Origin of the sequence: Brevibacillus sp. LEMMJ03, assembly GCF_007197875.1 — a bacterium.
GTDB lineage: Bacteria > Bacillota > Bacilli > Brevibacillales > Brevibacillaceae > Brevibacillus > Brevibacillus thermoruber.
This window is the reverse complement of sequence record NZ_VKJN01000023.1, coordinates 1-51749: the sequence shown is the minus strand read 5'-3', so window position 1 is coordinate 51749 and position 51749 is coordinate 1. Positions and strand designations below refer to the sequence as shown.

Below are 51749 nucleotides of genomic sequence, written 5' to 3'. Positions count from 1 at the left end.
TCTCCTATTGTACTTCGAGGCACGATACCTTTTAAAATTTAACCGAACCAATGGGAACCTGATACAAGAGCAGTAATTTAACCGCTATATGGAGCGGGGTCTTACCCGGGGAAAGTTCATATTTACGAAGAGTTCTTGCGGGAATGCCAATTTCCGCAGATACTTCTTTCAAAGTAAGATTGCGAAATTTTCTCGCTTCTTTAAGAGTAATTTTTCCTTGGCCTTCCATTGGCCTCTCTCCCTCTCTTTCTTATGCTATAATCCTTACATAAACCTACGAGTTGAGGTGCAAATATGGCACTCCTGCGCGGGAGATGCCGTTTACCAGACTTGTTGGGCGACATGTCCCAAGCCGAGTTTGCCCGCCGCATGGGTGTGGCAGAGTCCACTGTTAGCAGATGGATAAAAGGCGAACGGGATATGACGTTCGAGAATGCTGTTTTGGCAGCTCGAATCCTTGGATGTCACGCAGAGGATCTTTACGAGTGGATTATTGCAGCAAAAGGTAAACGGCAGTGAGCTTTATAGCTCCTCCTCAAGCAGTTCCTTGCCATATAGGCAACCATTTAATTCTCATTTTAGTTATTTCGATTGATGGATGTTGTCGTATTTTGTCGATAAGCTGCGAATTTTTTAAACAGACTATATTTTTAACACCTAAATGAAAATTACTATGAAACACAAATCGCTTCCCACTCTCCCAAACGAGAATATGCCTATTCCCGTTTTTTATAGTATAAAACGGAAATAGGCATAATTCAACCCATCTTACCATTTTAGGTTTTCTTTATAGCCAATGATAAGCGAGATGCTGACAAATGTCAACACAAAACCATTTCAAATTTTATTTTGCGGGTAATTTGGGCTTGCTCGATGTTGTTTTTATTTTATTAGTTATGAAATCGACTGTTTGATATCTCTTACTTACATTGACCAAAAATCATCGTAGTCCACGTTCTTCCCAAGCCGCCTCAACGCCTGCATGATTTTACTTGCATTTTTCATTGACGGACGAAAAGCATCACCGCTACAAAGACGGCTGATCGTTGACTTGTTGACGCCACTCTTCTGCGACAACTCCTCCTGTGTTATGCCCTGACTGTCCAACCACTTTCCAAACTTGGACCGCTGCTTACCTAACCCAAACCACGACACGTAACTGACCTCCCTGTTTTTGTTACCAGCTTGGCCAAAAGTTGCTTTTTTCAAACGTTGCGAATTCGGGAATAATGGACAATCGCTGCTGCATCTGATAGTAACACAACAGCCCAGAGCGCACTTCAACGGTCCAATGCGCTACGTGGCAGATCACAGCAATGGGAGGTGTGGTGTGTGGCAACAGAACGCAAACAAGTCGCTTTCAACGTCGACGATCCACTGGAGAAAGCCTGCTGGGAGTACGCGAACGGCATCAACTTCAGCAAGTGGGTGAAAGATCGGCTGAAACAGGTGGTTCTGTCAATTCAAGCACAAAGGGCGCAAAAAGAAAACCGCCCCGGGGGAGGCGGTCACATCAGAGCGTAGGCAATCGCGGAAATTCCACCTATCACTAATCCGATTCCAAGACCCAGCAGCACCCGTATCATCCTCCTTCACAGTTTTTCTCATTGTCCCCTAAAAAGGCGAAAACCATACGGAGGTGCATCAGCATGATCGTGCGTATCAATGGAGTCCCGCTTACGTCAACAATCGGCACAAAACAGGCGGCGGTGGTTCTGCCCAACCCAAAGCTGCGCCAGCTCGCGACGACATTGTGGACCGTCGCGGGCGCGATGCTGACCACGCCTGCCCTGGCCGACACCGGCAGCATGGCCTCCGTCTTGAAACTATGGGGCAGCTTCAGCCCCATGTTCGGGACGATTCAGGGTCTGGCGCTCGTGATCGGTACGCTCGGCCTGCTGGTGGGTATTGTAATCGTAATATTCCAGCGCCGGGTTGGTCGGATGACCCTCATGACGGCCGGCGGGATCATACTGGGGACTGCCCTGGTGCCGTCAATGGTACTGCTCCTGTACTTCCTCGGGGCGATGCTGAACGATGCCGTACAGGCAGGGATTCGGTCGGCGTTCCTCGGGAAGTAGATTGGTTAGTCGTGAAAGTGGTCCCTCGCCCGTCGACGACAAATGAAGACGTGGAGCACTTCGCTACACCACTCGCAGACGGGTATGAGGCGATCGCGGACCTCTTGGCAACCGCCGTAGAACAATGGTGCTGGCCGGAACGTGAACGCATTTTCTGGGAAACAGTGATCTCCCGGGACCGATATGAGATCCGGATGGCGACGCGGGCGCGTACGGCCGAGATGGCCCGGCAGCAGGTGGAAGCCACCTGGCCGACTGCCGTACTGGAGCCGGCGGAAGACGACCACTTGCTGCCGTTCGGCCCAGATACGGACGCCTGGCATCTTCGCCTTCGTTTCCCGCACTTCCTGTCCCTATCCACGGACCGGCGGAAACTTGCGCCGCTTCCCTTACTTCTGGAGCTGTCTAGGCAGTTTCGCGGGGACGACTACGCTGTGATCCAATTCGGGTTCCAGGCAGCCGAACCGGACTGGTGGAAGGATGCCGCGACGGATCGGCGGGAATTCGACCGGGGACACAAACCGCGAGAATGGCGGAAAGTCGGTCACCTCTCGGAGGCGACCGAGCAGAAGTTGGCCGGGCAAGGCTTTGACTTCGTACTCCGGGTGCTCGTCCGTTCAGACGATCCGCGCCGGCGGCAGCGCCTTGGCCGCGGCCTCTGCACCGGTCTGGCAAGTCTGAATGCAGACAACCAGTTCGAAGCCCGCCGGGTACCCGGGTGGAGGTTTGGCCGTTTCCTTCGAGACGTGCGGGCCCGGAGGTTGCAGGTACCATTCTTCTCCGGCCGGCGCGACATTCTCACCCCCGCAGAGATCGGGCGCCTGCTCCAACTACCGCCGCGCTCGCTGCAGCAGGAGTACGGTATCGTCGCCGCCGTCGCACAGCGCGAAAGCAAGGTGCCGGCCGCGCTGCGCCGGGGCGGAGTGAAGATCGGGACCGTGCGGCAGAAAGATGGAGAGGTTGACGTCTTTCTACCGACAAGCAACATGGACGAATTCTGCCTCCCACACGTGGCCATCGCGGAAATGGGCGGCGGCAAGGACACGCTGGCAGCCAACCTGGTCGTCGAGGGGCGACTCCACGGAATTGGATCGTTCCTGGTCGATGTGGTCGACGAGAAGAACAGGGGCATGTCCGACCAAGTGCGAGACACCTTTGCGCCCGACGAGCTGGAGCAATACATCGAGGTCGATCTTGGAAACACGGACTGGCCGATCGCACAGGATTGGCACGAGGGCCTGGGCGCCGGCCGGGAGGCGAACCGGCGGATGGCGGCTGAGCTAAGTACCTTCCTCGGCACCGGGGACATGACCGACACGGACCATTGGCTCCGGGCGGCCGCCCGGGCGGTTGGCGGCAACCCGCTTCATATCGCTAACATGCTCTCCCCCGACCCGAACCCATACCGCGAGCAGGTATTGCGCCGGCTGCGTGTGGAGCGGCAGGTGTTCCTCGTGAGGGAGTGGGAAGCGTACACCGCGCTTGGCGAGCGCAAACAGGCACAGATTGCCGGGTATGTTCAGTCGCGCCTGGTCAAGATCATCAGCGACGACGCGATGCGCAATATCTTCTGTCAGGAGCCGAAGGTCGTCAGTGGTAAGCGCGTGGTCGACTACGCCCGATGGATGCGTGAGGGGAAAACGGTCGTGGTGAAGATCCCTAAAAAGGTCTTCATGAAGTCAGGCACCCCGCGGGTGTTCCACCACCAGCTCGTGAAGATTTGGCTCGCAAAAATGGCGATCGGCGCCGATGGACCAACGTTCCTGATCCTGAACGAAATTCACCAGATGCTAGGGGCGAACTTCGAAGCCTGCGTGGATCTCCTCGAAGACATCGTCGTCGAGGCTCGGAAGTACCGGTTAATCCCCGTATTCCTCTTCCACGATTGGGCTCAGGTACCGCGCGATCTCCGCGATATCCTTATATCTGCCGGACCGCATCTCCACCTGGGAGCGAGTAGCAAAAAGACGTACGAGGCGCTGAAAGAAGAATTGGTCGACTTCACGGGGGATGTAAGCACCGTTGTCGAGGAGTGCCTGCGGATCGAGAAAAAGGACTGGCTGCATGTCATCCGGGCTGAAGGAAAACGCCAGACGCCGTTCGTTGCTCGCGGACTTCGACCGCCGAAGGAACGCCTGTATGCCTATGAAAACTGGTACCGCGGTGAAGAGTGCGCGCGCCTGTTTGGTCGTCCAGTCGAGGAAGTTGAGGCACAACTCTACGCAACACTGTGTAGCGCAACACAGACCAACACAGCATAAAAGCCCCTTCTCAATCGAGAAAGGGCTCGTTTTTTATGCAGACAATACTTCTCCAACACCGCTGGGGCGCTGCTGCGCTGTCGCTACCAGCGTATGCGGCGGCGCGTGGGATTATGCGCGTTCATCACGCTGGTGCAGAGATTTCTTCTAAAACCGTCGTTTGTCCGCGTCAATCTCCTTTATGACACCCCATGCTGTCTCGTACACACCGGGACCGCCGCGAACTTCCCTGAACCACTTAACGGTTTTGGATCAGCCTTTCGAGGCGAACTTCGCATTCCGCTCTCAACGTCTCGACGGAGTATATCGCTTCTTGGACATGACCACGCAATCTCAACGTTACGCAGTATCCAATCGCTTGTTGCTCGGTCTTCACCACCTTGCAGCCAAGTCTGTGAAGCTCTCGGCGGTATTTGTGATGCTCCCGCTCGGCTTTGATCGAGAGTTTCTCCAGAAGTGGCTTGTATCGAAGTTTGGTTGAGGCCTGCTCCAAATGGCCAGAATCAACCATCAGAGCCTTGAAAAGCAGTCCATAGACGATATATTCGTGAAGAACATCACGCCAAGCGCCATTCTGCATGTTCCCACTTCCATCACGAACATTTGTTCCTATTATATGCGAACAAAATGCGAACGTCCAGTCCGAATCCATGTCAAAACTATGTCCGGAAAATGACCAATTTTCATGTCAAAACTATCCCCTAAAAACCGCATGATTGTTTTGACATGACTGTTTTGACATGAAAAAAGCGCAACAACACTTGATATTACGCCGTTATTCAACATTCTTACCCGGAATACCAATTGGGGGAAAATAAAGAACCGTTACCCCGTGGTTTTTCATGTAAGGCCATTCCCTTTTTAAAAAGTCGCTTTATGATAAAAACAAAGAAAGCCGTTCACGTCCGGCCAGACTGAGAAACGGCTTTCTGAGCACCAGGCAGCGCCTGATGGTTATATCTTAGCATTAGGTGCTGCCCTGGAACAATCCAGGGAGGGGATTCTATGCACGGGAATGTGGTAAGCATCGTCAAAACTCAGACCAACGATCTCTACGTGCGAGAGTTTCTACTGTACATGAAAAGCGACAAAGGGGCGCGGCCGAAGACGCTGACCGGGTATGAAATGGATCTGCGCCGCTTCATCGGCCATTTTCCCACGCAAGACGTGCTGGAGCTTCGGCAGCAGGATATTCGTGAGTACAAGTTCAGCCTCGTCGACGCCGGCCTGGCACCGCGTACCGTCAATCGGCATATGTCCGTGATCCGGTCGTTCTATGAGTACTTCGTCGATCACGACGACTACGACATCACGAAAAACCCGGCCAAAAACATCCAAGGAATGAAAGTACCGAAGACGGTGCCGATTACGCTCGGGGAGCAGCAGGCAAAAACTCTGCTGGACGGGATCATGCTGACTGGAAGGTATGCGATCCGCGATTACGCTATCTTTGCCACGTTCCTTTTTACAGGCGTTCGGGTAAGTGAGCTGATCGCCTTGAAAACATACGACGTCAACTTCGAAGAGGGGTACATCCATGTGCGGGACGGGAAAGGCGGTAAAGACCGGGTGATCCCGATGATTCCGCAGTTGGCCAACGCGCTGCAGCTTTATCTGCAAAACGGGATCGTGTATGAGGAGATTCAGAAAAAGAAGGGGAAGAGTCGGCACGAAATCAACCGGTACCGATGCGGGCGGAAGTACTTTGTCACGGATGAGGACGACCAGACGCTGTTCCTTACCAAGTACGGCAAGCCATACAGCGAGAAGGGGATCGACTGGTTGTTCAAGTCATATGCCAAGAAGCTCGGCATCTACAAGGACGGGCTCAGCCTCCATGCGCTGCGGCGTAGCTGCTTGACGTTCCTGTACAAACAGGGAGTGGACCTATTCGTCTTGAAAGAGATCAGCGGCCACGCTCGTGTCCAGACGCTGGAGCACTACCTGGCGATCGACACGAGCAAGGTCATGGACGCCATGAAAAAGCACCCGCTCCACAGCCATCAGCTTGATCATGGGCTGGTGGACATGGTGCGGCGTAAGGCGTAAATAAAAACGAGACAGCCCTCCAGTGGATTTTCTCCGCCGGAGGGCTGTCTGTTTAGCTTCTCTTTGCTCGATCTCGCACGAATTTGTACATCCACCTGACAAGCGCGGCCCATGCTGTTTTGCCGCCGACCAAAGCGAAGCCGGCGCGGATTCTTGCCGGCAGCCGGTCGTAACGATTGACAAGGGCTTGTTCTTTGTCCTCCAGGTGGGCGTACAAGCCCGGGAACACCGCCTCGATCTCGGCGATAAAGGCAGCGACGCGCGGGAACAGGTCGGCGGCCATGACGAGCAGCACCAACAGAAAAAGGGCGATCAGCGCGCCCCATTCTTGGCCAAAGACAACCACGTCTGCGAGAGTCATACTACACACACCCTTTCTTCAGCTTTACGGTTTTCGTGCCCTGATCCCACTCCACCGACAGCCCGAGGATGGCGGCCAGCTCCCGGGCCGGAGCATACGCCGTGCCACTTTCAATGCTCTCCGTCACGTCTTTTCCGTTCACGCGCACCTGCTTCGTGCAAGCGCACCACTCCACTTTGCCACCGACTGCCTCGGTTACGGACCGGACCGGCAGCCAGGATACGCCGTCACGGAGGTAGCCTTGAACCGGCAGGCGGCAGCCGTTAATCTCGATGGAAACCTTATCCACAGGTTTTTGTGCTGGTTGTGGATTTGCCGTGAGCAACTTGTGAACATCGTCCTTGAACTTCGCCCAGGCTTGCGCCGCTGTCAGGCCGGTGTACTTCCGGCCATAATCGTCCGAGACGAAATATGCCGGGCAGTTTTTGCCTGTGATGTCAAAGTGTCGCCACAGCCGGTCCACTCCCCAGCCATACCGCTTCAGGATGTCCGCAGCCAATTCCACCGTGCGCCGGTAGGTCTCCTGGAAGTTGCCGTCCGCGTTGACGCACATCTCAATCCCAATCGTGCAGTTGTTCGGATAGCTGCTCAACTTGGCTACCGCCTCCCGTTTGTACTGCTTGGCGCCGACGTGGTAGGCCATCTCGTTTTCGGGTAGGCAGCGCACAATCTGCTTGTCGTCAACGATGTAATGAGCGCTGGCCTCTGTGGTTGGCTTGTTGAAGTAGTTCCGGTTAGCAACGGCGTCTGCGCCTTTCCCTTCATTGGCCGTCCAGTGGATGACAAGGCCCCGGGGGGTGATCTTGGTCCCGGGGCGTGCGTTTTTGTTGGTGAGCAGCATGTCAACGATTTGCATGGCCATTTCCCTCCCTTTGTCTCATGGCCCGATCAGTCTTTGCTTTGATCTCAGACTCCACCAGCTTGGCGACTGCCTTTGGCACCGGCCATCCGGCTCGGGTTGCGTTGGCCGTCAGGCTGTTCCAGGTGTGATAGATGAGGCCGAACGTGACGCCGTAAAAAAGAAAGCCCGGTGTCCCCATAACACGGTCGAGCAAGTTTCCCAGGGCCGGCAGGGACAGCAGAAACAATGTCCGGGGAATACGGCTCAGGCCATATTCCGACGAATACGTTTTGTCTTTCTTCTTGGCTGCCTGGATGCCGGTTATCCAATCCAGTACGATGCAAAACAAAAGCACCACGATAATGTCAGTTCGACCGGTTCCATAGAAGTAATGGAACACAGGCGCCAGCACCGCCCCCGTTGCCGCTGCCATGGCATTTGCTTGTGTTGCGATGTTCTCAAGTTCAAGTCTTTGTACAAAGCGCAATGTGCTTCATCCTCCTCGCCACCCCCGAGGGCAAATTGAAAGCCCCGATCGGCTCGGGGCGGACTCACGGTCTTGATGAATAAGGGGGAGCCGCAGCTCCCCATGAAAAAACGCCTTTTCCGCTTTGGGAAAGGCGCTTAGAAATCCACACCGGTGATTTGCTTGAACTCCTCCAGCGTAATCTCCCCATATGGATTGGATTCAGTCCGAACAGCCAAACGCAGCTGATCGATCGTGACCCACTTGTATTTGTATGCCAGGTTCCAGAATGCCATCATGTACCACCTCCTTTCATTTGGATCAGTTCCAGCTTGATTAATGCCAACTGCTGCCCCAGGGTTTGAATGGTTGCGTCCTTTTCAATATTGTCCAACTTCAACCTGATGAGCTCCTGCCCCATTGTCAGGACAGGATCTTCCTGCTCCTCCTGACGAATCACAGTTATTGGCTTTACGTTTTGGAACTTCATCAATCAAACGCACCTCCAAAACCGTCCAGTCTTACACGCTCTGTTGCTGTGCCTTTGGCGATGCGCACCCAGATGTTGATGCGCCAACTCTCAGCGGTCTTTTGCTGGTTTTGGAAAAGGTGACCGCGACCGGCGAGAACCGCTGCAGTCATATCCTCCCAGGTCGGCGATTGGTCCATTGCATTGTTGCACACTCGGACAAACTCGATCGAGGAGCCCGGCGGCAGGTACCGTTCCAGCGTGACAAGCACGCGCTTTGGCATCCCGTCAAGAGTGAAGTGCGCCTCCACATCGGGGTTGTCAAAGTCCAGCATGAACTCGATGTGGGTTTCCTTTCGGGTAAATGTGAACGTTCTCGTTGATGTCAGCCCTTTGCTGTCGGTCGCCTCCACGGTCAAGCTGTGCGGCGTGTCCAAATCCAGCCGAATCCAAAGGTCATGCGGGATCGTTACGGTCTCCTTCCGACCAGGTACGCCCTCAAATGACCGGATTACCTTTCCGTCGATCTTCTCCGTTATGGTGAAAGGGTTGCCCTCCGGATCAGTGACGCTGTAGGTTTTGCTCGGCGGCTCCATGATCGTACCCAAATCCTCGTTAGCTCCGCTGATTGAAGGTGGCCGGTTCCAGATGACGCGGAACTTGCGTGTGACTTCCGCGCTCTTGCCGCCCTGGTCGTCCTCAGCCCATACGGTAAGGGTGTGGTCAACGCCCTCGGCCAGATCGGCGCCGACGATGTCCGTGGAACCATCCCGCAGCCGCTTGTTGCTAAATGTCAGCGACTTGGCAAAAGAAATAGGCGTGCTTCCGTTGGATACTCCGGAGGCAATCGCCCTTGTCGTGCCATTGTTGATCTTGTACTTGACCGTCACCACATTGCCGTTGTCGGTATCCGCTGCGCTACCTTCGATCTTGTATTGGTTACCTTCCGATAATGTTTGATTATCGGTAGGACTGGTCAGAGTTACAGAGGGGGCAGTGTTCAGAACTTCAAGGACGGGGCGCCAACCGACGCTGATGCTGCGACCCGTGACGTAGTGGTAGTACCAGTAGCGAGCCGAATTGGAGCCGCGAAGAGCGCGGTAGGAGGAGTTCCCCGTATACGTTTCCTGCACCCACGAATACATGCCGAACCAGTTCCATGCTTGGTTGTGCGTGCTGGACTGATCTGTCGTATTCAGAGTAGTATCCAAGTCCGTAGAAGTAGGAACCGGGAGCCCGGAGATCGCTTCCTCGCGGGTGATGAACCGATCCCATTCGTTGGCGGAGGGCGATCCGCCTGCATAGTAATCGCCGTTTCTGTTGTTGCTTCCCCCGGTGAGCAGCCTGCAAAGGTATTGCTGACCGTCGATGGTGATCGTTTTGCCTGTGACGAGGCTCTGACCATTCAGATCATCCCAGCTCACATTCGCCAAGATGACGCGGTCGCAAATGAGCAGCGTTTTCGACCCGTCTTTGATTTTGTGCCATTTCAATCTTTGCGCCGCGTTTCCGGGAGTGTTGCCGATTGTCCACTTCGTCATATCGGCCAAAGTGTTGAAGTCAGGAATGTCCCCAACCCCGACTCCAGAAACCGGCTCCGAATCAATCCTCCACGGTTTTGTCGGCCTGTTCTGGACGACCCCATTCTTGTACAGACCGCCCAATTCAACGATTCCCAAGTATTCTGCCGCCAAACTTCATCTCTCCTTCCACTTTGATATAGGGATACCTTTCAAATATCTTCTTCGCGAGGTTGTAGCTATTGCTATGCCTTGCATGTCCAAGCCAAGAATTAACGGCTTGTTGTACGTCTTGTTTTCTGATAAGCCTTGCTTTCAATTTGCGATCCATCGCTTTTATGCGGCGCTTCATCGCTCGTTTGGACTGATCGCGCACTTTTCGATGCGTTGTCCAAATCTTAAAGCCATAAGCGTTCACGCCGTTATCCGAAAGTTTCCTCATGCTGGAATCACACCTCCAGGCGGGCCTGTGCCTCATTGAAGTAACCACGAGTGAGCACAACTCCATCAAGTGTCGTGAACACTTTTGAGAACAGGTTGTGCGTGAAGCTGTCCGGGAATGTGGACTTGATAAGCTGCACCTCGTTCCTGAGACTCGAAATGGCCGCCTCAAATTCGCCGCGTGTAATGTGGATGTCTTTGTTGTTTACATGCTCATCGAAGTCAGAAACTGCAACAAAGGCTGTTGAGGGAATAGTTGCCGTCACCTCAGTTGCACTGCCGACAACCACGTTGATCTGAAACTCCCGAGAGAACGGGCCTGCCGCGATCGCCGGGATGTAGTCTCCATTGCTCCCGGCATTCGCGTAGGCGTACAAGATCTCCCCGTAATCCGGATCATTGGCGTACAACCCGAGCTCGCAGGAATAGGTTGTCTGTGTGATCTCCATGTTTGAGAAAACACCCTTGACGTGAGCCGTGTCTCCGGTCGCCGTGATTGAGTTTATTTCAAAGTAGCCGATCGGACGGACTAGCTCCGTTAGACACCTTGGGTCCCCAGAGTACGAACCGGAACCGATCCCCATCTTCGTGAAGACGAGCGGAGATCCGGTCTGCGCCTTCGCATACAGCCTCCTGCCCAAATCGGTGATAACCATCTGTCCGTATAACGCCATTTACTCCGCCCTCCTTTTGATCTACTCTGGAACCTCACAAGCAATCTGTACCACATCCCTTTCTGTCACGAGCATCCCCACGTAATCAACTCGGCTGAGTTCGGACTCCCAGGCGATGTCTAAGCGTACCCCTGTTGGCTTCGGGATGATGTATCCGACGGTCACCAGGTGGACGCTTTGCAATCCGAGCTCGCCCCGGATGGTTGCCTTCATGCTCATGTCTTGGTTATCCGTGATCCGCAATTTTGCACCGGGAAACAGATCATCCCATAACTCGTATATTTTCGGTATCGTTCCGTCCCACTGGTTCTGCGCGATCTTGGCTTTCAACGCGGTACGGTAGTCCTCGTCGTTCAGTACTGGAGACGTGCCGTCGGGAAGCTGGAAAGGCAGATACCTTGTTCTGCCGATCAGCTCTCCTTGAGTGTCCAGCTGCACCCCAACAGCATTCTCAATGTCAAACGCGCTTGGTATGCTGTTTGCTGCAGTGGCCGCGGCGTCTATTTTTTCAAGCAAGACGGTCGCCCAGCGGATAAACTTGTCTTTGTCGCGATGTTGAGAAGTGATCAAGTCCAGATACGGCGTGATAGACATGCCCCGCCTCCTATCCTGCAATGTTAACTGTAACGTTCTCAGGTGAGCACCTGGCCGCCTCGTTAAAGAGAAGCGCAATATCGGTAGTCCCTTGCGGCTCTCCCGCCCTTGCAGCCGTCAAACTGACGATGGAGAAGTACGGGTTTGTCGGAACCCGGTTGGCTTGCAAAGCTGCGCCCCACAGGCTGGATATGGCCAAACTGCTGCCGATCTGCAGGCTGTTGATGAACTCGGCCACGTATTCGGTGATATCGCCGGCCGTTTGAGTGGTATAACCGGTCAGCCTCCTCACGCTTACTACAACGTCTATATCCACGTAAGCCGGCCGGAAAAATCTAATCGGGGTGGACTCTCCGTACTTATCCGTTACCGTTACGATCGTCGTGCCATTGGTATTGCAGCCAGGCGTCTTCCGATTGAAGAGGGTTTGAGCTATATCCTCATCGGCGCCGCCTTCAACGACAGCAGTAATTGAGTGTGGAGGGTGCCTCATTTCGTTTTCCTCATCTGTGTCGTTTTCGTACACCTCATAGCGCGTGACGCCGCTTATCGCTGCGATGCCGCCTTTTATACCCTCCAGCACCGTTCGGCTTGGATTGGCCGTGCTGATCGCCTGGCGGGCACGTAGCTGTGGATCTGTTTCGGTGTGCCTTCCCGGGATCGCCGGCTCGGGGTTCGTCACACTGGTCCAACCCAGGGTCGGTGTGACAATTCCGGTAATAGTGTTGGGGGCCGCCTCGATTGGCCCGGGCACCTGACAAGTGGCTACCGTAGTAACGATCCCGTTTGAACCGATTGTCACTGGAGACAGCAATACCCACTGATTCCCGCCTGCATCAGAGACAACTCCATTCGTGATAAGCGTTCCGGGCGTACCAGTCAGTACCACCGTTGCTTTCGAGGCTGTGCTTTTCAGACGCCTTATGCCGTTTACTCCTACGATGACATCCAGTCCCGTACCTACGGCGGTTGATGGCCCCCTGCTGTTGTAAACGGCTTGGCAGGTTAGGTAGGCGTCATATAGCTTGTTTGCAAAAACGGAGATGAGTTGATAATCCTGGCTGTCGTTTCCGAGATAGATGTCCTGACCAAATATTTGCTTGGCTTGATCGATCAACTCGTCACGGATGTCTGTGTAACTTGGTATGTGGAAGCCGGTTTCGTCGATGTATGGTGTGAAGTAGGCCATTTTCCTTTTCACCTCCATCAGAACGTAGTCGTAATCGGGATCGTCTCGCCGAATGTCGTTTCTACACTACACTGGCAAGAGTACGCGCGGCCATCGTATGAGCTTTGAAAATCTACAATTCTGGAGACATGTGGCGTGCCCATGATCCGTTCTTGTACGAGCAAATCAACCGCTCGCAGACTATCCGGATGCCCTTTTACCCCGAGGATGTGTTGAAAGAGAGGTAGGCCATCGTCCATCTGCTCCCACCATTCGTTCATGAGAAGTTTCAAGCGCGTGTTGATAGCCTGTTTAACAGCATCCGCGCCGGACAAGAATGGAAGGCCCATGGTGTAGTCTCCGCCGACCATCGGACGATAGATCATGTATCAACCTTCCCTCCTCCGTTTATCCAGCTGTTGTAGTGCTCGCTATCCGTGATATTCACACCGTTCACGCGGACCCGCGGCGCGACAAGATCAATCGCGTCCTCTGTGATGCGGACAAACTGCGCTCTGCTCTCATCGCGCAGCTCCACGTGTTTGGTTGAATAGTCCTGCAGACGTCTCGGCTGGGACCACAACCCGGGGATGGCGATCGCATCCGAGAGGTCATGCCGGCGCTTCTCAATCTGGTTTTGCACCCCTCCCAGACTAAACCACGCGTCGATGCACATGTCCGAAAAGACCACCAGGCACTCATCGCCAGCTCGGACCGGAAACGTGAGGACATACCCGCCGCCCCGAGGGAAGACGATCGGAACGTCCTGCAGCGAAGGAATGGCTGTCCAGGCGTACTCCATGTTCTCCTGCCGCACGTGCTCACGAAGTGCAATCTGTACCGTGGCTGTTTGCGTAATCGGATCAAAGTCTTGTATGATGCCGGGGACACTGACACGAAGTGAGTTAAAAACCTTATCGAGCAACGTGTTATAAAACTCAATGCTGTTTTCTTTTATACGCTCGCTGACGGGGACTGACAAATGACTCACCTCCAAGGATTTGCACTGGGCGACGACATCAGGCCCGGTACGACGCCACCGGCTTGGGAAACGGCTGTACACTCCGTGTACCACGTATCACCTCGGGTATCACCGGTGTGGCGCAGCTCAATTATCCGGTAAATCCCCTCTGCATCCAGCGCACGCGGAATCTGACCGAACTGGTAAGTCTGCGCTTGAATCAGGCTGTTGTTGATCCGAACAAGCGAGTTGAGTTTCAATCGCGGATTGAGCAGGCACTTAAAGCTCACCCCGTAATCGCTCTGCTGCGGTGTGCCAATCAAGCCCGACTCCGGAGCCAGGTCAACGATTTCGTTTGGCGGATAATCGGTCGCCTGGATGATATTTACCTTGCCGTCCTCCATGTAGAACGTAGCAGCGTTTGAATGGGCCAACTGCCTCAAATAGTCCTTTGCCGTACCGAAGAACACTTTACCGCGCGTAAGCTTGGCCGTTGAGAGGCCATCCGAGATAAATCCCAATTCCATTGGCAGCCTGGCTTTGCTGGCGACATTTTGGACAATATCCCGAGAGGTTTGCCCCTTGGACACAGAAAAAGCGACAAAGCCAAAGTTGAGCGCTCTGTCGCTGTCTATGGAGTTCAACGTTAGCTTGTACGTCACACCGTCTTCTTTGCCGCGGATCGGCTGAACAACATCCCCCCGAAAAATCAGTCCGTATTGCTCGCCTTCATATCCTGCCTCAAGGATGATGGTATCCCCTTCATTTATGATCTGGTTCTCTGTCTCGGCGCTCAAGTTGTAGATGGTCACCGTTGAAAACTGCGGCTGCATCATGGTCTTTTGAACATCAAATGTGCACCTCAACTGTGATACGTCAAGCGCCGTACCTTTCGAGTTAGCTACCAGTACACGGTATCGTCGCCCATACAGGACGTTACCGTACCTTTGGCTGTTCGCAACCACACCGTAGTTTGTTGAGGGGATCACCACATCATTGAATTGGCTCGGGGCTTGATCGCTGCCAAAGCCCCCATATACAGACCCGATAGGAGCAGACGCGACGGCTGCGGCGCCAGCCCCGCCGGTGTACTTTAAATAGATGTTTAAACGACGCTGGTAATCGGAATCCGGGATCTTCGGGCCGACATATATTTTGGAAAACTCTCGAAAATCGCCTTTGGCCGCTTTCCAAGCCCTGCCGATCACACGTACAGCTACGGCCGTAGCAAAGTGGTCATTGCTCAGGACAAGTTTGGTCTGCTCCTGCAATGTTGATGGCCAAACCAGGTGAAATCGTTCAGCTGCCCACTTGAAAGAGTCCGTATGCCACTTCGGCCACACTTGTCCAGGGCCCAGAGCGTTTCCATGGTCGCCCGTTATATTCCTGAAATTCGTCTCTGCTTCCAGTGTAGCCAGTACGATATTGACATCTACACCCTGTACCTGTGCTTCATAAATAGCGAGGCTCTTGATGTCTGCCACGCCACCATCTCCCCCCAAATCTGACGAAAAGAAAAACGCCCCAAAAGGAGCGGTTTAATGAAAGTAATCATATTTTCACTTGCATCCGGCCGTTTTCCCAGTAACTGTTTAATTTAAGATCTATGTGCTCATTTCCATCGTATACCCTTAAAATGCAGGTAGAAGGGTCGACCTTTTCAGATACCCCAAAGCAGACATTCACGGTAATGGGCAATAGCTTTTGGAGGGGATAAACAAAAAATTGTTGTACCCATAAAGATTCCTCATCGAGCCCGATTTCAGCAGCCCCGATTTCTCGACCGTCTGGAAGTACCAATTTAAAAATTATAGTATCTCTTTGGTCTGCAGGCACAAGGCTAGTAACACCAAGCTGCAGGACCAAATCATACCTACTGTTAGTGAGCTTCGCTTCCTGATACAATCCTTTCCGGACTCTTACAAACGTCCGGCCAGTCGAAGCCATATCAACTGTGTCTGGAAATGTCTTCAAAAGGTTTGCATAGTTATCTTCTACAAATTTTCTTTTGTCTTTAGCCTCTGCAATATCTTTAGCTGTGGCCGGCAACCCCCTGATTGGTTGTTCTTTCTGCAGAGTTGTCACTGTGTTTGCTTTCATCGGGGTCTCAGCTGCATACGCTACATTCGCAGTGAGCGAAGCTACAATAAATACCGCGAGAAGCACTCTTAAAAAGCTCATCCAATTACCCCCTAATTTATTGATTAACGGTATACTACCATAAAAAGGAGGGTTTTTTGTAGAATTTTGCTAATGATCGTATTTTGGAAAGGACCCTTTACTCAATTTATGAGGTATTGTCTCCCCATAACACGAAATGGTCTCTTCCCAAAGATTCAAATGTAGGCATTGTGCCATCACCCGTAACCGAAACGAGCACTGCACTTCCAATCTCCAAATAGCTATATTGACTCAACAAGTTAGCAGCAGGATATTCTCCTGGCAGCAAAGGTAAAGAATCAACCAATAACTTTCCCGTTTCATGGTCGGTAATAGACATAAACCAGTACCCACCCGGTGTGTTGTACGTCAAAGAAAAATCCAGTGTGATGTTCTTGGAATCGACAGGAAGCGTGCAAGTAAAGTTTTGATTCATGGACGGGACAATCGGCAAGATAGTGATCGGCATAAAATCACCCTCCAAACAATTTGCTCATCGCCTTGTCAACCCCCCATTGCTTTAGAACACTCTGATTAGGGTCGCCGGGTTCCAACTTCCCACGATTTGCCCGATCCGTCACAGCCGGTTTGCTGCTGATCTTCACCGTCCGCACCTGCGCGACGATGATCTCTCGCAGAGTCACTGTGCACCGCAGCCCCCACAGCGTCGTGAAATCGTCAGGTGCAGAGATCTCTTCTATGAGCATGTTTTGGTACAAACCCAAACGGGTGTGCACCTGGAGCGGAACGCGCAAGGCCTGCAGTTCTTGCAACACCTTGAACGCTTGCACGGACCGGCTCCAGCCGCCCGTAAACTGACCTGGTATGAGACCGGTCGCCGTGTCCGACATCCCGATCTCCATGGTCAGCTCTTTGGGTTGTAGAAAAGCGTGATCCGTGAGTGCAGCTCCCGTCTGGACCGGGTGTTGGGTGATGTTCAGACGGCTGGTGTGCGTCGATCGCAAGAAAGCGTCAAAAAACCAGCCGCCGATGTTGGTCTTCAGGTAGACGAGCGACGCGATAGGCTGAGAGCTGAGGTCCAGAATTGGATTGATCGCCATACAATCACTCCTATCCGAAAGCGGGACGCATGCTGCGGATATTCATGCCCGTCCATATTTGCCCTACTTCTTGAGCAGCAGCTTTCGGGTCAGTGCTGGTAATGTAGAACGTAGGTTTGTTTTCGGTCCTGATGATTGTTTGATTGGAAGTCGTGCTTGCTGTGTACATGTAGCTGCTCGGCAGTCCGCCCATACTCATATCATGGTACTGTCGGAGAGCTTCCGGGTTAATCATCATGGCCAGCAGGTTAAAACCTTTGTTCAGGTCCTGATTGAAACTGCGGAACCCCTTTACAAGCTCCGATTCATTCAGCGCCTTTTTGAATGATGGCTCCATTCCCTTTGGTAGGTTAGTGACACTGGTATTGATCTTGTCTGCTTGTTTGCTTGACTCGGCTGTACCAGAGAGAAACGGATTCGGTGCGTTCTCATCCACAAACATGAAGTTGAAAAAGTCTTTGATCTTCCCGCCGTAGCGCTGGCCGAACTCAGCTTCCCGTTTCCTCAGAGCGTCCTGCTCTTTTAAAGCCTGCTGCAGCCCCTCGTCGTCCCCGGATAGCCATGCACGTGCAATCTTTATGCTGTTTGTGATGCCGTCGATCGTATTCTTGACCAGTTCAAGCGCGAACTTCAGCGTCCCGGACACGAAGTTCCCGATCCCCTCCAAAACGCTCTGCACTTCTTCCAGTTCCAAAAACTTGGAGACCAGATCGGCTACCCAGCCAATCGTTTCGTTGATCTCTTTACCGAGATCAATGACCGAGTCGATCAATCCGGATAAGATTCCTTCGTCATTCAACTCGTCAAAGAAAGCCGTAACCCAGCCCCACAGACCTTGCACAATCTTGAACAACAGCCCAAACGTTGACGACCACGCGCTCTCCAGGGTATCGAGATAGCCGCGCTCTTGCAACTTGTTGTAGAGCTGCTGCAACCAACCCCATGCTCGTTTAAGCCAGTCCTCGATCGTTCGAAATACGTTGTCAAACGCTTTTCCCAACCGATCGATGGCGCCAGTGTCTTTGAGGAGCTTGTAAAAGTCCTGCAGCTTCTTCCACAGCGGGCCGAGAGCACTTTCGCCGCCTTCCAGAAACGTGTAAAAGTCGTCAAGAAGCAAAAGCAACGACGTCAAAAGGGCGAATATGATTCCAAGCGGCCCTGTTTTCAGCAGTACGGCCAGCCCTAGCAAAGACGCTCCGATGATCTTGATAGTCCGCGGGATACGATCGCCGAGTTCTGAGACTAGCCGAAGCACATCAGCACCTGCATGAATGAAGGTCGCACCGAGACGACCAACCCAACTCAGTACCTGTGCGATATTCTTCGACCAATTCGGCATGTTCTGGATAACGTTTTTGTTCATGGCCTGCAAAGTGGTTTTAACCCTCACCAACGGCCCTTCCAGGTACTTGAACAGGTAATAGCCGATCCACTGCAGCCCATATGTCGCTTCCAGGCGCAGCCGTTGAAACTCGAACTGGATCGACCGTATGAACTTCATCTGGTTCTGAAACTCAGGTGGAGGCTTCATCTCGTTTATCGTGGAACGGAGCTGCTGAAAGTTCCGCATGAGCTCTGGACTGAGGTATAGGTCTTCGATCGTAGCGCCCATGGCCTTTAGAGTGTTGCTCAGCTCTGCTGCAGCATCCTTTGATAGCCACATCCGCCGGGCGAACTTCTCAGTCTCCAGATCGGCTTTTGCCAGACTGCCGAGAAAGGTCAGGATACCGATGCTCGCGGTGGCCATCGCGCTGACAACAGCCGTACTCGCCAGGGCGAAGTTTCGGATTGTCGACCCCGCAAAGCTTTTGACGCCTTGTTCGAGCGTATTGATCGTTTTATCTGCTGCGTCAAATGACTTCTTGTCTACCTGCATCCCGAGCGAGACCAAGTACTCTTTGATCACGTCAATCATCTTAGCGTCCCCCCTTCCTGCTGCAGTCTGGCCGCTTCTTGCGCTCTGCGTATATTTTCTTCCCGCACTGCCATGATTTCGTGAGCGTCCAACAGATCATCGATGTCGAACACATCCTCAACGACATCCCGGTGTTGCCAGAGACCGCCGAGGACAGGGGCGAACAGAAACTCGTCCACGTTAATCAGTCTTGCCGGGATGAAGTCAAGCCGGCCACTAGTCCACTCAGGCCGCTGTCTTGAAAAAAACCGGTCAGATTGAATCCGAGCGCGTGGATCGTCAGTTCCATGACGGCTGCCGTGTCGTCCTCCAGGTCCGCTACCCCAAACGAGCCGTTTTCGTTCAGCACCGGTGCGGGCCCGGCGGGCAACAGCTCGAAGCAGACCCGAAGAGCTTGCTCCTGGATGTAGTTGAAGTCTTTTTCCGACATTCTGGCGAGCGGCTCCAAAAAGCCCGAGATATCAAAGTCATCGGGGTTAAAATCCTCGATGCCTCCCGCCCTCAGTTTCATGCGAGAAAACATCGGCGCCAAAATCGAAGTCAACTTGATGATCATGAAAGAACCCACACGGGCCGAAAATTTCCGAATACGGAACTTCCGGCCCTTCACCTCAACGTCTTTGTAGTTCACGCGCGGTTGCATGCCGTTCCCTCCCTAAAAGTAAAAAGAGCTTTTAGGCTCTTCTTTAAAATGTATTGTTCTATGCGACTGTCTGATCGACGTCAGCTGCCATAAGCACCCAGCTCACCTGCTGCCCTTGTGCCTGGTACGGCTTATCCGGCAGCTTCTGGAAAGATACACCGGTCGAGCGGATCAAATCCTGCATGTACGGTGAACGAATCGTAAGGCTGATCCTAGCCCACTCGGATGCCGGCGCCTGCTCCAGGTAGTTGTACAACTTCGTCAGCCACTTGTTCAGATCGGATGTCTGTTGAACGGAAATTGTGTGGCTGCCATTGCGCCCAACAATCTTTGAGACCATGACCGACCCGTCGGCAGAGACATCATGCACCGTACGCTCAGTCGTCATGGTGGTAGTGATGCTGCCAAGACCTTTTCCAGTCGCCACGTACTGCCCTACCGACGGGTGCGAGATCACCAGCGATACGTCCTCAAAGCTGTATGTTGTATACGCCACTTACCTTCACATCCTTTCTAGCGGTTGACCGTCACATTAATAACCACATGTTCGATCGCCCCGGCCATCTTTACTGGTACATAAATCGGTGGAGCCTTCCGAGCTTCACGGTCTTCTTGCGTTTGGCTTGCGATGCTCTCGGCCAACACCAAGTATCCTTTCGACAGCGTATCGCCTCTTTGTAAGGTCAGCACAGGTGAGGCCTTCCACACACCCGGTGCAATGGCTCCCCGGACTACCGACTTTTCACACTGTTCCTCAATTGCGTTGATCAAAAGCGACATCCCGTCCTCGGTTTGCGGGATCTTTGCCGCTCGCACAAGAGCGTTGACCGCCCCGATCTGGATTTCTGCCGTGAGCATATCCAGATTCAGAACTTCGTCAAAGGGTACGCCGTTTGCCATAGTGCCCTGTACAAGCAGTTTGTAGTTGGTCCCGTAGTGCGTGTATGCGTTGCCGTTCAGGGCGAGGATTTTCTGCACCTCTGTCGTGGAGAGAGGCTCAGGGGTTACACCAACCAATGATTTGTAGGCCAACGTGTACGCAGAATTTGCTCCGCCGGTATTCGCGCCCATCGCATAACCCATTACGGCAGCCGCTGCATGCTCAGTGGTACTGAACATGCCGAATGTACGTTTGTAGCCGGCACCCTTCAATGCCTCCATGATGTTCCCCGGTGTCCCATTCTTCACGGCCTCGTCATTCGTCGTGTAGAAAAACGTCGACTCTGGTTTCATTGCTTCTACAGCTGCAGCTACCTCCTCGATCTCTTCGGGAGTCGCATTCACAACGTAGCAGCCATACCAGTCATTATTCGCGGCGCGGCAAGCATCTACGGCATCAACTGCCGTTTCCCCGGTCCCATCCCATCTGCCAACCACGAGTTTCGATGGAGTAGGAGATTGGCTGAAGTATAGTGCAGCCGCTTTGTACTCAGGTTCTTCGCCGGTCCAGCCATCAGACTTCATGCTTGCGAGGCTTGTATAAATCTTCACACGGTCCTGCGTGGAAATAACCGCTGACTTACCGACGATCAAGCCGATGTCGAAAGACCCGGCACTTTGCGCCTGCGGTGATACAGTGACGTTCACCTTTACGATGTCGTCAAGAGATTGCGCCAAGAAAAACACCTACCTTTCTTACCTGTTCGGGACAACTTTTACCTCTGCCGACTCGATGTAGTTGACCGAGGATGTGCGAACAACCTTCTCGTTAAACCGCGCAGTAAAAGTGGAGCGCTCCCACCATTGTCCGGCAAACAACTCCGGCAAACGGACGGGAGCGGTAACGCTGGTTACAAGACGCAGCGGAGCGAACAGTGCGGGATGGGTATATAAGCCAGATCGCACTCGGTCCGCATCGTCGAAACTATTCGGTCCATAAAAGGTCCATGTTACCTGATGCACCCTCGTGTAGCTGGCGACACGCTCGGCCGCGGTCTCACTCATCTTGTTGTACCCCACCTCGACCTGCTGTGTAATGGGCTCGTCAACACTTGCGATGAAAATAAAACCGACGTCTTCGTCATGCTTCCAGGCCGGGGCACCTTCTGCCGGGTACCCGATGCGAATCCGTTTTTGGCTTTTGTCTGCTACAGGATCAAGACCAAGACTCTTGATGGTGAACAGCCAAAAAATATTCTCGATCTCGGTTAACGAGAGTACCGTGTCCGCCATCTTTAATCACCTGCCATCCTTTCAGCCACAGCCTTGTAGTAGCCGTAGTCCCCATACGGGAAAACCTGCTTCACCCGGTACCGCTCGCCGCGCCATACGATCTGGTCGGACGTGCCGTCTTCTCGTGTCCTGAACAATTCCCGGTTGGCATAGAAGCACATCAAGCCTGAAACGCGATCACCCTCCGGCAGCTGCTCCATTGTTTCGGCGTCCGCTACAGTCACAACTCCTCTCATCGTCAGCTGTGTTTCGGTCAGCACCGTGCGGCCAGCGGACCAGGTAGCGGACTTGCGATGAACAACATAGGGCTGGGCTAAATTCGGGCTTGTGATGACACGACTTACGTTTATCACTTACATCAGTCCTTCACAACGTAGGTGATAGCTTTACGCAGCTCCCCGGTATCAATCAGGGGTTTATCGCTACCTTTTCTCTTTACAGTAGTCGGGGCGTTAGGAGGCCATCCATTTGCAGGGTTCGTAAACCAGTCCCGCGCGAAGTTTTGCCCCATCATGCCTGCTTTGTGCAGCTCAGGTGTCGGGTCGCCGCCCTCAAGGGCCACCTCCGACACCCTTCGCAACTGCTTGGCGATCGCCTCCTTGTTGTACTCGATGGCGGGTTCGAGAACCGGGCGCGGCGGTGAGTGCCAAAGTGGAGAACCATGTGTTTGCAGCCACAACTCATAGGCCTTGCTGTACGTCATCTCGCCGCTCTCCACTTTTGGATTCATCTCGTCACGCATGGCCTTTTGGCGTACGCCGTGTGTGTGCACATAAAGCAGCTGAGCGTTTGTGATGGCCTGGCCCGGTTCCTCAACCCTCTCGCCGCCTTCCGGGATTCCCACATACACTTGCTTCCTCGCCAGGCCGTCCAGGAGCTTCTTGATCTCGTTTGTCTTATCGATGCCCGTGGTGACATTGGACAGGGCGCTAAACATGGGTGCCACTCCTAGTAAACATAAATGCCACCTGCCCCGACTATCCTGCCGATCGTCGCGAGCTGCTGGCCATAGATAGTCAGCTTCCATGCAGCCCAACCGTCCAGATCCTGCGCAATCGCTGAATAATCGATGCTGGCCGATACGTCACCCGCTGACTCAGAAGTAACCAGCCCCCTAGTCTGTCCGGCGGCCAAGACCCCAGCAGCGCCGCTGTTCGGGTCTGCTGTGCCCTGGAGATAGAGGGTGCAGAAATGGGCGACAAACCAACCCATCGCAGTTCTCCAGTAAGCGTGCCAACGTGCCTGTCGAATGCTTGCGTTGGCCAGGTCGATGTACATTTGCGTGATCGCCTGCGGCACAACGTAGACCCCGTTAGCATCAGGACCGAACTGAGGGTACATAGCGAGGAAGTCATCATACGTAAATGGGGGGTTACTCCCTGGCCTGATATTTGAAGCGCGTCCGATAACCCCGGACGCGCTCAGACCCCCGTCATTTGCGATTGACATACGAGCTCACCTGCCTTTAGAGCTCATCATCAAGTACGTCGGTACCTTCCCCTTCTGTGGGGACGTCGAAACCTTCGCCTTCTGCAGGGAGGCCACCCTCTCCTGGTTCCTTAACCTTCTCGCTGGGATTTCCTTTTCTACCTCTCGTGGATGCTTTGCCTTTTCCACTCTCAGCTGCCTTTTCGTCTTGCTTGCTCTCGATCACAGTGACGTCACCGCTTATACTTGCCAACTTAAACATGGTCGACGCCGCGACCCAATCCGGTACATCAGCAAAGCTCTGAGACTGAACAACAACAGCGGGCTCATGGCCCGCCGGGTGATCAAATTGAAATGCTTTTTTCGCGAAGATACGCATGCGTTATACCCTCCTTAGATGCCGTCGCCGTAGCGAGCGCACTGGGTGTACAAGAACTTGACCTGGCCAATCTGGGCCGCATACGCGGTCAGGTACGCCATCTCGGTAACTTGCGGCTGCGTCATGACACGGCTCAGCGGCACAGTCAGGTCAAAGTTTACGCGGTCCTCGTCGTTGACGTAAGCAACCATCCGGTCCGTGCCGCCTGTGCCGGCCCCTGCGCACCAACGGGAAGGAGCAATCACAAGATCAACACCCTGGTTCTTGCCGATGTTGTTATCAAGCAGGAACTGCAGGATGGAGATATTCCCGGCTTCGCTCACTTTGGTTCCAACGAGATACGCATACTGCTGCGGCGGAATCAAAATGTGGTTCGCCATACCAGTCAGATCATACTCGGACGCCGCCCACGTTTCCGTGATAATCGTGTTGACGTCCGCCAGAATCTCATCCGGGGTTTTGCTGCTCCACTTGGTTTGGCCGGCAGCCCCCACGGAAACAGAGCGAGCCGTAATGTCCGGGTGGTTCACAATCCCGTAAACGCCCGCACGTGGTACCCCGGTGTAGACGATGTTGTCGATCGACTTGTTGTAGTTCAGTCGGATTCCTTTGTCCAAGATGTCGTCAAGGCTACGCCCGATTCCTTGCAGCTTTTGCTGGTCGACAAACGGAACCTTCAGGATGTTGGCGAAAGTGAAGACCTTGTAAACATCTTTGGTCGCGTCGGCCTGCATCACTGGGATGTCGTTGGTCTCTCCACCGATGATGCCATTCTCATTGCCGCCGGTCGTGGCGTAGTTGATAAACTGATTGGACGTGAACTCAACCCATCCGCCACCAGTTTTCGCCACGATGTCGCGCATCCAAGTTACACTGTTCAACGGTTCCAGGAGCCGCGGATCTCGCTTTTCCAGCTCCCCTACCAGGAAAGCCATCCCGGAACTGATCGCGGCGTCATTCATCATCATCGACGGCCCGAGGCCATCAATCGTGTGCACTTTGCGTGCCATAGGTGCTTTTGGTGCGTTCATATGTGCTCATCCCCCTTGATTACGGATTATTCCGCTGCAGAATCGTGACCTCGGCGACTTTATTAGCGTCGATCTTGTCCGTTTTCCACTTGACCCCGGGCAGCTTGACAGTGTTTGCTCCGTCTGCCGCTGCTTCGAACCCACCGACCACCCCGTCAGGAACTGCAGGGTTCTCGGCCACGCGCACATACACATCTCCGCCTGCAGTGGGTGTGCCCACATTGCAGAAAACCGTAACAGACCCGCGTACAATGACGTCGCACGGCTCTCCCGGTCGATAGAAACCTTGAGCAGCGAAATAGTCTGTAGACTGCTTTACTTCACGTACCGCAATGCCGGCGAAGGTTGCCGCTGTTCCGCCAGCCCCGAACTTGGAATAGGTATTGTCACTGTTCAGGACAACGGCGTCACCAAAGTTAATGTTTTCTGTGTCCGTCTCCCGGACCAAGCGGTTCGTGATGATCGCGTCAGCACTGCGTGAAACACTCCCGGGATAACCGAGATTCAAAGCCTTTCCAACTGCAAATCCTGGCATTTTTCATCCTTCCTTTCTTACGCTCTTAGGAGCGTTCCTTGTAGTGGGGATTGTGCTTCTTGGCGATGTTACGGCCAAGTTCCGCGATCAGCTGCTGACGATCAACAGTTTTTGTATCTAGGGCCGGCTGCGGTTTCTTTGGCGTGATGGCTGCGTACGTGTTCTTGACAGGCCGACTCTTGATGCTTGCGATTGCGGCGTCAGCAGCCCGTTTACGTACAACCGGATCCGGAATAGCCGCGATAATCGGCTTGATCGCTCTCAGCGCCTCGATCTTGTACGCGTTGTCCAGTACACTTTGCGGGCGGTAATCGGGATCAGATACCGGTCCTTCCTCGTCATCCATGTGCTCGACGGGGATTGTGTGGCTTTCTTCTTCGTCATCAGCGGCGGGTTCCAGTTTCGTTTCAAGTTCCGCAATCGCATCATCGATCTGCTGTTCCGGCGTTTTTTCGCTGTCCTTCGCCGCGTTTTCCGCGAGACTAGCTACAAGCTCTGTCAGCTTGGCAACTTGCTCGGCCAAAGCCTGGATTGCCGGGTCCTGAGAATCGGTCGCCCCTCCTTCTGGCTTCGGTTCCTCGTCAACCGTTCCTTTCTCTTCGACCAGTGCGTCCACAGCTTCTTTGATATCCTCCGGTTCGGCGTCCTGCGCAAACTGCTTCAGGCCGATAGCGGCCAGAAAATCAGTGACGCGCGAATGTTTCTTCGGCAGTGCAATCTTTTTTGCCATACTCATATCTCCTTTCAGGTTCGAGTTAAGATTCCCAAGCGCTTGGGAATTTGCATCTCTTATCGCAACTCGGTCACCAGCACGACCACTTTTTACAACAGCGACGTGGTTGCCTCGGATTTGCTTCTGTTGATACGTGCCGTCCTCCATAACCTCGTACACGCAATCGTAACCGCAGGACACCTCTCGTTTTCCGGCCTGAATCTCAGCGATGAGTGTCTGGTCGTACACAACAAGATCGGCAAGCAAAAGATCACTGTTTTCTCCCGTGCCTTGCCGGACATTTTGCACGGTACCTTTCGCATACCAAGTCGCATTTTCAGAGGTAACGGGTACAGGAGGATGCTCGTCGGTAACCACTTTGCCCTCGAAGCTGGCTATAGCAGCAGGGCTGAATACTTCTTCCGGGCTGCGATACACCTTCACAATTTCGCCCTTTTTGTCGTCCGCGCCAATCTCTTCGCCCAGGTATTCGTACCAGCCTGTCCGAGCGATTGGGACGTTATGACATATCAAAAAGCGTTCTGGGGTGACCGTCATGTTTGGGCTAAAGCGTGATCCGTAATATGCTCTCATACTTGTCTTTCACCTCCTTTCGGCCGCATTATGCGATCCGCTCGAACTGCCTCCTCGTCATGCGGTGAATCCGGCCACCGTAGTATACCTTGGCGGGCCAGCTGACTAGGTCCAGATCAATCACGGGCTCCGTAAAGCAGCGGCAGTTAAAGATATCGCCCGCATGGTAGTTCCCAAACGTACGTTTTTCCCCGTTCAGCCTTTCAGGACTTGGCGGATCCGTCCACTTCACAAGCACCCCGTCCATCAGCTTGTGCGAATCACGGACCCGGGAGTCTTCGCTGGTGCGCCAGATGTACCAGTTCACACCGATCTCCTCACTCCGCGCTCGCGTCAATGCGGTGGCCGTCTTACTCACTTCGGTCCTTGCGATCAGGTTCGCCTTGGCCTTTGACGTCTCGGGAAAGAACGCCTTAATCTGTTCCGCGATCTCGCTAGCCCTGGTCCCCTTCATGGCCTCCCGCAGGACATGCTCGTTTACCTGTTTTGCAATATCGAGAGGCAGTGACTTAATGATCGCCGCGTTACGCTCGACCTGGAACCTAACAGCGGCCCCAATCGGGCCTCGCAGCTCTTTTTGCAGCGCTGCAAAGATGAGACGCCCCTGGCTGTTATGTTTCGCTGCCTGCCTCCAGGTACGTCCAGCGTCGCTGAACAGGTGAGTCACCATCTTCAAAGCTGATGCCTCAGCGTATTCGGCAAATTGTGGGCTGTAAGCATAGTCCCGGACTCGGTCAAGCATTTCGGAAACGTCTTCTAATCCGGTCAAGGACTCGCCTAAACTTTTCAACGCTGCTTGTATCGCCCTGCGGTACGCCTGTTCGATTCGACGTCTCGGCGCCCAAAGTGAATTCGCCATAACTTAAATCACCACCAAACCCCTCCTCGCCTTGATGGGTGCTATCGTCTGCGTTCTCGATGTCCTCGTCCGTTATGTTGCTGAACATGCCGGTTGTGGTAGAGAGCTGCTTCAGCTCCTTCAGCGCCGTCTTTTGGCTGATGAGCCCAGCATTGTACACTTCGAGGATCGACTTGGTCTTCTTATCAGCCAAGTCGGCGATTTCTTCATCATCCGGTGTGCGGATCGGGTTGAACGTATACTCCAGGTCGTCCGGGATCGCGCCAAACTCGGACATGCACATGATGGGGAGAAGCTTATCCAGCACCGGGCCGAGGATGGACTCCTGCTGCTGCTGAATCACCTCGTAGTAGTTTTGCATGTCACTTTCCCCGGTTGCATTCATGCCAGCGGGGGAGCGTCCAAATAATTTCGTAACCGGGATCTGGCACGCACCGGCAATATCGAGCATGAAACTCTCGTAGATATCATTCAGGCCGGAGAACGTATACTGATGCGTCTCAAAGCTATCGTCTTTGTTCAACAAATAAAGGCCCATGTTTGACATGAGCCAATTTTGTGCCTGTAACGTGTTGTACAGTTCTCGCTGTGCCTGTTCATCCCCGACTCCCAGCATTTCGCCTAGGTCTGACATCTTCAACACGCGAAGGTTGGCCAAGAAGATCAGCTGCGCGATGTTCCAGGACGTGTTATCGCGTTTCTTCAGCTCGTCGAAGACGACTTCCACTTCAGACGCGCCCCAGTACGACTCCGCGAGCTTCTCCCAATATGGCAGCTCCCGCCCGATAAACCGAACGATTCGGCTGTGATGCACTCTCTGCGTGCGGCCGTCCTCCATGGTAACCTGATAGCTCTCAGGCAGGCCGAATTCAGGGTCGTCGATGTTGGCGACCAGCTCTGCGCTGGGAGACACTCCGGACCAGCGATCCAGGATCAGCAATCCCTTAAAGGAGCCTGGCATTATCGTGTCAAAGTCCAACGGCTCATGAAGGATATCCTCATGACCCTCGATCATGATGACACCAACCGCACCGCCATACAGCCGACCCCACTTTAAACCGGTCAGTATCTTTTGCCGTACCCGGCGCACACGCCAAAGCTTGTTCAGCTTGCGGATCTCGTCAGGCGGCAGCTGAGTCGTGATGGTGATCCAGTTGCGCGTCATATCCTCCGGGATCACGTCGATGATTTTCCGCACGATCCAGTTATTGCGATACAGACTGTTCATCAGCTGGTAGTTCTGCGTAAGCCGGGTTAACGGGTATTCCGTGCCCTCCATGAGATTCGGTGTACCGTACCCCAGCCGCGCCAGAACGTTGGAAAAAGCGTCGGTGGTCAGGCCCCTGGGCATCTTTGGCTCGGGCCTCTTAGGCGGCTGCCTAGCGTCCCTTGTAGCGCTTCGCTCGCGTCTGGTCATTGGCGTCCTCCTTTCTTACCCCAGAAGACGTCTGGGTTTGATTACAGTTTTCGTGAAGTATCTGATCGCGTCCATACTGTGGTCATTCTGCTTCAGGGGCTTTTCCTTACCGTGTTCAGCCGACTTTTCATCCCACACATAGCTGGCACGCTCCTTCAGGAAGTTCGGGCAGTTCCGCCGATGTACGCGCAGTTTTCGTTTTGCGATCATCGTGGACGTCATCCGGATTCCGTCTTCCACGTTGTTTTCCGCATCCTTTACCCGGTACCCGCGGTTGCGGAGCGCGGCTTTGAAGCTTGCCGCTGATGGGTCAAGAATCACGTAGAGAGGAGGAGTTTCCGTCCCGACGAACTTCACAAAATCGTCGGCATACTGGCTGTCTTCTTTCTGGACACCTTTTGCGCGGCCGTCGTAATAGTACTCGTTTACGATCCAGCACGTATCGCCATCGTCCCAGATGTCCAAAAACACCATGGGATTGCTGGTGCCGTAGTCGACGGCGATATACCTGCGAGCTCTGGCCTTGAAGCCAAGTGAAAGGTCGTCATCATCGAATGTGTTCAGGTCATCATCCCACATGTCGTAGATGATCCCCTCAGCCAACACCCATAAGCCGAGGATATACCGCTGATAGAAGATGCCGGTAAACATACGCTTGTAGAATTCTTTGCGCTCTTCCGAAAGCGACAGGTTGTCGTCCATCGTGAAGTGGAGGTGGAGCGCGTTTTTCTTCTCAAGCTGATCCAACCACGCAAGCTTGAACCAGTGGTACGGGCCGGCCGGGTTACAGTTAAACCACTGTTTTGCCCCCGTTACGGAGCAGCGGGCAACAGCCTGGTTTACGAAAGACTCCGGCATCAGGGCAACCTCATCGAAGAACATACCCGCCAGCGTGATCCCTTGGATCAGGTCTTGGCTGCGCTCGTCTTTTCCGCCAAACAGGAAAAAGTAGTTCGTCACTCTGCCGCGTCTGATCGTGAGCATGTTGTCAGTCAAGCTGTCGTGCACGTAGTACCCACGGCTCTTGAGCATCTGCTTCAGTGGACCGATTACATTCCTGCGAAGCGCTCCGATCGTCTTCCCGGCCATCCCGAATTGCTCATGCTGAAACATCTCCATCGCCCAACAGACGTAGCTGAAGGACATTGCGACGGTCTTTCCGGCGCGTACCGACCCGTCGCAAATGATCGCGTTTTTGTTGTGGTGCGGGCTCTCCGGCATCCACCACGTGAGCACCTGGAGTTGTTTGACGGAAAACGGCTTCCAGCGAAACGTCGAAGCCTTAACCTTCAGTCTCGCTTTCATGCTGCCATACCTCCAGCGCTTTCCCTTTCAGCGCGTCAATAAATCCGTCATCCTGGGCGCCTTCCTCATCGCCTTTCACCATGGCTATTTCGGCTTTGAGCTTTTCAATCCGCAGACGCTGCTCCTCTGTGGCCAAGTCGGATCGGCACAGCTCTTCATACTTCGCGATCATGTTCTGGAGTGTTGACATGGCCCGGGACTGAGCCTGCAGGAACGTTGCATGTTTGTCCCAGGCATGCTGCAACTCCCACTCAACCTCGTCTCCAAACATGCCCGGTTTCTGTCTTTTTAGTACGCGCGTCAAGTCTTGCTGATCACGGACGAACATGATCTTTTGAGCCCGCGCGATCGCCGTGTACTGAATGACAATGTTCTCCCAAAGAATGTCCAGGGGACTTTTCACGCCGATCTCTCCTATGACGGCATGCGTCTCCTCGTCGTCTGGGAAAATACGACGAAAAAAGCCGTGGGTGACTGCATTGCTGTTTCCTTTCGGCGCAGCTCCGCCTCTGTTCCCTACGGCGTATTTGTTTCCTTTCGGAGCCCCCGGCCCACCTTTGCGTTTGGAAGCGTTACTTTGTCTGTTATCGGTAACGTTACTTTTCGGATTGGTAACGTTACCTTTCAGTTTGTCATCCCAGTTGTCCTGGTTCTTCCACTTGCGAATTTGCGAGTCGGACACGCCCAAGACTTGAGCGATATCCCTCAACTTCATAGTGCCGGCGCTGTTTACCCACAGATCGAAAGCTTTATCTCTGTTTGGGCTTCGTTCTCTTGCCACTACATGTCACCTCACCGCCCTTAAACTGGAAAATGAAAGGCTGTTACCGTGCATAAGATATACATAATGCCCCTGAAAAAGTTTACATAATCCTCGCTATCGGACCCACTAGAAAAGTACAAAAACCCTCAAAAACACTAAACCTCCAAGGGTTTTATGCCCCTACTCGACTTTTATCAGACGGTGTATGTTTATGCACTCTTGATTTTTCGGCATTTTGGCTTATTTCCCGAAGGCAAGTATGCATAAAATCCTGCATAAAGAACTTCCATTTTTTCCAAATTCGTGGCGCCGACATAGTGTTTGTTTTGTATGTGCCTCACTTGCTTCGGCGTGAGGCAGCCGCCGCGAGCCATCCTTATGCCTGCTGCGGTCACAGGCCGTAGGAGGTAGTGCAGCCGACTGGCGGGATACCAGCCAACCGACAAGCATTTGCCCCTGCTTGCCGCAAAAGGTACGTGTCACTGCACACTTGGGGCAGGATTGGCGTGTTCGAATATGAGGCACACTGGACGGGGAGCGAGGTGGCCGACGCCGTATGTCTCGCGATTATTTCCCCGCGCACTGCGCTTCAAGCTTGCGTTGCCACTTGCGCTTTTCCTTCTCGCGGAAGGCCAGCACGCAGTCTTCCCACTCTCTCACTGGCAACGTGATCTGGATAATTTTCATGCGACCCCTCCAAAAACAAAAGCCACCCGTTCATCGGATGGCTCGAATTGCTTTGTATAATTTTCCACGTTATCATACTAACACGGGCCGGTTGAAAAGAAAATGAACTCTTTTTGAAACGAAATTGAAGTCAGTAGAGCTCAACCCCATCAACGCCAAATATCAGTACTGACAAGGTTTTTGTAGCATTTTTTACATCGTTGTAGACGGTTCTCGGCTCAATTTTGTGAAATTCAGCTAGCTCCTCGACTGTTCGTTTTTCCTCTGCGATGTACAGCTCGTAGATGATTTGATACCGCCTCATGTCTTCTGACTGCCCTGACGTTTCACACATCAACTTGTAAACGTCCAGCATTTTTTGGATGAATTGGACCATCGCCAGCGTCCGCTTTTTGCTACGCTTGATTGCCTCGATCGCCAGCTCATCAGTGTAGAGTTCTTCAAGGGCTTCTGCCCTCTCCAATGCCGACAACTTTTCCTTCACGCCCTCGCTGTGTTTTACGAACGACCGGTAATGCTTCAACAACAGTTTTGTATTACGCAGCCGCCAATCCTTTTTCGCCTTCTGCTGCTTCTGCTTTTCTTTCTCTTGAAAGTCCAGTACTGCTTGTACAGCTACACGGGCAATCTCTTCAAGCATTTGCGGACTTAATACTTGTTTTTGCGCCATTCTGCTCACCCTCCTGTTGCTCGGTCAAGTTCATGCTCCCTTAACCTTCTCGACTCTCGCTTTCAGCGCATCCATCAACCGATCTTGCGTACTACTCTTGTCCTCCAAAGCGGCCATGACGTCCTCGTCGACCCCGCCTTCCACGGTCAAGTGGTGCACGATCACTTTCTCCGTCTGGCCTTGCCGATGCAGCCGCTTGTTGGCCTGCTCGTACAGTTCCAGGCTCCAGTTCAGCCCGAACCATATCACGTGATTTCCGCCTTGCTGCAAATTCAGACCGTATGCCGCGCTGGCCGGGTGCGCCAACAGGATGTCGATCTGCCGATTGTTCCAGTCTGTCTCGTCTTGCGGTCCTTTCAACTCGCGTACCCGCAAGCCGGATCCGGCCAGCGCCTTTTTGATGCGGTCCAGATCATGCTGGAAGTTGTAAAACACCAGGGCCGGTTTCCCGTTCAGGCCTTCCACCAGCTCCAGGAACGCTTCGATCTTGCACTTGTGGATCTCGACGATATTCCGGTCCTCGTCGTAAACGGCCCCGTTGCACAGTTGCAGCAGCTTGTTCGTCAGGACAGCTGCGCTTCCCGCGTCGATCGTGCTTTCGTCCACCTGCAGCAACATCTCGCGCTCCAGCTTTTCATAGGCCGCTTTTGCCTTGCTGTCCAACACTACCGGCACCACATTCGGGATAAGATCCGGCAGCTCCAGGTAGTCCTCGGCTTTCATGCTGACGCAAATATCACCGATCAGCTGCCTGATCACCTCTTCGGCCCCTGGCTTCGGCGCGTAGCTGTATATCCGATCGCGGTCGCGCTGGTCCGGCTCGAAGTACCGTTCCCGGAATCCCCCGATCGTTTTCCCCAACCGCTGCCCCTCATCCAGCAGGTACACCTGGGCCCACAAGTCCAACAGCCCGTTCGGCGCCGGCGTACCGGTCAGCCCGACGATACGGCGAATATGTTTGCGCACCCACGTCAATGCCTTGAACCGTTTGGCCTGGTGATTTTTGAAGCTGCTGAACTCGTCCACCACTACCATGTCGAACGGCCAGGCGTTCCGGTAATATTCGACCAACCATGGCACGTTCTCACGGTTGATCACGTAGATATCGGCCGGCGTATTCAGTGCCCGAATCCGTTTGGCGGCCGATCCAATCACCGGCACCACGCGCAGCAGTTTCAGGTGATCCCACTTCGACGCCTCTTTGCTCCAGGTGGCTTCTGCCACTTTTTTCGGGGCGATAACCAGCACTTTACTCACAGCAAACCGGTTGTATTTCAGGTCGTTGATCGCGGTTAGCGTAATCACCGTCTTGCCGAGGCCCATATCCAAGAAGAGTCCTAAAGCTTCGTCCGTCAGCAGCCGGTTGATGCAATACCGCTGATACGCATGCGGGACAAATCTCATCAGCTCTCAGCCCTTCCGGTGCCGTACTGCCGAACGAATTCGTCCACGCCTTGCTTGCTGTCAATGACGGCGACCTGAAACCCTAAAGCCCTGATCTTTTCCGCTTGCGCTTGTTGCAGCGCCGTCGGTTTCTTACCCGGTGCCTTTAACTCGGCGAACGCCGCCTGGCCGCCCGGGAACAGCACCAACCTGTCAGGTACTCCGGCGTTGCCGGGTGAAACGAATTTGTACGCCCGGCCGCCTGCTGCTCGAACCTGTTCACGCAAGTATTTTTCTATGTCGCGCTCGCGCATGTTCATTCCTCCGATCAAAATCCCAAGCATTGTGAATTTGGCCCGCTGTTCACCTGTTCACTTTTTTCACTTACGCGCGTATACACATATGCAATTAGGCGTATTAGGCGTGTACGCGTGCCCCCATTCTCTCTAATTCCTCTATATTCTTCTATTTACATACAAACAAGGTGAACAAAGTGAACAAATAATAGTAATGCCTTAGTACGACTGAATTTTCGTGTTCACTTTGTATGTTCACTTTCTCATTTTTCAAAGTGAACAAGGTGAACATTCCAAAATTTACAAGGTGAACAAAATGTCTTTTTTCGCGGGTAGAAGGTGAACACCTTAAAACCATCTACCTGCGGCAAGAACCTGAACAACTACGCACGGATAAACCCGCCTTTCACTCGGCCGTAACACCCATAGCGGTAGACATCGTTGTGCTTCTTCCACCCTGGAATTCGTTCTAATATGGCGTTTATGGCGACCGTGTCGGCTCGTCGCATGTTTTTTAGGTCACCGCCAAGGCATTCACACCAGACCTCAGCCGCGCAGATCCGATCCCGTTCGACCGTTTCAACGTTTCCACGTTCGAAGTCGCCGGCCCAATACATGCGCCTTTCACCCAGCGTCCGTTTTTCCCAGCCAACCGGCACCCGGCGTTCCACGAATTCACGAATAATGCCTTCCCGTGGATCTGTCTCCCGATGCTGCTCCTGCTGCCGTTTTGCCTCTTCCTCAAGCTCTCCGGACAGATACAATGGCTCACCAGCCTGCCAGTAGACGAATGCCTCTGCCCAAATCTGGTCCACTTCGGCTTCCAGTTGTCCAAACACGCTTTTCGTCGGTTGCTGTACGCCAACGTCAACTGGCCAAAACCGCCTGTTTCCGGTCGCGTCCCTCAGAAACTCGTCATTGTTGGTTGTCCCGAAAAACACGCACCGCCGGGGAAACGTCTGTGTCCGCCGCGCAAACGGCGCCCGGTAGATGTCCTCCGTTCGGCTCAAAAACTGTTTCACTGCGTTTACTTCGACCTTCGACATGCCCGCCAGCTCGCCGATCTCGTTAATCCAAATGCCCTGCAGCATCTCCGACGCTTCCTTGCCCTCGAACGTCTGGAGGCTATCCGAAAACCAGCGGCGACCAAGTAGGCGCAGCAATGTGCTCTTCCCGAGCCCCTGCGGGCCGGTCAAAATCGGCATTGTATCGTATTTGCAGCCGGGTACCATCGCGCGGGCCACGGCTGCAACGATCGATTTCCGCGTCACGGCCCGCGTGTACGCAGTATCGGCTGCGCCCAAGTAGTCGATGAACAGTGTGTCCAGCCGGCGCACTCCGTCCCAGCTCAGCCCGGCCAGGTACGCCTTTACGTCGTCAAACGAATGCCGATGCGCGCACAACGCGACCGCGTCCAGAATCCGGCGCTCGCCCGTGATCCCGTACGTCCGTTCCAGGTAGTGCCGCAAGCCGGCATCGTCAAGATCGGTCCACGGCCGCCGGTCTTCGCGCAGATCCCACGGCACCGGCCCCAACACGACGCCACGGTTGGCGAATTCGTCGAAAGCGATTTTGCCTTTCAACAGTGGGTCATGCTCCAGGATAATGAGTACGTTGTCCGTCGTTTTCACCGGCATCCCGGTGGTAGAGCTTATCTGCAGTTTGCTGATCCAGCTCTTGTCGTTAACGTCGGCAGTCGTCGCATCCCCTTCGGCGGCCGCCGCGGTGAAATCGGCCACCGCCCGCTCGTACCGTTCCTGGTTCATCAGCGCCGCGACGCCGGCGTCCTGCAGCGCGAACTCGCACATGGCCGTAAACGATGGCAACCGGTTCGTCGGCGTGTCTGGCTTCGCTTCGTCATCCAGCTCGCCGAACTTGTGCAGGCGGACAAGGTCGAAGGCGTTCACCAGGCGGCCGCTGCACGGGTCCGTGGCGTGGTGGCTGTATAGAAACTGGCCGTTGTCGTACACGATCGCCCCGCCGGTCGTGCTGCCGCCGGCGTAGGTGAACCGGCCGCTGCCGTCGTCTGTCGGGATGTACACGCCTGGCAGGAAGGTTTCCATCGCCTTGTAGATGTCGTACTGCCGGCAGAACGCCCCGACAATGCCTTGCTTGGCGGTCGGGTCCCCCTGCTTGGTCGCCAGCCGGACGTGTGACTGGGAAGTACCGGGCACCTGCGGCCACTCCGCCACGTTGCGCCAGTCGGTGTACATCGCCAGCAGGCCGTCCGCGTCCAAAAACGGCTTGTCGCCGTAGTGGAACACGTATTGACTGTCTGCGCAGCAGCTTGGCCAGTACATGAGCCTGTGGGCCTCGAACGTCGACGGGTCGCACAGCTCAATCCCAATGATCGACGCCAGCTTTCGCGCCAACGGTTCGTACTCGTCTGCCGTGGCCGTTCGGTTGAGGGGCACAAGCACGCGGAGGCGCGGCCTGGCCTCCTCGTGCTTGCGTGTGCTGTAGACGGCGTACGCGCACCCCAGGGCGTCGATACGGCGCAGCGTGTCCGCCGTGCCGCCGGCCGGGATGTTGTCCAGGTCAAGCGTGATGACGTCCCGACCGGTCACAGCGCTGGCCTTGCGCCGGTTGCCCGCCAGCGTCCCGGCCACGAAACCGCCGACGTCTTTCAGTTCATCTTGTTTGCTTTTCGGCAGCTTGAGGTATTCGGCTAGCGTTTCGGTACCGCGCACCACCACCCGCAGCCGGTCTACCAGTTCCGACCAGTAGATGTTTTGCGCGGGCCAGTAGGTTGCCTTGCGGCTGCCGGCAGAAGATATGGTTAGTTGTCGGTCGTTCATCATGGGTTTTCACTCTTTCCCTATCAAATCCTTAATTGCAACACCCAACTCCTTGGCTATTCGCGCCAAAAATTTTGTTGATGCCGGATAGTAACCACTCTCAACCTGTCCGAGATAGCTCCGATGCACTCCGGCGCGTTTTGCAAGCTGCCGGATGGACAGCCCCGCCTTTTCCCTATAGAACCGGATGCGGTTCATCGTGATCCCTTCTCCTCAAAGTCTCTCTGACATTTTCCCAATCAGCCCACGTACCGCGCTTTTGTACTTCTCATAGGCATCGCCTTCCCACATGTAATGTCTTGTTAAGTCACAAATTCGCAATCCTTCTTGCTAACCCATCCGTAAGGCCAGCCAGCTTGTTCGATTGTTGTTCTAACAATGAGGTTTTCTCTGTTTCTACTGCACTCGCTTTGCACGATAAATTCTTGTCCGATTTTATCGGCGTACCAATTCTGAGGATGATCGCAGGAGGTAATCCGAATTTTCCTTCCGCGAAGTGCGTCACCCATGACTTTCACCTCACTTATCACATCGTGTGTTGTGTTAAGTCAGCCGGCCTGCAGCAGTTCCGGGTGCTCGTAGATGTTGCCGATGACTTCAAGCTCGTCCGCCATTCCGTCCAACCTGGTGACAATCGGGTATCCGATCCATCCGTCAATCGTTCTATCAAGCTCAAACCCAGATCGTTTCCATACAATCGGTGCTGTAAAAGCATCCTGGTTTTCAACCAACCGTGGCCTTACCCTTACGAAGTCCCCCTCATAAATCTCCTTGCCGTTCTTGTCGCGGAGGCCGGTGAATTGCCCTACACTCTCAGGAGATACTTCGTGCATGATTATCAGCTTTCCGATATGACCATTGACCGATACAGAATTTGAGTGCGGAGCGATATATATCTTTCCGTTCTTCTGGAGCAGATCGCCAAATACCCATTCCCCATTTAATTCACCATCTGCAATACATTTGCCCCGAAACTTGATTTCACGTCCTGCTTGCATCCTTTTTCCTCCTCTTTCTCAAAATAGCGTCTACTCCCCATTTTCCCATGGTGTAAAACCCGATCATGCAGAGGAGAAGAACCACCGGTACGCCCCAACCAACTACTGTCATCTTCATCACTCGTTCATCTCCTCATCACACGTAATGGTTTGTTAAATCACTTCTTTTGCCCACGAAGCAAACGCCTGGAGTGTTATGATTCCCTCTCGTCCTTTTACATCTCGCGTGCCTTCAAGGCAAAGGTATCGAACGTTCCATCCTTCGCTTTCACCCAATGGTGCACGGCCATATACTATCTCCAGCACCTTCCGAACTGTACGATAACGGCTACCAACTGGATGGCCATTTGAATACGACTTGCCGATTTCGATTTCATTCTTTTTCAATGCACGTCCCTCCCTGGGTATCGTTCTTTCCTCCCTTACCGTATTGAAGTTTTTCCGACATTTTCTCGATCAGCCCGCGCACCGCACCTTTGAACTTTTCATGTGTTTCTGGATCTGCATCCTGGATCTCCGCCAGCGTGGCCAGCAGATCCCGAAAACCGGCAACAAGGCCGTCAAACTGGACTTTAAACCTGATTGCGGTTTCGTTGCCCGGTTGTGCCACCTTCTTTCGTAGCTCGGCCAGCTCCCTTTCGACTTCTTCCGGAATCTTCTCTACTACCGCGGGCACGTCGATCGGTTTTGCCCGCAGCTCCTTCTCCAACTGCTTCACCTTGACTTGTGCCTCGGCCAATGCCTCCTGCAGCTTCTGTGCTTCCTCTGCGTTGCCGGCGATCTTTGCATCAGCCAGCTCTGTCTGAAGCTGCGCGACACGCTTCTCCAGCGCTTCGCGCTCCTTGCGCTCTTTCTCCGCAGCCTCCTGGCTTTTCTTCAACTCTTTTTCAAGCCGTTTCTTCTCTTTGATCGTTTGCTGCAGCTCGCGCGCGGACATGTTTTCCACGTCATATTCCTGTACAAACTGCTCCCGTTCTTCCGCCGGAACCCCAAGCAGCGCTAGCGCTTTTGTGTAACTCAAATTCTCAATCGCTTGGAAATTTGAGCCGTATTCGTCCGCGATCCGCATGAAGTTGTTGGCGGTGGACTGGCTATAGTGGACATTCGCCTCCAGCCACGCCCCCCATTCACCGTGAGGGACGAGTGCCTTGACTTCGTTCAGCCGCTTGCCGATCTCAATTGCGCTGCGCAGAACAATTTCCCGGGTCTGTGTGTCAATGCTGCGGATCTCGGCCGCAATGACCTGTGGCGTTCTCGTCGTTAATTCACTCATACCGCTACCCCCTGCAGCTCTGTGATTCTATTCCTGCCCTTCTTTTTCATGAGCTTCTCTGCCTTGAACGCATCGATAAACGCCTGCACCTCTGGCGTAGGTAAGCAGTTTCGATAGCCGTACGCCTGCGTGATTTTGTTACCAACCACTTCAACCGTGTAGAATGGTTTGTCCGGTTCATCTGATCGACGGATGAAAAACAGGTCGGATTGTCCCTCAGCGTACCTTTTTGCGTATTGGCCAACACAATGCTGCAGCGCCTTGCCTTCCAGGAACAGTTCGGAGCTGTCCTTTGCCGGCCGAATGAAGAGTCCATCTTTCTCGAACGTATATTTCTCCAGCTTGGGCAGCCGCTTTGCGATCAATGCGTTTAGCGCTTCGTCCCTTTTGATCTTAATTTTTGCGGTTGTTTTCAGGTGCGCAGCGTGCAGGTTGTTCGGGAACAGCACATGTTCCTGCGAGAGATCCATCCCGAGCTCCTGACACTCTTTCAAGTAGTCACGCCAGGTGGTAAGTATCTGCCCAGCAGTGCTGTAATGCCTTTCTCCTCGTTCGAGTTGTTTCAGAAAATACCTTACGACGCGTTCAAAGGTGCCATACTGGAGCAGGGGTTTCAGCATATCCGTGTAGTATTTTGTCGTCAGGCCCCCCATCAGGTGTGCCTGCTTGAATGTCAACCGCAATCCCTTTCGTTTGAAAAAGTGGTAGCTGTGCAACGTGATCGGATTCACTGTGAGCCGTGCCGATCTCATCTCTTTGATCTCGGCCTTCGATAGCCGCAGCACCTTCTCCATTGTCTTTCCACGCCAGTTGATCGCGCCGTAGGTGTTGTATCCGCATAGCTTTGCATCAACGAAGCTTCTCAGGCCGAGCTTGGTCAGATATTCGACGCATGGATATTTTGCGGCCAGGTCGAAGAACTTGACGAGATCGGGCGACTGCTCGGTGTATTTGCCCCACGTGCTGTACTGAAAAGGTGTGCCCTTGACCGCCGCAATAACGCTTTCCAGTGCAAGGTAACAACGCACGCTTTTCATCGAGTGATCAAATTCGGAAAAGATCGACTTGGCCTCATACCATCGTTCGGCCCAGTAGTCGCGTCGCAGCATTCTGCTCTTGCCCGGTTCAAACAGATACATGGCGACTGTTTTGAACTCGGTTTCTATCTTGTAGTAGTCTCCACGATAGTCGCGCACTGCATAAATTCCGAGGGCGACTATCGCTTCCGGATTAACCGCAGACTTTTCGTACCAGACGAAATAGGCATTGTCGATCAAGCGTTTGCGGCTGATACCGCTTGCTTTGACGATGACCAGCGACTTACACTTCATGCACTGCCAGCTTTCTCCGTGGCGAAGGTAAGACGCCCCCAGACCAGTGAGATATTCCTGCCGGCAGTGGGTGCAGTAGCCATACTGTTCTTTCCCGATGCGCCGCACGAACAAATAGCGGCTTGAGAGGAAAACCGTGTTGATGGCAAAGTCAACAACCGCCTGACTAACCGTTTGCGGGAAGTGAGTGAAAAACTCCTGGTGATCATTGGCCTTTGACATGCCCCACGCCTCCCTCACAGAAAGTCATCCAGCTTGACGTCGAAATCAGGGGCGGCCGGCTTCGTTGGGGGCGCTGTAACGGTCGGTCGGGAGGCCGGCGCCGCCGGAGCAGCCCCCGAGTAAACCGGCCCCTCGATCCCGAAATACTTGAGCACGATAGCGAATCCTTCGGCATCGGTGAGGATCGCCATGCCTTTGTGCTGCTTCTTCCGCGCCTCGTTCCGCATGGCGTCCAGGCTTTTGCCGATTGTCTTGTCAGCGGCCACGATTTTCTCCGCGTCAGCCGGGTAGGCTTCCAGGTGGCGGAGCAGGAATTCTCCGACCACCTGGATGTACGGGTTGTTTTTGTTGCCATCCATTTCCGCTTTGATTTTGGCGATGGCCTCAGCTTGCATCGCGGTTCTCCTCCTCTTCAACGAATTCATACTCGTCGCATTCGATCTCTGCATGGTCAGGCGAGTCCATGTCTTCATCCACTGGACCGATCAGTTTGAGCCCCTTACGCTCCAAGAAGTAAATGAAATCGCTCATGAATTCCTCTCGTTGCGCAGCATCCAACACATTGTTCAGCTCGGCCTCTGTCATCTCATCGGGAATCTCTACTTTAACCTCGCGGCCATAGCTCAAAGTTTCTGTGACCTTCAGAATTACCTGTTTCATCCTGCCTCCACCTCCAGCTCGGCGATCAGCCGGTCGATATACCAGCGGGCTTTCCGAAGATCCTCAACGCCGCCCTTCCGCGACCACCGCCACAGGTATTCGATTGCGGCCCCGGTGCTGTATGCTTGTCCACCAGTCAGCCCGGTAGTCGCGGCGAAGATCGCATCGATGCACTCGATGCTATCTACCGAGCCGGAGCGCTTCTCAGCCTCGTATTGGGCCAAGCGCCCGACCGCGTCCTCCAGTCGGGCCTGCCAACGGCCGATTTCTTCATTTAGGCGATTGATTTCCTGGTCCCGTTCCAGAATACCGTTGGCAAAAGAATCGAGTTTCGCCTCCAGATCCTGAGTCGCCTGGCGCAACTGCTCGATTTCTTCATCCTTCATACGCAACAGGTCTTCCCAGTCGACCCCGGGGGCCGCCGCCTCATTTTCACCGGTCCCGTCTTGGTCCTTTTCAGTCGTCTTTGCTGGTTTTTTAACCGTCGGCATTATATCCAGTGCTCGTTCTTCGGCATCCTTTTCTTTCAGCCCCCACTCCGAAAGCAGAGCATAAAATTTCGTTGGGTTACTGGGGAAGTAATTGCGTTGTATATGAGTGCGGGACATGCCGTCCAAGCGAAGCTGCAGATACTTTTCTCGGGTCAGCATTGGGTAAATACCCTCCTTTTTCCATTTTTCAATTTCTTCGGGGCGTAATTTGTACGTGATTACCGGACCGTTGCCGGATGACTTCAACTCAACGTCCCGCTTTGGCACAGAGGTTCCAGCCCTTTTAACCTGATAATTGGCCACCTTTATCAGTCCTTCTGATAGTAGTCCGCTATAAACCCGGCAGCCTTTAGCGGCAATCCCGGCGCCCAACTGATCGGCACACCCATGATCGCCGTCACCGTATCCAGGTCGGCCAGGTCTGCCGGTACGTCCAGGACGACTTCATCGTGAATGTGCATAACCGATTGATATCCGGCCGTTGTGAGTCGGACCAGGCTCTCGGCCAGGCAATCCCGGGAGATAGCTTGGACCACATTCTCCACCAGCTTGCCCCCGTATGTCGGGATGACCTCCCACTTCCGGGTTTTCTGGTTCACTCCGTGATAGTGGAGGGCTTCCTTCCCCTTCTCGTTTTGGCTCAGGAACGGCCGGGCATAGAACAGTTTCCGTCCGCTCGGCAGCGTAATCGTGAGAAAATCCAGCCCGTTCGCAAGATCACCCTCCCGGGAGAGAATCAGCCCGCGTATTCCGACCGGCTGCCCGGTCCGCATCACTTCCAGAGCCGCATTTTCAAGGCTGTACCAAAGATCAACGATCCGCCGGTTTGCCGCCCGCCACCGCCGTACGATGTCAGGCAGCTCCTCTTCGGTCAGCCCTTGATCAATCGCCCCCATCGAGATGAGAGCTCCCGGTCCGCCGTTGTATCCGAGGGCCAATTCCGCGACTTTCCCTTTTTGTCGCAGCTCGTATTCCGGATTGCCTTTTCTGATCAACTCGATCGGCACTCCGAACATCTGCGACGCCGATGCCTCGTAGATTTTCCCGTGCGTGTTGAATACGTCCAGCCGCCACTGCTCCCCGGCAAGCCAGGCCAGTACGCGGGCCTCAATGGCGGAGAAGTCGGCCACCACCAGGACATGACCGGGAGAGGGGATGAACGCGGTTCGGATGAGCTGGGAGAGCGTATCCGGGACGTTACCGTAGATCAGTTTGAGCGCGTCCACGTTACGCTCTTTGACCAGTTCTCGCGCGTGTCCGAGAGTTTCCAGGTAGTTTCGCGGGAGATTTTGCACCTGCACCAGTCGGCCAGCCCATCTCCCGGTCCGGTTGGCACCGTAAAACTGGAGCAGCCCCCTTATTCGTCCGTCGTTGCATACGGCCTCACGCATGGCCTGATACTTCTTGACGCTCGTCTTAGAAAGCTCCTGGCGGATCTCCAGCACTCGCTTTGCCTTGCCCTCGTCGATCTTCTCAATCAGCTTTGATACCGTGCCCTTCTGTAGGTTGTCGACTTCCTCGCCGATCTCCTCCGTCAGCCAAGCAGTCAACTGCTTTACGCTTTTGGGATTCTCCAGCCCTGAGAGCTGTACAGCTTCCTCCATTAGCTCCGCAGTGACAGTCTCATCGATCTGCAAGGCCCCCTCAACGACATCCATGTCCACGGCCACACCGTGAGCGTTGATCCGCTGGTCCAGCTCCCACAGACGCTGCTCTTTCTCCGGGATTGGGAACGCCGCCAGTCGCCGTTCAATCTCCATTTCGGTGACAACGTCCTGTCGGCAGTATTCTTTGAATAGCTGCCACTTCTCCGGTTCGTGATGCGGCAGTGTTCGCGTGCGGAAGCCGTTTGATTTGGTTGGCTTGCACGGAACGCAGAACGTGCGAATCAGCGCGGCGCCAACGCTCATTTTTCGTTTGTCTTCCGGAAGCCCAAGAGCCACGGCCGTTGCCGCCAGGCCCGAGGTGTATCCGCAGTATAGTCCGTGGATCATCGTGCAGCGCCATTGTTCGATCGGCGAATAGAAAAGCTTGTTGAGGCAGTACCATTCAAACGAAGCGTTGTAGGCATGTTTGATGACTGAGGGATCGGCCAGTGCGTAAACGATCTCTGGCGGTATTTGCTCGCCCTGCGCCAGGTCGACAACCTGCACTGGACCGCCGTCCCAGGAGTAAGCAAACAAGAGGATTTGAAAATCGGGGGACTGCACGTATTTGTACAGTCCCGCTTTTTTGATGTCGATACTGCTGTATGTCTCAATGTCGATGCTGAGGTGTCGCATCATCCCAGCCCCATGATGCCGCCTTGCAACGGCTTACCGGTGATCGGGTCAAATTGAACAGGTTGTTGTGGTTGCTGCGGATATGCCGGTGGCTGCTGTCCGTAGCCCTGCTGCGGGTACGCGGGCGGCTGTTGCCCGTATGCCGGTTGCTGCGGCGGATAGGCTGGGGCAGCCGGCGGATATGCGGGCTGCTGCGGATACGCAGGGGTAGCCGGAGCTGTTGCCGATAAGCTCGCGAAGTCAGCAGCGGCAGACGTGCGGCCGCCAAGCGGTTCGCCGTCGGCTACTTTTTGTACGTTTCCGAGGCCGCAGCCGATGCCTTTCTTTCCGTTTGCGTTGTAAGCGAAGAACCGGATCGACACGTGAGCATACATGCCAGAGTACACTTCTGACTGATTGATGATCGGATTCAGGTTCAAATCTACGATTTCAGGTTTATCCTTGGACGACGCCGTCATAACCCAGTGGCCTTTGCATTCCTCACCGAACGGCATGCCGTCGCTCGGGCGCACACCGTCGCCGTCGTGGATCGGGAGATGGATTTGTGGGGGCCGCACCCCGTTCCAGCGAGAGGATACGCCGTCCTGGATGGCGGCATTAATAGCCGCATCAATTCGTTGCTTGGTTGCGATGTCGGACTTCGGGATGAGCAGCGTCACGCTGTATTTCGGTTCTGCTCCAGGTTGATTAGCATACGGTGTGAACAGGTGAACATAGCTCAGTCTCACTTTTCCGGTTACAACGCGTTTCGGGTCTTGGTTTGCCATGTGCATTTTCCTCCTTAGTCTTGCGGGTTAAAATCAGACCAGCTTGCAAAATCGTCAGCAGCGCTTGGTCGAGTGATCGCTTCTCGGTTGTCGCTGATCGGCGCGAGAGTCGGTTTACCGGGTTCCACTTTCACAAGGCCTGGTTCTTCTAGCAGCTTTCTGTACTCGGCTTTCCCGAGCACTTTCTCGATCGCAGGGACAGTTAACGGCTTGCGCTCGTACAAAACCGCTTCGTCGATGCCCGCCGCCTTGAGTGCCGCAAACGCAGCGTCCTGGTCGACATACTGCCTGGAGCCGCGCCCTTCGACGGCTTTCCAGCCCGGGATCTCGTTTCCTTTGAGGCATTCGGCCAGCGCATACTTCTCCAGATCGGATACCCACTTGGCAAGCCCGCGGGCCCGTTCGAGGATTTGGCCGACCTCTTCGTTGGAAATGAGAGGCGGTTTCATCCGTTTGAAATCTTCGAGCGGGTCGTAATATTCCTTCCGCGCCCGGCATGTCGCGCGCGCCCGGCAGAACCGGCAGTGATCGCCGGGGACAAACTCCCCTTCGCCGGCGAACGCTTTTTGCGCGATCGGCTTGATCGACTCACCCCAGGCCAGCAGCTCAGCGATTGAAATTTCATCCTCCGAAATGCTGTCCAGGCGCGGCTGGATGATTGCCATACGTACCCGTTCGATCGGGTACAGAAAGCTGTACTCGACATAGGCCCCCAACGCGTACAGTCGCATCTGCGGATTGCCTTCGGCCGACACTGGAACACCTTTGCCGTATTTAAGGTCACAAACGTGTAATGTGTTGCCGCCGATGATGATGCAGTCGCCAGTCCCAAAGCCTTCGGGCGCGTAAGCACTGTAATCGAGTCGCTTTTCGATCGCGATATACGGCGGCGCCGTGAAACCGTGGACGATGCCCTGCACATACTCCAGGTAGGTGTCCGTGTGCCGCAGCATTTCTTCTTGGAAAAGCGGATTCTCCTTGAATTTTTTCAGGCGGTTGTTAAATGCTCGGGGCCCCATCGGCTCGATGAAATGCTTTCGCAGCTTGAGCTCGGCGATCTCATGCGCCAGTCTTCCCTCATCGGCGTAAGTGCTTTGTGTTTCGGGAAACTGCTCTTCCAGTCGGGCACTCGGCGTGCAGTGCAGCCACTTGTGCGATCCGCTTGCAGACAGAAGAGCGTGTTCACGTTCCGCGTGTGACGTTGTCATGCGCTGCACCTCCGCTGCTCCAGCTGCTCCTGCAGAATGTTGATCTCGTTCCGGAGGCGGTCGACTTCCGCCTCCAGATTTCTATTTTCAACATTAACCCGAAGCAATTCCGCCTCCGCTGCCAGCGCACGCCGGATCGTATACGGCCAACCGGTGCGGGCCTCGGCGATGAATCGAGCGTCCTCCTCGGTACTGACGACGTCCGCTATGTGTGTGCTGTTAGCAGCAATCAAGTATCCATCCGAGTCTTGACGCCACGGCCCTGGCGTTGTCGCTTCGCAGATCGCCAAGTCGGCCTCCAGATCCCTCACAACAGTGTTCATCAGATCTTCGCCCCCATCGCCCGCAACCGGGTCGCAAACTCTCCGTACAGCTCTTTCGGCAGCGCGGTCAGGGCTGGTACACCGAATGAGGCGAGCAGTTGGACCAATTCCTCACGCCGGCCAGCATCCACCAGCTGCGTTGCCGCGACGGCCAACTGGTCCAGCGTGTAGGTCTGCACTGCGGTAGGTACGGCTGCAGGTGTCTGTGACGGCGCAGCTTGGGGAGCTGCAGAGACTGCTTGAGCAGGAGGAGCTACGGGCGGTGCAGCCGGTGCCGGCGCCGTGGGAACCGCTGGTACAGGTGAAGCCTGCGCAGGAGTTACAGGCACAGTCGCTTCTGCCGGAACCGGTGCTTGAACAGCCGTGTGTTCGGGTACCGGAGCTGTCAATACCGCCGGCGCGAATTCAACCACCTTTTTCTCCGACAGCCCGGTGATGGCTGCCGAGATGCCGTTGATCGCATTGATCAATTCGGGGGACGCTTGCAATGTGATCGTGATGTTCATGTTTACCCTCCTTGATTTTTCAAGCAGAAAGCGTTACGCTTGAGGTGAGAATTGATGTTTTGATTGAGACTCTGCGCTGCCACGCAGGGTCTTTTGCTTTTTAAGAGCAGGCAAAAATGTTTTTGGCCTCCTCCTCTAAGCATGTGAGGCAAATGAAAACCTCGCTTTGATCGAACGGAGTCCTGGTGAATCGCCTCCCTTCGTAAACAACAGCAACCGGTAAGGTAAGCAACATCTTATAGCGGTCTTCCTCACCGCAGGCGCAGCATACGCGCACTTACTTCACCCCCTTTCGTGGATCAGGAGGCCACCGCGCCCCAACCTCTGCGCGGCCGCTGCAGCTCCTCGGCTGCGCCGCTTGGCCTCGCTATGTAGTGGAGGTTCGCGACGGAAGCATCGACCTATGGGGACAACTGTGCTGCACAGTTTTTGTGATCGCTGCCTCCGAAGCGTGTCCTCCGGGGAGAGCCCATGGATAGCATTAAGATTTTTGGGTGGTCAATCGCACGTTGGCGTGTGCGAAAGCATGGGCCCTTCGCGCAGGACAAGCCTGCGTTACTCGCTATCAATTTCAGACAAATGATTTTCAATCATCAAAACGATCTTTACCAAGGCGTTTTCGGCATCTCCCCATTTGCTACGCTCCAATACGTTGTGAAGCAGGATACGATACCGCTCAACCTCCGCCTCCGCTGCCACCGCCCGATTGATCCAGTGGGGCAGGGCTGTGCGGGATTCGGCGATGAAGCGCATATTTCCCCTTGTGTATGTCGTCGCGATCACTTCTTCCGCGACGCCAGTAAACACCGAGATATACGGTTGAATGGCATGTTTTCCTTCCCATTTGCCCGGCGTCGCTGCCTCACACATCGCCAGATCAGCTGCGGCGTCACGTCTTTGTTCAGACATGTTGCAGATCCTCCTTGCTCCCCCGGCTCCAAGCCGGTATAATCGGAGTAAGTACATTCCCAAAAGCGTTTATTGGATGGCCGTCCTGCCCGACGGCCATTCTGCCTTTTTGGGCTTGATGGGCTTCTTCGATTTCCCGTTCGATTTCCTCGATCTGCGCCATGATCCACCAACTCCAGGTATCATCATCTTCGTACCAGCGTTTCATTTGCCGGTAGATCAGTTTCAGTTCTTCGATTCTCCGACGAGCTGCTTTGAAATCGTATCCCTTCACACCGCATCATCCTTTCTTAGTTTTTTTTGTTTTCCAGAAGCCGGTCGCTGTAGCCACGCCTCAAATCTCTTATGTTCCTACGTAAGAGCTTGCTGACATACGATTGAGTCAACCCGAAGCGTCTAGCAAGTTCCGGCTGCCCGTAACCGTTTAGGTACATCATGAGCATGCGATGCTCACGCGCGGGCAAGGTCTCCAGTAGAACTTTCAACACCACAGCAGTTTCAACCGATTCTTTGGAGGGGATTACTTCTTCCAGTGTGCAGTCATCAACTGTCCGATCAGAAAGGTAACACACCGGTGAGCCGTATCGTTTCTGTGCCCGTGATTTCCGAAAAAGTTTCCCGATTTTGGATTCGATGCATATGATGGCGAAAGTTGAGAAGCTCCCCTTCAAGGGATCGTAACGTCGCAAAGCCTCCCACAGCCCGAGGCTTCCCTCCTGAACGAGATCGTCATGATCAACGCCTGGCGGCAGCTTGTACCTACTTTCGAAGCGATATGCGACGAGATGGACCAGTTTCAGGTGAGGTCGCATTTGATCGCTTATGGTTTGGCAGTTCAACGGCTTCACCTCCCCTCGAACTGAGCCAGGATAGCGTCGCGCTCCTTGCGCAACTCCTCGATCCTGGACTTCAGTATTTCGACCTCAACACTAGACATGTAAAGGCGGTGCTCAGCCAGGTCGCGTGCCAATCTGATGTGTTCCTGGGTGATCTGCACGAGACGGTCACCGTGTTTGGAGTAAACCGTCAGCCAGATGGCCCGTTTACTGAAAGCGCTCATTGATTATCACCACCTTTCCGGAACCGGCCGGCAAATTCTTTCCAGGTCGCCAGCAGTTCCTGGCGCTTTTGGCTGATCCTGTCTTTGACGTCTTTGTCCGGTTCGATGAACATCGACAGACGCAGACTGCGATATACCAGGCCGAACCATCTGCCGGCATTCTGGAGCCCACTTGTGCGATACGTCTGTTCCAGCGAGTGAGCGAATTCCTTTTTTGTGAACACTTGATTGCCTCCTCTCAGGGCTTGTCCACCATAGCGGCTCCTAAGAGCCGCGCGCTTCTACCAATTTGAGTTGGCGTCCGGTTGCTATTTCAGCTAGGACCAACTTGCAGCGGTCAGGTAAATCGGTCTTAAATGGGTCAATCTCCACCTCCTTTCCATCGATGAGCATGTAGTGCGCGACGACTTTTATTTGCGGGCGTTTCCTTGGCCGCACTTTCATGCTTGCTCCCCCTCTCCATTTATTAGGTCTACATTTTATTGCTATGCCCACTACAGCAGTGGACGGCCCCGTGAAATTCAGGCTGTGTCCCGCCGTGTCTTTAAATGACACGCTACCTCACAAAAATTTTCGTAGTTTACCCCGAACAGCTTGCCTAACATGATGATCTCGTCGATATAAAACCGACTCTTCCCGCTTTCTTTCTTCGCGTAGCCATTTGTGGAGAGATTCAGCTTTTTTGCGACTTCTTCCTGTGTCATCCCTGCGTTGACGCGGGCTGCTTTGACCGTGATGTGCATCCTCTCACCGCCTTTCAGGTCGTGTCTTTTTATGACACAAGCGTACCACCACAAAAATTACGAGTCAACCCCTAAAAAGACACGAAAATGAATTTTTGTTGCATAACGTGTCTTTTTATGGGTATACTACAAACAAAAGTATGTGATATCAAGTAAGCGAGGGATAAAAGTGGATTCAAAACTGTTTTACCTAGCGGTCGGTAAAAACATAAAAAAGTACCGGGATGTAAGAAACTACAGCCTCCAAGTTCTCGCTGAAAAGGTAGGACTAACCAAGAAGACGATACAGAGATATGAAAACGGTGAGATTAAGATCGACATGAACCGTTTAGCCGATATTGCTGCTGCATTAGAGGTAGACATCTCTCGGTTGCTTGACGGAGCCGAAAAATTTCTCGGCATTGAGATGGAACAACTGGATGGCCTAACCTACTTGCCTGTCGTTGGTCGGATCAGCTGCGGGAACGGCTCCTTCGCGTTTGAAGATATCGAAGGTTATGAGCCCACTCCCAAGGAATGGATTGCCGGCGGCGAATACTTTTATCTCCGCGCAAAAGGTGACAGCATGATCAATGCTCGTATTTATGACGGAGACTTGTTATTGATCCGCAAGCAGCCAGAAGTCGAGAATGGGGAAATTGCTGCCGTGCTTATCGGTGATGAAGCGGTACTCAAGCGCGTGTATCGAAATGGAGATACTCTAGTCCTGCAATCAGAAAACCCGAAATACGCCCCCATTTTTGCTTCCCCAGCAGAGGTTAAGATCATCGGTAAACTGAAAATGAATGTCATTAAGTATTAGGAGGAAAGACCATGCGAATAGCAGCTTATATACGGGTGTCAACCGACGAACAAGCCGATAAAGGTAACTCTCTCCAAGAGCAACAAGAACGGCTAACGGCTTACTGTAAAGTGATGGGATGGACATCTCCGACTTTTTATGTCGACGACGGATATAGCGCCAAAAATCTGCAGCGACCTGCGATTCAACGCCTTCTGGATGACGTGAAAGCGAATAAAATTGATGTAGTACTCACTTCCAAACTGGACCGGTTTTGCCGCAACCTGCTGGATCTCCTTCAAACCGTAAACCTGCTTGAAGACCACAACTGCACATTTGTCTCCGCAACAGAGAGCTTCGACACCTCAACTGCAGTCGGCAAGATGGTTTTGCAGCTCCTCGGTGCGTTCGCAGAGTTTGAGCGAGAACGTATCAGCGAGCGCGTCAGAGACAATATGATGTCCCTAAAGAAAAACACAGGAAAGGCCATGACCAAACCGTGCTTTGGGTATGACGTGATCAATGGTCATTACGCCATCAATGAAAAAGAAGCCGAGTATGTACGGCTAATGTTCGATCTGGCCGAGCAAGGTAATGGCTACCGTATGATTGCGAAAATTCTCAACGAAAAAGGGGTAACTACAAAGCAAGGGAAGATGTGGGATCAGGTAAGCGTTAAGCGTTTACTAAACAACGAAACGCTCGCGGGCACCATGATCTATAACAAGCGTAAAAGCAAGAATAATAAGACCGTTTTACGCGATCCGTCTGAATGGCTCGTGAAGGAAAACAACCATCCAGCGATCATCCCTCTGGAGCGCTTTGAGAGAGTAAAAGCTATCATGCGTTCCAGGTCTTACGCCAACAAGCATGCTGACAGCGAAACATATCTCTTTACTGGTTTGCTCAAGTGCAAACATTGCGGGAGAAATATGAAGGGCAGTACGAGCAGGCACAAAACAAAGTACAACGAGTACACTTACTATCGATATGTCTGTTCCTCTTATGTCCTTGGGTATGGATGTAAATATCATGCAGCACACCGAGACGATCTGGAGCAGGTGATAATTGATCAGATCAAGGGATTGGCTTCAGGGTCAATAAAAGAGCTCGACTATGTTGTGGCTGCCTCACCAACCGCAGAAGACGAGATCAAGGATCTAAAGGCAAGATTGGCAAGGGTTGACAGGCGGATGCAAAAACAGATTGAAGCCTATGAAAACGACCTAATCTCCGCTCAAGACCTAAAGGCAGCACGTGAGCGCGTGGAAAACGAACGAAATGCACTGACTGAACAGATAAAAAAGCTTGAGTCTCAAAAAGGTGACATCAAAGCTTTACAGCAAACAGCAATCAATATGTTGCCCGACATAACAGGAGCAGACAGGGGCAAAGCCAAAGCTGCGTTGCGGCAACTGATTCACAGGATTGACATAGAGAACTCGGAGCTGGCGAGCATTATTTGGAAGTGCTAATTTGTGCCTCGAAGTATGATTGGTTC

Annotated in this window: 67 protein-coding genes; 7 read left to right on the top strand and 60 right to left on the bottom strand. The window is 53.7% G+C overall.

Annotation, left to right across the window (positions count from 1 at the left end; translation table 11 throughout):
* Window positions 1–31: 31 nt before the first annotated feature.
* Window positions 32–229 carry a helix-turn-helix domain-containing protein gene (locus FOI68_RS20785; RefSeq protein ID WP_035295090.1) on the bottom strand — a complete coding sequence of 66 codons (198 nt, stop codon included), beginning with the start codon at window positions 227–229 and terminating at the stop codon, window positions 32–34.
* Between the two features lie 65 nt (window positions 230–294).
* Between FOI68_RS20785 and FOI68_RS20780 the strand changes: the two genes are divergently transcribed.
* Entirely contained in the window at window positions 295–519 is a 225-nt protein-coding gene (locus FOI68_RS20780) for a helix-turn-helix domain-containing protein (protein ID WP_035295093.1), read from the top strand.
* A gap of 405 nt (window positions 520–924) precedes the next feature.
* Here the strand turns inward: FOI68_RS20780 and FOI68_RS20775 are convergent, their stop codons facing one another.
* Complete coding sequence (locus FOI68_RS20775) at window positions 925–1155, bottom strand: helix-turn-helix domain-containing protein (protein ID WP_035295095.1); 231 nt, start codon at window positions 1153–1155, stop codon at window positions 925–927.
* Window positions 1156–1332: 177 nt separating this feature from the next.
* On the opposite strand from FOI68_RS20775, the gene FOI68_RS20770 reads away from it, so the two are divergent.
* The 3 genes from FOI68_RS20770 to FOI68_RS20760 all read left to right on the top strand — a co-directional run bounded on the left by FOI68_RS20770 (window position 1333) and on the right by FOI68_RS20760 (window position 4342).
* Complete coding sequence (locus FOI68_RS20770; RefSeq protein ID WP_035295098.1) at window positions 1333–1524, top strand: hypothetical protein; 192 nt, start codon at window positions 1333–1335, stop codon at window positions 1522–1524.
* A gap of 125 nt (window positions 1525–1649) precedes the next feature.
* Window positions 1650–2081, top strand: a complete 432-nt coding sequence (locus FOI68_RS20765; protein WP_143864172.1) for a hypothetical protein — start codon at window positions 1650–1652, stop codon at window positions 2079–2081.
* A gap of 104 nt (window positions 2082–2185) precedes the next feature.
* Complete coding sequence (locus tag FOI68_RS20760) at window positions 2186–4342, top strand: type IV secretory system conjugative DNA transfer family protein (protein WP_143864171.1); 2157 nt, start codon at window positions 2186–2188, stop codon at window positions 4340–4342.
* 238 nt (window positions 4343–4580) lie between these two features.
* Here the strand turns inward: FOI68_RS20760 and FOI68_RS20755 are convergent, their stop codons facing one another.
* Window positions 4581–4922: a YhjD family protein gene (locus FOI68_RS20755; protein ID WP_143864170.1), complete on the bottom strand. Its 342-nt coding sequence runs from the start codon at window positions 4920–4922 to the stop codon at window positions 4581–4583.
* A gap of 425 nt (window positions 4923–5347) precedes the next feature.
* On the opposite strand from FOI68_RS20755, the gene FOI68_RS20750 reads away from it, so the two are divergent.
* A complete protein-coding gene (locus FOI68_RS20750; protein ID WP_143864169.1) occupies window positions 5348–6391 on the top strand; it encodes a tyrosine-type recombinase/integrase in 1044 nt (347 codons plus the stop codon).
* 52 nt (window positions 6392–6443) lie between these two features.
* Here FOI68_RS20750 and FOI68_RS20745 read toward each other — a convergent pair whose 3' ends face one another.
* The 57 genes from FOI68_RS20745 to FOI68_RS20465 all read right to left on the bottom strand — a co-directional run bounded on the left by FOI68_RS20745 (window position 6444) and on the right by FOI68_RS20465 (window position 49467).
* Window positions 6444–6752: a hypothetical protein gene (locus FOI68_RS20745; RefSeq protein WP_143864168.1), complete on the bottom strand. Its 309-nt coding sequence runs from the start codon at window positions 6750–6752 to the stop codon at window positions 6444–6446.
* A gap of 1 nt (window position 6753) precedes the next feature.
* Complete coding sequence (locus FOI68_RS20740; RefSeq protein ID WP_143864167.1) at window positions 6754–7608, bottom strand: N-acetylmuramoyl-L-alanine amidase; 855 nt, start codon at window positions 7606–7608, stop codon at window positions 6754–6756.
* Complete coding sequence (locus FOI68_RS20735; protein ID WP_143864180.1) at window positions 7595–8026, bottom strand: phage holin family protein; 432 nt, start codon at window positions 8024–8026, stop codon at window positions 7595–7597. Before FOI68_RS20735 ends, FOI68_RS20740 begins: the two co-directional genes overlap by 14 nt.
* 191 nt (window positions 8027–8217) lie before the next feature.
* Complete coding sequence (locus FOI68_RS20730) at window positions 8218–8358, bottom strand: XkdX family protein (protein WP_370512161.1); 141 nt, start codon at window positions 8356–8358, stop codon at window positions 8218–8220.
* The gene (locus FOI68_RS20725) at window positions 8355–8549 is read right to left on the bottom strand and encodes a hypothetical protein (RefSeq protein ID WP_143864178.1); all 195 of its coding nucleotides are present in this window, start codon (window positions 8547–8549) and stop codon (window positions 8355–8357) included. The genes FOI68_RS20730 and FOI68_RS20725 overlap by 4 nt, the downstream gene beginning before the upstream one ends.
* The gene (locus FOI68_RS20720; RefSeq protein ID WP_143864166.1) at window positions 8549–10222 is read right to left on the bottom strand and encodes an Ig-like domain-containing protein; all 1674 of its coding nucleotides are present in this window, start codon (window positions 10220–10222) and stop codon (window positions 8549–8551) included. Before FOI68_RS20720 ends, FOI68_RS20725 begins: the two co-directional genes overlap by 1 nt.
* Window positions 10194–10490: a hypothetical protein gene (locus tag FOI68_RS20715; protein ID WP_238810887.1), complete on the bottom strand. Its 297-nt coding sequence runs from the start codon at window positions 10488–10490 to the stop codon at window positions 10194–10196. Before FOI68_RS20715 ends, FOI68_RS20720 begins: the two co-directional genes overlap by 29 nt.
* A 7-nt stretch (window positions 10491–10497) precedes the next feature.
* A complete protein-coding gene (locus FOI68_RS20710; protein WP_143864165.1) occupies window positions 10498–11163 on the bottom strand; it encodes a hypothetical protein in 666 nt (221 codons plus the stop codon).
* 21 nt (window positions 11164–11184) lie between these two features.
* Window positions 11185–11757 carry a baseplate wedge 1 family protein gene (locus tag FOI68_RS20705; RefSeq protein ID WP_143864164.1) on the bottom strand — a complete coding sequence of 191 codons (573 nt, stop codon included), beginning with the start codon at window positions 11755–11757 and terminating at the stop codon, window positions 11185–11187.
* Window positions 11758–11767: 10 nt separating this feature from the next.
* A complete protein-coding gene (locus tag FOI68_RS20700) occupies window positions 11768–12946 on the bottom strand; it encodes a baseplate J/gp47 family protein (protein WP_143864163.1) in 1179 nt (392 codons plus the stop codon).
* A gap of 17 nt (window positions 12947–12963) precedes the next feature.
* Window positions 12964–13311: a contractile injection system sheath initiator gene (locus tag FOI68_RS20695; protein ID WP_143864162.1), complete on the bottom strand. Its 348-nt coding sequence runs from the start codon at window positions 13309–13311 to the stop codon at window positions 12964–12966.
* The gene (locus tag FOI68_RS20690) at window positions 13308–13907 is read right to left on the bottom strand and encodes a Gp138 family membrane-puncturing spike protein (RefSeq protein WP_185973991.1); all 600 of its coding nucleotides are present in this window, start codon (window positions 13905–13907) and stop codon (window positions 13308–13310) included. Before FOI68_RS20690 ends, FOI68_RS20695 begins: the two co-directional genes overlap by 4 nt.
* Before the next feature lie 5 nt (window positions 13908–13912).
* Window positions 13913–15370: a phage protein gene (locus FOI68_RS20685; protein ID WP_143864161.1), complete on the bottom strand. Its 1458-nt coding sequence runs from the start codon at window positions 15368–15370 to the stop codon at window positions 13913–13915.
* Between the two features lie 67 nt (window positions 15371–15437).
* Window positions 15438–16067, bottom strand: coding sequence for a hypothetical protein (locus FOI68_RS20680; protein WP_143864160.1), 630 nt, complete (start codon window positions 16065–16067; stop codon window positions 15438–15440).
* A gap of 106 nt (window positions 16068–16173) precedes the next feature.
* A complete protein-coding gene (locus FOI68_RS20675) occupies window positions 16174–16515 on the bottom strand; it encodes a phage baseplate plug family protein (protein WP_051967786.1) in 342 nt (113 codons plus the stop codon).
* 4 nt (window positions 16516–16519) lie between these two features.
* Window positions 16520–17107: a phage baseplate protein gene (locus FOI68_RS20670; protein WP_044898778.1), complete on the bottom strand. Its 588-nt coding sequence runs from the start codon at window positions 17105–17107 to the stop codon at window positions 16520–16522.
* Between the two features lie 10 nt (window positions 17108–17117).
* Window positions 17118–19022, bottom strand: a complete 1905-nt coding sequence (locus FOI68_RS20665; RefSeq protein WP_143864159.1) for a phage tail protein — start codon at window positions 19020–19022, stop codon at window positions 17118–17120.
* A 184-nt stretch (window positions 19023–19206) separates the two neighbouring features.
* Window positions 19207–19665: a phage tail assembly chaperone gene (locus FOI68_RS20655; RefSeq protein ID WP_035295128.1), complete on the bottom strand. Its 459-nt coding sequence runs from the start codon at window positions 19663–19665 to the stop codon at window positions 19207–19209.
* Window positions 19666–19723: 58 nt separating this feature from the next.
* On the bottom strand, window positions 19724–20161 hold the full coding sequence (locus FOI68_RS20650) for a tail tube family protein (RefSeq protein ID WP_035295130.1): 438 nt from the start codon (window positions 20159–20161) through the stop codon (window positions 19724–19726).
* A gap of 17 nt (window positions 20162–20178) precedes the next feature.
* On the bottom strand, window positions 20179–21282 hold the full coding sequence (locus FOI68_RS20645) for a DUF3383 family protein (protein WP_143864158.1): 1104 nt from the start codon (window positions 21280–21282) through the stop codon (window positions 20179–20181).
* Window positions 21283–21300: 18 nt separating this feature from the next.
* Window positions 21301–21837, bottom strand: a complete 537-nt coding sequence (locus tag FOI68_RS20640) for a phage neck terminator protein (RefSeq protein ID WP_035295132.1) — start codon at window positions 21835–21837, stop codon at window positions 21301–21303.
* Window positions 21838–21839: 2 nt separating this feature from the next.
* Window positions 21840–22190 (bottom strand): hypothetical protein, encoded by a 351-nt coding sequence (locus FOI68_RS20635; RefSeq protein ID WP_035295133.1) that lies wholly within the window; start codon window positions 22188–22190, stop codon window positions 21840–21842.
* A 5-nt stretch (window positions 22191–22195) separates the two neighbouring features.
* Complete coding sequence (locus FOI68_RS20630; protein ID WP_035295135.1) at window positions 22196–22774, bottom strand: phage virion morphogenesis protein; 579 nt, start codon at window positions 22772–22774, stop codon at window positions 22196–22198.
* An 11-nt stretch (window positions 22775–22785) separates the two neighbouring features.
* Window positions 22786–23178 carry a DUF4054 domain-containing protein gene (locus FOI68_RS20625; RefSeq protein WP_255433749.1) on the bottom strand — a complete coding sequence of 131 codons (393 nt, stop codon included), beginning with the start codon at window positions 23176–23178 and terminating at the stop codon, window positions 22786–22788.
* Window positions 23179–23302: 124 nt separating this feature from the next.
* Window positions 23303–23644: a hypothetical protein gene (locus tag FOI68_RS20620; RefSeq protein WP_143864157.1), complete on the bottom strand. Its 342-nt coding sequence runs from the start codon at window positions 23642–23644 to the stop codon at window positions 23303–23305.
* A 14-nt stretch (window positions 23645–23658) separates the two neighbouring features.
* Window positions 23659–24675 carry a DUF2184 domain-containing protein gene (locus FOI68_RS20615; RefSeq protein ID WP_221935131.1) on the bottom strand — a complete coding sequence of 339 codons (1017 nt, stop codon included), beginning with the start codon at window positions 24673–24675 and terminating at the stop codon, window positions 23659–23661.
* A gap of 19 nt (window positions 24676–24694) precedes the next feature.
* Window positions 24695–25210 (bottom strand): structural cement protein Gp24, encoded by a 516-nt coding sequence (locus FOI68_RS20610; RefSeq protein ID WP_143864156.1) that lies wholly within the window; start codon window positions 25208–25210, stop codon window positions 24695–24697.
* Window positions 25211–25235: 25 nt separating this feature from the next.
* Window positions 25236–26516 (bottom strand): DUF2213 domain-containing protein, encoded by a 1281-nt coding sequence (locus FOI68_RS20605; protein WP_143864155.1) that lies wholly within the window; start codon window positions 26514–26516, stop codon window positions 25236–25238.
* A gap of 28 nt (window positions 26517–26544) precedes the next feature.
* The gene (locus FOI68_RS20600) at window positions 26545–27258 is read right to left on the bottom strand and encodes a phage head morphogenesis protein (RefSeq protein WP_197058187.1); all 714 of its coding nucleotides are present in this window, start codon (window positions 27256–27258) and stop codon (window positions 26545–26547) included.
* Window positions 27251–28792 carry a phage portal protein gene (locus FOI68_RS20595; RefSeq protein ID WP_143864154.1) on the bottom strand — a complete coding sequence of 514 codons (1542 nt, stop codon included), beginning with the start codon at window positions 28790–28792 and terminating at the stop codon, window positions 27251–27253. The genes FOI68_RS20600 and FOI68_RS20595 overlap by 8 nt, the downstream gene beginning before the upstream one ends.
* A gap of 15 nt (window positions 28793–28807) precedes the next feature.
* Window positions 28808–30097 (bottom strand): PBSX family phage terminase large subunit, encoded by a 1290-nt coding sequence (locus FOI68_RS20590; RefSeq protein ID WP_143864153.1) that lies wholly within the window; start codon window positions 30095–30097, stop codon window positions 28808–28810.
* On the bottom strand, window positions 30075–30878 hold the full coding sequence (gene terS / locus FOI68_RS20585) for a phage terminase small subunit (RefSeq protein WP_143864152.1): 804 nt from the start codon (window positions 30876–30878) through the stop codon (window positions 30075–30077). The genes FOI68_RS20590 and terS overlap by 23 nt, the downstream gene beginning before the upstream one ends.
* Window positions 30879–31677: 799 nt before the next feature.
* Window positions 31678–32217: an HTH domain-containing protein gene (locus tag FOI68_RS20580; protein ID WP_051967788.1), complete on the bottom strand. Its 540-nt coding sequence runs from the start codon at window positions 32215–32217 to the stop codon at window positions 31678–31680.
* Between the two features lie 30 nt (window positions 32218–32247).
* Window positions 32248–33621: a DEAD/DEAH box helicase gene (locus tag FOI68_RS20575; RefSeq protein ID WP_143864151.1), complete on the bottom strand. Its 1374-nt coding sequence runs from the start codon at window positions 33619–33621 to the stop codon at window positions 32248–32250.
* Window positions 33621–33914: a PDDEXK family nuclease gene (locus tag FOI68_RS20570; protein ID WP_143864150.1), complete on the bottom strand. Its 294-nt coding sequence runs from the start codon at window positions 33912–33914 to the stop codon at window positions 33621–33623. The genes FOI68_RS20575 and FOI68_RS20570 overlap by 1 nt, the downstream gene beginning before the upstream one ends.
* Before the next feature lie 365 nt (window positions 33915–34279).
* Window positions 34280–36697, bottom strand: coding sequence for a virulence-associated E family protein (locus FOI68_RS20565; RefSeq protein WP_143864149.1), 2418 nt, complete (start codon window positions 36695–36697; stop codon window positions 34280–34282).
* A 6-nt stretch (window positions 36698–36703) separates the two neighbouring features.
* A complete protein-coding gene (locus tag FOI68_RS20560; protein WP_143864148.1) occupies window positions 36704–36892 on the bottom strand; it encodes a helix-turn-helix domain-containing protein in 189 nt (62 codons plus the stop codon).
* Window positions 36893–37242: 350 nt separating this feature from the next.
* Window positions 37243–37692: a YopX family protein gene (locus FOI68_RS20555; RefSeq protein ID WP_143864147.1), complete on the bottom strand. Its 450-nt coding sequence runs from the start codon at window positions 37690–37692 to the stop codon at window positions 37243–37245.
* Complete coding sequence (locus FOI68_RS23630) at window positions 37676–37813, bottom strand: hypothetical protein (RefSeq protein ID WP_185973990.1); 138 nt, start codon at window positions 37811–37813, stop codon at window positions 37676–37678. Before FOI68_RS23630 ends, FOI68_RS20555 begins: the two co-directional genes overlap by 17 nt.
* 32 nt (window positions 37814–37845) lie before the next feature.
* On the bottom strand, window positions 37846–38079 hold the full coding sequence (locus FOI68_RS20550) for a hypothetical protein (RefSeq protein WP_143864146.1): 234 nt from the start codon (window positions 38077–38079) through the stop codon (window positions 37846–37848).
* Window positions 38066–38965, bottom strand: a complete 900-nt coding sequence (locus FOI68_RS20545) for a DUF3102 domain-containing protein (RefSeq protein WP_143864145.1) — start codon at window positions 38963–38965, stop codon at window positions 38066–38068. Before FOI68_RS20545 ends, FOI68_RS20550 begins: the two co-directional genes overlap by 14 nt.
* Window positions 38962–40518: a PcfJ domain-containing protein gene (locus tag FOI68_RS20540; RefSeq protein ID WP_143864144.1), complete on the bottom strand. Its 1557-nt coding sequence runs from the start codon at window positions 40516–40518 to the stop codon at window positions 38962–38964. The genes FOI68_RS20545 and FOI68_RS20540 overlap by 4 nt, the downstream gene beginning before the upstream one ends.
* Window positions 40519–40532: 14 nt before the next feature.
* Complete coding sequence (locus FOI68_RS20535) at window positions 40533–40913, bottom strand: hypothetical protein (protein ID WP_143864143.1); 381 nt, start codon at window positions 40911–40913, stop codon at window positions 40533–40535.
* Window positions 40903–41178: a hypothetical protein gene (locus tag FOI68_RS20530; protein WP_143864142.1), complete on the bottom strand. Its 276-nt coding sequence runs from the start codon at window positions 41176–41178 to the stop codon at window positions 40903–40905. The genes FOI68_RS20535 and FOI68_RS20530 overlap by 11 nt, the downstream gene beginning before the upstream one ends.
* Window positions 41175–41972: a DUF3310 domain-containing protein gene (locus FOI68_RS23805; protein ID WP_221935130.1), complete on the bottom strand. Its 798-nt coding sequence runs from the start codon at window positions 41970–41972 to the stop codon at window positions 41175–41177. The genes FOI68_RS20530 and FOI68_RS23805 overlap by 4 nt, the downstream gene beginning before the upstream one ends.
* 5 nt (window positions 41973–41977) lie before the next feature.
* Window positions 41978–43951 carry a DNA polymerase gene (locus FOI68_RS20520; RefSeq protein WP_143864173.1) on the bottom strand — a complete coding sequence of 658 codons (1974 nt, stop codon included), beginning with the start codon at window positions 43949–43951 and terminating at the stop codon, window positions 41978–41980.
* A complete protein-coding gene (locus tag FOI68_RS20515) occupies window positions 43951–44718 on the bottom strand; it encodes a DUF2815 family protein (protein ID WP_143864141.1) in 768 nt (255 codons plus the stop codon). The genes FOI68_RS20520 and FOI68_RS20515 overlap by 1 nt, the downstream gene beginning before the upstream one ends.
* Window positions 44719–44732: 14 nt before the next feature.
* Window positions 44733–45926: a DUF2800 domain-containing protein gene (locus tag FOI68_RS20510; protein ID WP_143864140.1), complete on the bottom strand. Its 1194-nt coding sequence runs from the start codon at window positions 45924–45926 to the stop codon at window positions 44733–44735.
* The gene (locus tag FOI68_RS20505) at window positions 45923–46249 is read right to left on the bottom strand and encodes a hypothetical protein (protein ID WP_143864139.1); all 327 of its coding nucleotides are present in this window, start codon (window positions 46247–46249) and stop codon (window positions 45923–45925) included. Before FOI68_RS20505 ends, FOI68_RS20510 begins: the two co-directional genes overlap by 4 nt.
* On the bottom strand, window positions 46249–46755 hold the full coding sequence (locus FOI68_RS20500) for a hypothetical protein (protein WP_143864138.1): 507 nt from the start codon (window positions 46753–46755) through the stop codon (window positions 46249–46251). The genes FOI68_RS20505 and FOI68_RS20500 overlap by 1 nt, the downstream gene beginning before the upstream one ends.
* A gap of 555 nt (window positions 46756–47310) precedes the next feature.
* On the bottom strand, window positions 47311–47664 hold the full coding sequence (locus FOI68_RS20495) for a hypothetical protein (protein ID WP_143864137.1): 354 nt from the start codon (window positions 47662–47664) through the stop codon (window positions 47311–47313).
* A complete protein-coding gene (locus FOI68_RS20490; protein ID WP_143864136.1) occupies window positions 47657–47938 on the bottom strand; it encodes a hypothetical protein in 282 nt (93 codons plus the stop codon). Before FOI68_RS20490 ends, FOI68_RS20495 begins: the two co-directional genes overlap by 8 nt.
* Before the next feature lie 16 nt (window positions 47939–47954).
* The gene (locus tag FOI68_RS20485) at window positions 47955–48503 is read right to left on the bottom strand and encodes a sigma-70 family RNA polymerase sigma factor (RefSeq protein ID WP_143864135.1); all 549 of its coding nucleotides are present in this window, start codon (window positions 48501–48503) and stop codon (window positions 47955–47957) included.
* A 5-nt stretch (window positions 48504–48508) separates the two neighbouring features.
* On the bottom strand, window positions 48509–48724 hold the full coding sequence (locus FOI68_RS20480; protein ID WP_143864134.1) for a hypothetical protein: 216 nt from the start codon (window positions 48722–48724) through the stop codon (window positions 48509–48511).
* On the bottom strand, window positions 48721–48948 hold the full coding sequence (locus tag FOI68_RS20475) for a hypothetical protein (protein WP_143864133.1): 228 nt from the start codon (window positions 48946–48948) through the stop codon (window positions 48721–48723). Before FOI68_RS20475 ends, FOI68_RS20480 begins: the two co-directional genes overlap by 4 nt.
* 40 nt (window positions 48949–48988) lie before the next feature.
* A complete protein-coding gene (locus FOI68_RS20470) occupies window positions 48989–49168 on the bottom strand; it encodes a hypothetical protein (protein ID WP_035295177.1) in 180 nt (59 codons plus the stop codon).
* A 77-nt stretch (window positions 49169–49245) separates the two neighbouring features.
* Entirely contained in the window at window positions 49246–49467 is a 222-nt protein-coding gene (locus FOI68_RS20465; RefSeq protein WP_035295179.1) for a helix-turn-helix domain-containing protein, read from the bottom strand.
* Between the two features lie 169 nt (window positions 49468–49636).
* Between FOI68_RS20465 and FOI68_RS20460 the strand changes: the two genes are divergently transcribed.
* Both FOI68_RS20460 and FOI68_RS20455 read left to right on the top strand, forming a co-directional pair.
* Window positions 49637–50269, top strand: coding sequence for a LexA family protein (locus FOI68_RS20460; protein ID WP_231558624.1), 633 nt, complete (start codon window positions 49637–49639; stop codon window positions 50267–50269).
* 11 nt (window positions 50270–50280) lie between these two features.
* Window positions 50281–51723, top strand: coding sequence for a recombinase family protein (locus tag FOI68_RS20455; RefSeq protein ID WP_035295180.1), 1443 nt, complete (start codon window positions 50281–50283; stop codon window positions 51721–51723).
* The last annotated feature ends 26 nt before the right edge of the window (window positions 51724–51749 follow it).

Coding starts and splice junctions, on each gene's coding strand:
- FOI68_RS20785 (WP_035295090.1), bottom strand. CDS start 229: ATGGAAGGCCAAGGAAAAATTACTCTTAAAGAAGCGAGAAAATTTCGC.
- FOI68_RS20780 (WP_035295093.1), top strand. CDS start 295: ATGGCACTCCTGCGCGGGAGATGCCGTTTACCAGACTTGTTGGGCGAC.
- FOI68_RS20765 (WP_143864172.1), top strand. CDS start 1,650: ATGATCGTGCGTATCAATGGAGTCCCGCTTACGTCAACAATCGGCACA.
- FOI68_RS20755 (WP_143864170.1), bottom strand. CDS start 4,922: ATGCAGAATGGCGCTTGGCGTGATGTTCTTCACGAATATATCGTCTAT.
- FOI68_RS20750 (WP_143864169.1), top strand. CDS start 5,348: ATGCACGGGAATGTGGTAAGCATCGTCAAAACTCAGACCAACGATCTC.
- FOI68_RS20745 (WP_143864168.1), bottom strand. CDS start 6,752: ATGACTCTCGCAGACGTGGTTGTCTTTGGCCAAGAATGGGGCGCGCTG.
- FOI68_RS20740 (WP_143864167.1), bottom strand. CDS start 7,608: ATGCAAATCGTTGACATGCTGCTCACCAACAAAAACGCACGCCCCGGG.
- FOI68_RS20735 (WP_143864180.1), bottom strand. CDS start 8,026: ATGGCAGCGGCAACGGGGGCGGTGCTGGCGCCTGTGTTCCATTACTTC.
- FOI68_RS20730 (WP_370512161.1), bottom strand. CDS start 8,358: ATGATGGCATTCTGGAACCTGGCATACAAATACAAGTGGGTCACGATC.
- FOI68_RS20725 (WP_143864178.1), bottom strand. CDS start 8,549: ATGAAGTTCCAAAACGTAAAGCCAATAACTGTGATTCGTCAGGAGGAG.
- FOI68_RS20715 (WP_238810887.1), bottom strand. CDS start 10,490: ATGAGGAAACTTTCGGATAACGGCGTGAACGCTTATGGCTTTAAGATT.
- FOI68_RS20710 (WP_143864165.1), bottom strand. CDS start 11,163: ATGGCGTTATACGGACAGATGGTTATCACCGATTTGGGCAGGAGGCTG.
- FOI68_RS20705 (WP_143864164.1), bottom strand. CDS start 11,757: ATGTCTATCACGCCGTATCTGGACTTGATCACTTCTCAACATCGCGAC.
- FOI68_RS20700 (WP_143864163.1), bottom strand. CDS start 12,946: ATGGCCTACTTCACACCATACATCGACGAAACCGGCTTCCACATACCA.
- FOI68_RS20695 (WP_143864162.1), bottom strand. CDS start 13,311: ATGATCTATCGTCCGATGGTCGGCGGAGACTACACCATGGGCCTTCCA.
- FOI68_RS20680 (WP_143864160.1), bottom strand. CDS start 16,067: ATGAGCTTTTTAAGAGTGCTTCTCGCGGTATTTATTGTAGCTTCGCTC.
- FOI68_RS20675 (WP_051967786.1), bottom strand. CDS start 16,515: ATGCCGATCACTATCTTGCCGATTGTCCCGTCCATGAATCAAAACTTT.
- FOI68_RS20670 (WP_044898778.1), bottom strand. CDS start 17,107: ATGGCGATCAATCCAATTCTGGACCTCAGCTCTCAGCCTATCGCGTCG.
- FOI68_RS20665 (WP_143864159.1), bottom strand. CDS start 19,022: ATGATTGACGTGATCAAAGAGTACTTGGTCTCGCTCGGGATGCAGGTA.
- FOI68_RS20655 (WP_035295128.1), bottom strand. CDS start 19,665: ATGCAACCGCGCGTGAACTACAAAGACGTTGAGGTGAAGGGCCGGAAG.
- FOI68_RS20640 (WP_035295132.1), bottom strand. CDS start 21,837: ATGGCGGACACGGTACTCTCGTTAACCGAGATCGAGAATATTTTTTGG.
- FOI68_RS20630 (WP_035295135.1), bottom strand. CDS start 22,774: ATGTTTAGCGCCCTGTCCAATGTCACCACGGGCATCGATAAGACAAAC.
- FOI68_RS20625 (WP_255433749.1), bottom strand. CDS start 23,178: ATGTACCCTCAGTTCGGTCCTGATGCTAACGGGGTCTACGTTGTGCCG.
- FOI68_RS20620 (WP_143864157.1), bottom strand. CDS start 23,644: ATGCGTATCTTCGCGAAAAAAGCATTTCAATTTGATCACCCGGCGGGC.
- FOI68_RS20615 (WP_221935131.1), bottom strand. CDS start 24,675: ATGAACGCACCAAAAGCACCTATGGCACGCAAAGTGCACACGATTGAT.
- FOI68_RS20610 (WP_143864156.1), bottom strand. CDS start 25,210: ATGCCAGGATTTGCAGTTGGAAAGGCTTTGAATCTCGGTTATCCCGGG.
- FOI68_RS20605 (WP_143864155.1), bottom strand. CDS start 26,516: ATGAGAGCATATTACGGATCACGCTTTAGCCCAAACATGACGGTCACC.
- FOI68_RS20600 (WP_197058187.1), bottom strand. CDS start 27,258: ATGCTTGACCGAGTCCGGGACTATGCTTACAGCCCACAATTTGCCGAA.
- FOI68_RS20595 (WP_143864154.1), bottom strand. CDS start 28,792: ATGACCAGACGCGAGCGAAGCGCTACAAGGGACGCTAGGCAGCCGCCT.
- FOI68_RS20590 (WP_143864153.1), bottom strand. CDS start 30,097: ATGAAAGCGAGACTGAAGGTTAAGGCTTCGACGTTTCGCTGGAAGCCG.
- FOI68_RS20580 (WP_051967788.1), bottom strand. CDS start 32,217: ATGGCGCAAAAACAAGTATTAAGTCCGCAAATGCTTGAAGAGATTGCC.
- FOI68_RS20575 (WP_143864151.1), bottom strand. CDS start 33,621: ATGAGATTTGTCCCGCATGCGTATCAGCGGTATTGCATCAACCGGCTG.
- FOI68_RS20570 (WP_143864150.1), bottom strand. CDS start 33,914: ATGCGCGAGCGCGACATAGAAAAATACTTGCGTGAACAGGTTCGAGCA.
- FOI68_RS20565 (WP_143864149.1), bottom strand. CDS start 36,697: ATGATGAACGACCGACAACTAACCATATCTTCTGCCGGCAGCCGCAAG.
- FOI68_RS20560 (WP_143864148.1), bottom strand. CDS start 36,892: ATGAACCGCATCCGGTTCTATAGGGAAAAGGCGGGGCTGTCCATCCGG.
- FOI68_RS20555 (WP_143864147.1), bottom strand. CDS start 37,692: ATGCAAGCAGGACGTGAAATCAAGTTTCGGGGCAAATGTATTGCAGAT.
- FOI68_RS20545 (WP_143864145.1), bottom strand. CDS start 38,965: ATGAGTGAATTAACGACGAGAACGCCACAGGTCATTGCGGCCGAGATC.
- FOI68_RS20540 (WP_143864144.1), bottom strand. CDS start 40,518: ATGTCAAAGGCCAATGATCACCAGGAGTTTTTCACTCACTTCCCGCAA.
- FOI68_RS20535 (WP_143864143.1), bottom strand. CDS start 40,913: ATGCAAGCTGAGGCCATCGCCAAAATCAAAGCGGAAATGGATGGCAAC.
- FOI68_RS20530 (WP_143864142.1), bottom strand. CDS start 41,178: ATGAAACAGGTAATTCTGAAGGTCACAGAAACTTTGAGCTATGGCCGC.
- FOI68_RS20520 (WP_143864173.1), bottom strand. CDS start 43,951: ATGCGACACCTCAGCATCGACATTGAGACATACAGCAGTATCGACATC.
- FOI68_RS20515 (WP_143864141.1), bottom strand. CDS start 44,718: ATGGCAAACCAAGACCCGAAACGCGTTGTAACCGGAAAAGTGAGACTG.
- FOI68_RS20510 (WP_143864140.1), bottom strand. CDS start 45,926: ATGACAACGTCACACGCGGAACGTGAACACGCTCTTCTGTCTGCAAGC.
- FOI68_RS20505 (WP_143864139.1), bottom strand. CDS start 46,249: ATGAACACTGTTGTGAGGGATCTGGAGGCCGACTTGGCGATCTGCGAA.
- FOI68_RS20500 (WP_143864138.1), bottom strand. CDS start 46,755: ATGAACATCACGATCACATTGCAAGCGTCCCCCGAATTGATCAATGCG.
- FOI68_RS20495 (WP_143864137.1), bottom strand. CDS start 47,664: ATGTCTGAACAAAGACGTGACGCCGCAGCTGATCTGGCGATGTGTGAG.
- FOI68_RS20480 (WP_143864134.1), bottom strand. CDS start 48,724: ATGAGCGCTTTCAGTAAACGGGCCATCTGGCTGACGGTTTACTCCAAA.
- FOI68_RS20470 (WP_035295177.1), bottom strand. CDS start 49,168: ATGAAAGTGCGGCCAAGGAAACGCCCGCAAATAAAAGTCGTCGCGCAC.
- FOI68_RS20465 (WP_035295179.1), bottom strand. CDS start 49,467: ATGCACATCACGGTCAAAGCAGCCCGCGTCAACGCAGGGATGACACAG.
- FOI68_RS20455 (WP_035295180.1), top strand. CDS start 50,281: ATGCGAATAGCAGCTTATATACGGGTGTCAACCGACGAACAAGCCGAT.